General features: G+C 61.8%; 56 protein-coding genes (2 of these 56 cut by a window edge). 33 read left to right on the plus strand and 23 right to left on the minus strand.

The window, feature by feature from the left end:
* The 3 genes from TSACC_RS15310 to TSACC_RS15320 form a co-directional block, all read right to left on the minus strand.
* A protein-coding gene (locus TSACC_RS15310; protein WP_075080107.1) for a branched-chain amino acid ABC transporter permease crosses the window boundary here: on the minus strand, nucleotides 1–240 show its 5' end (the start). 636 nt of this gene lie to the left of the window's left edge; 240 of the gene's 876 nt are visible here — the first part of the coding sequence; it begins with the start codon at nucleotides 238–240; its stop codon lies off the left edge, out of view.
* A gap of 24 nt (nucleotides 241–264) precedes the next feature.
* Nucleotides 265–1,419: an ABC transporter substrate-binding protein gene (locus tag TSACC_RS15315; protein ID WP_084400517.1), complete on the minus strand. Its 1,155-nt coding sequence runs from the start codon at nucleotides 1,417–1,419 to the stop codon at nucleotides 265–267.
* Nucleotides 1,420–1,609: 190 nt separating this feature from the next.
* Nucleotides 1,610–2,152, minus strand: coding sequence for a DUF1802 family protein (locus TSACC_RS15320; RefSeq protein WP_169809666.1), 543 nt, complete (start codon nucleotides 2,150–2,152; stop codon nucleotides 1,610–1,612).
* Nucleotides 2,153–2,212: 60 nt separating this feature from the next.
* Here TSACC_RS15320 and TSACC_RS15325 point away from each other — a divergent pair, with 60 nt between their 5' ends.
* On the plus strand, nucleotides 2,213–2,917 hold the full coding sequence (locus tag TSACC_RS15325; protein WP_075080109.1) for a PHP domain-containing protein: 705 nt from the start codon (nucleotides 2,213–2,215) through the stop codon (nucleotides 2,915–2,917).
* A 267-nt stretch (nucleotides 2,918–3,184) separates the two neighbouring features.
* Nucleotides 3,185–3,709: a hypothetical protein gene (locus TSACC_RS15330; protein WP_153811466.1), complete on the plus strand. Its 525-nt coding sequence runs from the start codon at nucleotides 3,185–3,187 to the stop codon at nucleotides 3,707–3,709.
* A gap of 158 nt (nucleotides 3,710–3,867) precedes the next feature.
* Here TSACC_RS15330 and TSACC_RS15335 read toward each other — a convergent pair whose 3' ends face one another.
* Complete coding sequence (locus TSACC_RS15335) at nucleotides 3,868–4,323, minus strand: universal stress protein (RefSeq protein WP_075080111.1); 456 nt, start codon at nucleotides 4,321–4,323, stop codon at nucleotides 3,868–3,870.
* 121 nt (nucleotides 4,324–4,444) lie between these two features.
* Between TSACC_RS15335 and TSACC_RS15340 the strand changes: the two genes are divergently transcribed.
* Nucleotides 4,445–5,791 (plus strand): replication-associated recombination protein A, encoded by a 1,347-nt coding sequence (locus TSACC_RS15340; RefSeq protein WP_075080112.1) that lies wholly within the window; start codon nucleotides 4,445–4,447, stop codon nucleotides 5,789–5,791.
* A gap of 337 nt (nucleotides 5,792–6,128) precedes the next feature.
* Here the strand turns inward: TSACC_RS15340 and TSACC_RS15345 are convergent, their stop codons facing one another.
* Entirely contained in the window at nucleotides 6,129–7,241 is a 1,113-nt protein-coding gene (locus TSACC_RS15345) for an aminopeptidase (RefSeq protein ID WP_075080113.1), read from the minus strand.
* A gap of 131 nt (nucleotides 7,242–7,372) precedes the next feature.
* Between TSACC_RS15345 and TSACC_RS15350 the strand changes: the two genes are divergently transcribed.
* A complete protein-coding gene (locus tag TSACC_RS15350; RefSeq protein WP_075080114.1) occupies nucleotides 7,373–7,801 on the plus strand; it encodes a YybH family protein in 429 nt (142 codons plus the stop codon).
* A 10-nt stretch (nucleotides 7,802–7,811) separates the two neighbouring features.
* On the opposite strand, the gene TSACC_RS15355 is transcribed toward TSACC_RS15350, so the two are convergent.
* Nucleotides 7,812–8,459 (minus strand): ThuA domain-containing protein, encoded by a 648-nt coding sequence (locus tag TSACC_RS15355; protein ID WP_075080115.1) that lies wholly within the window; start codon nucleotides 8,457–8,459, stop codon nucleotides 7,812–7,814.
* Between the two features lie 6 nt (nucleotides 8,460–8,465).
* Entirely contained in the window at nucleotides 8,466–9,587 is a 1,122-nt protein-coding gene (locus TSACC_RS15360; protein ID WP_075080116.1) for a Gfo/Idh/MocA family protein, read from the minus strand.
* Between the two features lie 74 nt (nucleotides 9,588–9,661).
* Between TSACC_RS15360 and TSACC_RS15365 the strand changes: the two genes are divergently transcribed.
* Nucleotides 9,662–10,483 (plus strand): helix-turn-helix domain-containing protein, encoded by an 822-nt coding sequence (locus TSACC_RS15365; protein WP_084400519.1) that lies wholly within the window; start codon nucleotides 9,662–9,664, stop codon nucleotides 10,481–10,483.
* 160 nt (nucleotides 10,484–10,643) lie between these two features.
* On the opposite strand, the gene TSACC_RS15370 is transcribed toward TSACC_RS15365, so the two are convergent.
* Genes TSACC_RS15370 through TSACC_RS21340 form a run of 5 tightly spaced genes read right to left on the minus strand, consistent with a single transcriptional unit; the run spans nucleotide 10,644 to nucleotide 14,805 of the window.
* Nucleotides 10,644–11,507 carry a hypothetical protein gene (locus TSACC_RS15370; protein WP_075080118.1) on the minus strand — a complete coding sequence of 288 codons (864 nt, stop codon included), beginning with the start codon at nucleotides 11,505–11,507 and terminating at the stop codon, nucleotides 10,644–10,646.
* A 1-nt stretch (nucleotide 11,508) separates the two neighbouring features.
* On the minus strand, nucleotides 11,509–12,006 hold the full coding sequence (locus TSACC_RS15375) for a septal ring lytic transglycosylase RlpA family protein (protein WP_075080119.1): 498 nt from the start codon (nucleotides 12,004–12,006) through the stop codon (nucleotides 11,509–11,511).
* A 15-nt stretch (nucleotides 12,007–12,021) separates the two neighbouring features.
* Entirely contained in the window at nucleotides 12,022–13,305 is a 1,284-nt protein-coding gene (hflX, locus tag TSACC_RS15380; RefSeq protein WP_075080120.1) for a GTPase HflX, read from the minus strand.
* Nucleotides 13,302–14,294 carry a tRNA (adenosine(37)-N6)-dimethylallyltransferase MiaA gene (gene miaA / locus TSACC_RS15385; RefSeq protein WP_075080121.1) on the minus strand — a complete coding sequence of 331 codons (993 nt, stop codon included), beginning with the start codon at nucleotides 14,292–14,294 and terminating at the stop codon, nucleotides 13,302–13,304. Before miaA ends, hflX begins: the two co-directional genes overlap by 4 nt.
* Nucleotides 14,200–14,805 carry an RNA recognition motif domain-containing protein gene (locus tag TSACC_RS21340; protein WP_084400520.1) on the minus strand — a complete coding sequence of 202 codons (606 nt, stop codon included), beginning with the start codon at nucleotides 14,803–14,805 and terminating at the stop codon, nucleotides 14,200–14,202. Before TSACC_RS21340 ends, miaA begins: the two co-directional genes overlap by 95 nt.
* 325 nt (nucleotides 14,806–15,130) lie before the next feature.
* Here TSACC_RS21340 and TSACC_RS15395 point away from each other — a divergent pair, with 325 nt between their 5' ends.
* The 4 genes from TSACC_RS15395 (at nucleotide 15,131) to TSACC_RS15410 (ending at nucleotide 20,489) form a co-directional block, all read left to right on the plus strand.
* A complete protein-coding gene (locus TSACC_RS15395; protein WP_075080122.1) occupies nucleotides 15,131–16,387 on the plus strand; it encodes a hypothetical protein in 1,257 nt (418 codons plus the stop codon).
* The gene (locus TSACC_RS15400) at nucleotides 16,388–16,921 is read left to right on the plus strand and encodes a type II secretion system protein (RefSeq protein ID WP_075080123.1); all 534 of its coding nucleotides are present in this window, start codon (nucleotides 16,388–16,390) and stop codon (nucleotides 16,919–16,921) included.
* Between the two features lie 46 nt (nucleotides 16,922–16,967).
* Nucleotides 16,968–17,882: a ribokinase gene (locus tag TSACC_RS15405; RefSeq protein WP_075080124.1), complete on the plus strand. Its 915-nt coding sequence runs from the start codon at nucleotides 16,968–16,970 to the stop codon at nucleotides 17,880–17,882.
* A gap of 246 nt (nucleotides 17,883–18,128) precedes the next feature.
* The gene (locus TSACC_RS15410) at nucleotides 18,129–20,489 is read left to right on the plus strand and encodes a heavy metal translocating P-type ATPase (protein ID WP_084400521.1); all 2,361 of its coding nucleotides are present in this window, start codon (nucleotides 18,129–18,131) and stop codon (nucleotides 20,487–20,489) included.
* Between the two features lie 324 nt (nucleotides 20,490–20,813).
* Here TSACC_RS15410 and TSACC_RS15415 read toward each other — a convergent pair whose 3' ends face one another.
* From TSACC_RS15415 to TSACC_RS15435, 5 genes are all read right to left on the minus strand, one after another.
* Nucleotides 20,814–21,947 carry an ABC transporter permease gene (locus TSACC_RS15415; protein WP_075080125.1) on the minus strand — a complete coding sequence of 378 codons (1,134 nt, stop codon included), beginning with the start codon at nucleotides 21,945–21,947 and terminating at the stop codon, nucleotides 20,814–20,816.
* Entirely contained in the window at nucleotides 21,944–22,870 is a 927-nt protein-coding gene (locus TSACC_RS15420; protein WP_075080126.1) for an ABC transporter ATP-binding protein, read from the minus strand. Before TSACC_RS15420 ends, TSACC_RS15415 begins: the two co-directional genes overlap by 4 nt.
* A complete protein-coding gene (locus tag TSACC_RS15425) occupies nucleotides 22,867–23,703 on the minus strand; it encodes an HlyD family secretion protein (protein WP_075080127.1) in 837 nt (278 codons plus the stop codon). Before TSACC_RS15425 ends, TSACC_RS15420 begins: the two co-directional genes overlap by 4 nt.
* The gene (locus tag TSACC_RS15430; protein ID WP_169809667.1) at nucleotides 23,700–24,293 is read right to left on the minus strand and encodes a TetR/AcrR family transcriptional regulator; all 594 of its coding nucleotides are present in this window, start codon (nucleotides 24,291–24,293) and stop codon (nucleotides 23,700–23,702) included. The genes TSACC_RS15425 and TSACC_RS15430 overlap by 4 nt, the downstream gene beginning before the upstream one ends.
* Nucleotides 24,294–24,383: 90 nt before the next feature.
* Nucleotides 24,384–25,031, minus strand: coding sequence for a YcbK family protein (locus TSACC_RS15435; protein WP_075080129.1), 648 nt, complete (start codon nucleotides 25,029–25,031; stop codon nucleotides 24,384–24,386).
* Between the two features lie 258 nt (nucleotides 25,032–25,289).
* Here TSACC_RS15435 and coxB point away from each other — a divergent pair, with 258 nt between their 5' ends.
* From coxB to cydB, 11 genes are read left to right on the plus strand one after another with little or no spacing between them, the layout of a single operon-like run.
* Nucleotides 25,290–26,297, plus strand: coding sequence for a cytochrome c oxidase subunit II (coxB, locus tag TSACC_RS15440; RefSeq protein WP_075080776.1), 1,008 nt, complete (start codon nucleotides 25,290–25,292; stop codon nucleotides 26,295–26,297).
* Nucleotides 26,298–26,299: 2 nt separating this feature from the next.
* Nucleotides 26,300–27,997 (plus strand): cytochrome c oxidase subunit I, encoded by a 1,698-nt coding sequence (ctaD, locus tag TSACC_RS15445; protein ID WP_075080130.1) that lies wholly within the window; start codon nucleotides 26,300–26,302, stop codon nucleotides 27,995–27,997.
* Nucleotides 27,994–28,590 carry a cytochrome c oxidase subunit 3 gene (locus TSACC_RS15450; RefSeq protein ID WP_075080131.1) on the plus strand — a complete coding sequence of 199 codons (597 nt, stop codon included), beginning with the start codon at nucleotides 27,994–27,996 and terminating at the stop codon, nucleotides 28,588–28,590. Before ctaD ends, TSACC_RS15450 begins: the two co-directional genes overlap by 4 nt.
* Nucleotides 28,591–28,593: 3 nt before the next feature.
* Complete coding sequence (locus TSACC_RS15455) at nucleotides 28,594–29,436, plus strand: hypothetical protein (protein WP_075080132.1); 843 nt, start codon at nucleotides 28,594–28,596, stop codon at nucleotides 29,434–29,436.
* Nucleotides 29,436–30,140 (plus strand): c-type cytochrome, encoded by a 705-nt coding sequence (locus TSACC_RS15460; RefSeq protein WP_075080133.1) that lies wholly within the window; start codon nucleotides 29,436–29,438, stop codon nucleotides 30,138–30,140. The genes TSACC_RS15455 and TSACC_RS15460 overlap by 1 nt, the downstream gene beginning before the upstream one ends.
* 17 nt (nucleotides 30,141–30,157) lie before the next feature.
* Nucleotides 30,158–30,727 (plus strand): QcrA and Rieske domain-containing protein, encoded by a 570-nt coding sequence (locus TSACC_RS15465; protein WP_075080134.1) that lies wholly within the window; start codon nucleotides 30,158–30,160, stop codon nucleotides 30,725–30,727.
* A 6-nt stretch (nucleotides 30,728–30,733) separates the two neighbouring features.
* The gene (locus TSACC_RS15470) at nucleotides 30,734–32,254 is read left to right on the plus strand and encodes a cytochrome b N-terminal domain-containing protein (protein ID WP_075080135.1); all 1,521 of its coding nucleotides are present in this window, start codon (nucleotides 30,734–30,736) and stop codon (nucleotides 32,252–32,254) included.
* Nucleotides 32,255–32,299: 45 nt separating this feature from the next.
* The gene (locus TSACC_RS15475; protein ID WP_075080136.1) at nucleotides 32,300–34,555 is read left to right on the plus strand and encodes a cytochrome c oxidase assembly protein; all 2,256 of its coding nucleotides are present in this window, start codon (nucleotides 32,300–32,302) and stop codon (nucleotides 34,553–34,555) included.
* 3 nt (nucleotides 34,556–34,558) lie between these two features.
* Nucleotides 34,559–35,143 carry a hypothetical protein gene (locus TSACC_RS15480; protein ID WP_075080137.1) on the plus strand — a complete coding sequence of 195 codons (585 nt, stop codon included), beginning with the start codon at nucleotides 34,559–34,561 and terminating at the stop codon, nucleotides 35,141–35,143.
* A gap of 49 nt (nucleotides 35,144–35,192) precedes the next feature.
* Nucleotides 35,193–36,707, plus strand: a complete 1,515-nt coding sequence (locus tag TSACC_RS15485) for a cytochrome ubiquinol oxidase subunit I (RefSeq protein WP_075080138.1) — start codon at nucleotides 35,193–35,195, stop codon at nucleotides 36,705–36,707.
* A gap of 4 nt (nucleotides 36,708–36,711) precedes the next feature.
* Nucleotides 36,712–37,728 carry a cytochrome d ubiquinol oxidase subunit II gene (cydB, locus tag TSACC_RS15490; RefSeq protein ID WP_075080139.1) on the plus strand — a complete coding sequence of 339 codons (1,017 nt, stop codon included), beginning with the start codon at nucleotides 36,712–36,714 and terminating at the stop codon, nucleotides 37,726–37,728.
* A gap of 61 nt (nucleotides 37,729–37,789) precedes the next feature.
* On the opposite strand, the gene TSACC_RS15495 is transcribed toward cydB, so the two are convergent.
* Nucleotides 37,790–39,274, minus strand: a complete 1,485-nt coding sequence (locus tag TSACC_RS15495; protein WP_075080777.1) for a B12-binding domain-containing radical SAM protein — start codon at nucleotides 39,272–39,274, stop codon at nucleotides 37,790–37,792.
* A 267-nt stretch (nucleotides 39,275–39,541) separates the two neighbouring features.
* Here TSACC_RS15495 and TSACC_RS15500 point away from each other — a divergent pair, with 267 nt between their 5' ends.
* From TSACC_RS15500 to TSACC_RS15510, 3 genes are all read left to right on the plus strand, one after another.
* Nucleotides 39,542–40,039 (plus strand): PH domain-containing protein, encoded by a 498-nt coding sequence (locus TSACC_RS15500; RefSeq protein WP_075080778.1) that lies wholly within the window; start codon nucleotides 39,542–39,544, stop codon nucleotides 40,037–40,039.
* A 78-nt stretch (nucleotides 40,040–40,117) separates the two neighbouring features.
* A complete protein-coding gene (locus TSACC_RS15505) occupies nucleotides 40,118–40,558 on the plus strand; it encodes a PH domain-containing protein (protein ID WP_075080140.1) in 441 nt (146 codons plus the stop codon).
* The gene (locus tag TSACC_RS15510) at nucleotides 40,555–41,097 is read left to right on the plus strand and encodes a hypothetical protein (protein ID WP_075080141.1); all 543 of its coding nucleotides are present in this window, start codon (nucleotides 40,555–40,557) and stop codon (nucleotides 41,095–41,097) included. The genes TSACC_RS15505 and TSACC_RS15510 overlap by 4 nt, the downstream gene beginning before the upstream one ends.
* Nucleotides 41,098–41,174: 77 nt before the next feature.
* Here TSACC_RS15510 and can read toward each other — a convergent pair whose 3' ends face one another.
* The 3 genes from can to TSACC_RS15525 all read right to left on the minus strand — a co-directional run bounded on the left by can (nucleotide 41,175) and on the right by TSACC_RS15525 (nucleotide 43,298).
* Nucleotides 41,175–41,789, minus strand: a complete 615-nt coding sequence (gene can / locus TSACC_RS15515; protein WP_075080142.1) for a carbonate dehydratase — start codon at nucleotides 41,787–41,789, stop codon at nucleotides 41,175–41,177.
* A gap of 77 nt (nucleotides 41,790–41,866) precedes the next feature.
* Nucleotides 41,867–42,952 carry a glycosyltransferase gene (locus TSACC_RS15520; protein ID WP_084400525.1) on the minus strand — a complete coding sequence of 362 codons (1,086 nt, stop codon included), beginning with the start codon at nucleotides 42,950–42,952 and terminating at the stop codon, nucleotides 41,867–41,869.
* Nucleotides 42,953–42,998: 46 nt separating this feature from the next.
* Complete coding sequence (locus TSACC_RS15525) at nucleotides 42,999–43,298, minus strand: hypothetical protein (protein ID WP_075080144.1); 300 nt, start codon at nucleotides 43,296–43,298, stop codon at nucleotides 42,999–43,001.
* Nucleotides 43,299–43,730: 432 nt separating this feature from the next.
* Here TSACC_RS15525 and TSACC_RS15530 point away from each other — a divergent pair, with 432 nt between their 5' ends.
* From TSACC_RS15530 to TSACC_RS15560, 7 genes are all read left to right on the plus strand, one after another.
* Complete coding sequence (locus tag TSACC_RS15530) at nucleotides 43,731–44,702, plus strand: KpsF/GutQ family sugar-phosphate isomerase (protein WP_075080145.1); 972 nt, start codon at nucleotides 43,731–43,733, stop codon at nucleotides 44,700–44,702.
* A gap of 46 nt (nucleotides 44,703–44,748) precedes the next feature.
* Complete coding sequence (gene efp, locus TSACC_RS15535; protein ID WP_075080146.1) at nucleotides 44,749–45,306, plus strand: elongation factor P; 558 nt, start codon at nucleotides 44,749–44,751, stop codon at nucleotides 45,304–45,306.
* A 24-nt stretch (nucleotides 45,307–45,330) separates the two neighbouring features.
* Nucleotides 45,331–46,098, plus strand: a complete 768-nt coding sequence (locus TSACC_RS15540) for a hypothetical protein (protein ID WP_153811468.1) — start codon at nucleotides 45,331–45,333, stop codon at nucleotides 46,096–46,098.
* Complete coding sequence (locus TSACC_RS15545; RefSeq protein WP_075080148.1) at nucleotides 46,095–47,063, plus strand: SAM-dependent methyltransferase; 969 nt, start codon at nucleotides 46,095–46,097, stop codon at nucleotides 47,061–47,063. Before TSACC_RS15540 ends, TSACC_RS15545 begins: the two co-directional genes overlap by 4 nt.
* Nucleotides 47,056–47,679, plus strand: a complete 624-nt coding sequence (locus tag TSACC_RS15550; protein WP_075080149.1) for a YdeI/OmpD-associated family protein — start codon at nucleotides 47,056–47,058, stop codon at nucleotides 47,677–47,679. The genes TSACC_RS15545 and TSACC_RS15550 overlap by 8 nt, the downstream gene beginning before the upstream one ends.
* A gap of 316 nt (nucleotides 47,680–47,995) precedes the next feature.
* On the plus strand, nucleotides 47,996–48,349 hold the full coding sequence (locus TSACC_RS15555; protein WP_075080150.1) for a transglutaminase-like domain-containing protein: 354 nt from the start codon (nucleotides 47,996–47,998) through the stop codon (nucleotides 48,347–48,349).
* Nucleotides 48,350–48,507: 158 nt separating this feature from the next.
* Nucleotides 48,508–48,714, plus strand: coding sequence for a hypothetical protein (locus TSACC_RS15560; protein WP_075080151.1), 207 nt, complete (start codon nucleotides 48,508–48,510; stop codon nucleotides 48,712–48,714).
* 165 nt (nucleotides 48,715–48,879) lie between these two features.
* Here TSACC_RS15560 and TSACC_RS15565 read toward each other — a convergent pair whose 3' ends face one another.
* Nucleotides 48,880–49,209 (minus strand): YnfA family protein, encoded by a 330-nt coding sequence (locus TSACC_RS15565; RefSeq protein ID WP_075080152.1) that lies wholly within the window; start codon nucleotides 49,207–49,209, stop codon nucleotides 48,880–48,882.
* Nucleotides 49,210–49,285: 76 nt separating this feature from the next.
* Nucleotides 49,286–51,475, minus strand: coding sequence for a heavy metal translocating P-type ATPase (locus TSACC_RS15570; RefSeq protein ID WP_084400526.1), 2,190 nt, complete (start codon nucleotides 51,473–51,475; stop codon nucleotides 49,286–49,288).
* A gap of 51 nt (nucleotides 51,476–51,526) precedes the next feature.
* Between TSACC_RS15570 and cadR the strand changes: the two genes are divergently transcribed.
* The 3 genes from cadR to TSACC_RS15585 all read left to right on the plus strand — a co-directional run.
* The gene (cadR, locus tag TSACC_RS15575; RefSeq protein ID WP_075080153.1) at nucleotides 51,527–51,946 is read left to right on the plus strand and encodes a Cd(II)/Pb(II)-responsive transcriptional regulator; all 420 of its coding nucleotides are present in this window, start codon (nucleotides 51,527–51,529) and stop codon (nucleotides 51,944–51,946) included.
* Nucleotides 51,947–52,005: 59 nt separating this feature from the next.
* Nucleotides 52,006–53,859 (plus strand): serine hydrolase domain-containing protein, encoded by a 1,854-nt coding sequence (locus TSACC_RS15580; protein WP_075080154.1) that lies wholly within the window; start codon nucleotides 52,006–52,008, stop codon nucleotides 53,857–53,859.
* Between the two features lie 456 nt (nucleotides 53,860–54,315).
* Nucleotides 54,316–56,153 carry the 5' portion of a glycoside hydrolase family 55 protein gene (locus TSACC_RS15585; RefSeq protein WP_075080155.1) on the plus strand. It continues 85 nt past the right edge of the window, so the window shows 1,838 of its 1,923 coding nt (coding positions 1–1,838); it begins with the start codon at nucleotides 54,316–54,318; its stop codon lies beyond the right edge, outside the window.

Consider the following 56,153-nt stretch of genomic DNA (forward strand, 5'->3'; position numbering starts at 1 on the left):
TTCGAGGAGCGCTCCGAGGAACCCCGTCGCCAGCATCACGAGGATCAGAATGACGATGAAGGGGAGCGGGAAAAACGACGCGATGAGCAGGCAGGCAAACGCCCCCACCATGAACAGGTCGCCGTGGGCGAAGTTGATCATGGTCAGCACGCCATAGACCATGCTGTACCCGAGCGCGATCAGCGCATAGATCGATCCCTGCTGGATCGCATTGATCGCCTGCTGTGCGAAGTAATCCATCCGAGCGCGCCGCCGTTCCTTCGATTACGGCGTGGCGTTGGCCACCCAGACAAACTTGCCGTCCTTGATCTGGAGAATCACCGCGCTCTTCATCGGATCGCCCGTGCCTTCAAATTTGAAGGAACCCGTCACACCGTTGTAAGCCGAGATTTTCGCCAGCGCATCGCGCACGGCCTGCCGATCGAGCTTGCCAGCGGCCTTGATTGCCTCGGTCAGAATGCCAAAGGAGTCGTAGGTCAGCGCCGCGATATCGTCGGGGTCCTGGCCATACTTGGCCTTATAGTCGGTCATGAACTTCTGCGCCACGTCGGTCGCGATCTGCGTCGAGTAGTGGTTGCAGAAGTACGAGCCATTGATCTCGTCGCCGCCGAGCTTGATGATCTCCGGCGTGCTCCAGGTGTCGCTGCCGACGAAATCCGCCGTGATGCCCAGCCGACGCGCCTGCTGAACGATGAGCGGCACGTCATTATAATAGCACGGGAGAAAGATCACCTCCGGGTTCGCCGCCTTGATCTTGGTCAGTTGCGCGGAGAAATCGCGGTCGCCCGTCGTGTAGGTTTCAAAGGCCACCATCTTGCCGCCATTAGTCTCAAAGGTCTCGCGGAAGAGATTCGCCTGGCCATTCGGAGCCTCAGACGCCACGTCATAAAGAGCCGCAGCCGTGGTCTTCTTCAGATTGTTAAGAACAAATTTCGCCAGCACTCGAGCTTGGAAGGTGTCGGTGAAACAGGCCCGGAAGACATATTCCTTCGGCTTGCCCGTGGTCACGTCGACCGTCGTTTTCGGATTCGTCGACCACGGCGAGATCATCGGGCACTTCAGGGCCTCGGCGATTTCCGAGGCGGGAATGGCGCAGGCGCTCGCGTCCGGACCGACCATCGCGATTACATTGTCCTGGGCGATGAGTTTGTTGGCCACCGAGGCAGCCTGGTCGGCTTTGGCGGCATTGTCGCCAATCACGAGTTCGAGAGGCACCTTCTGGTCGCCAATCGGAATCCCGCCCGCAGCGTTTTGTTGACTAATAAACAACTCCGCCGCGTTCTTCGCCGATGCACCGACCGCCGGCATTTCCCCGGTCAGTTCGACGTTAAGTCCGATCTTTGCCGAGGGAGCGCCGCTCCCGCAGCCTGCGAGCAACCCGATCAACGGCACGATCCCGGCGAAGCGCAAAATTTTCATAGCGGTTCATGGGAATGAAGAATTTAGGCCCCTCGCGCAAGCTTTGGTTTCGCGAGTTTGACGATTCCCGGGCGAGCGGATCACCCGGGCGAGAGCGATTTGCGCCCTTTCTCCAGCCCTCAGCCCCTCTCCAGGCAGCCCGGCGGGGCATGTTAACCTCCGCCGTTTCGGTAGTTGTTACTAATGGCTGCTAGAGCCCGAGCAAGGCTCGCAGTGCATCGCGCCGCTTTTCGTGCTCCTCGTCGCTCAGCACGGAGACGAGGGCGCTGCCGTCGAGGTCCGGCAGGTCGAGCCACGACCGGCAGCCGCCGTACTTCTTCTCGTTTTTCAGCTTCAGCACGGGTTCCAGGCGGTAAATGCGCACAAAGGCGACATGCACGCCCTTCAGGTCGTCGTAGTGAAACCGCTCCTCGAGCACATTTTCCTGCCAGATATGGTAATCCTTGAGCCGCTGCACCAGGGACCAGTCGGTGACGAGCTGCGTCCACTCGACGGTCGCGAGATAGCGGATTTCCAAATCCTCGCCCGGTTCGTCGGGAATCGGTGATCCGGCGGGCAAGGTCGTCTTGCCCAGTTGTTCGTGGAACCAGGTGGGAAAAAGCAGAAACTCGTTGAAGCGGAAGGCAAATCCCTCCCGCCCCTCGGCGATACCACCCTTGCGGATGATCACGCTCTGGCGTCCGCTGCCGAGGGCCTCACACACCACGGCCCATTCTTTGAAGGCTGCGCTCATATACTTGGGATATTCATGCTTTACAGTGTGCATCCGTCAAAACGAAATGATATTTGTCCTATGCGCTACCGCTTCGACCTCCACTGCCACTCGTTCTACTCCGCCGACGCCGCGGACGCGCCCGAGGACCTGATCGCCAAGGCCAAAGCTCGCGGCCTGAGCGGCATCGCCATCACCGACCACGATTCCTGCGAGGTTCATAAATACCTTCGCGAAAAAGGCTTGGAGCGCGCCGACGGCCAGCCCGTGGACGGCTTTCTCGTCGTTCCAGGGGTCGAGGTCTCCACCGCCGACGGGCATCTGCTTTGCATCGGCGCGATCTTGCCAAAGCTCCAGGGCCAGCCCGCCGTCGCTGTCGCCGCCGCGATTCATGACATGGGCGGCATCGCCATCCCGGCCCATCCCTATGACCGCTGGCGCAGCGGCATTCGGACGGAGGTGCTCGATACGATGGATATCCACGCTATCGAGGTCTTCAATGCCGCCGTATCGTCGCGCAAATACAACGACCATGCGTCCGCCTACGCCACCAATCGCGGCCTTTCCATGACCGCTGCCAGCGACGCTCACCACGCTTCGGCTGTCGGAGTCAGTTGCACGGCGTTTGAAATGGACGAGCTAAGCGTGCCCGCCTTGCTCGCTGCGATCCGCCAGGGCGGCGTGCCCGAGGGCCGATATCTGAGCTTCACCGAGGCGCTTAAGAAGCACTTCGGAAACTTCTTCCGTGCCGCGAACAAGCGCCCTCTGCCACGTATCGACACGTAAGAGGGCCTGTTAGGCATAATCATCTATCCTCAATAGGGAATAGCGCTCTGTAACAGGTTTCGTAAGTCGTTTCACCGCTCCTCCACGCAAAGAGGATAATTCCCCATTCCGCCGCCGAGCCTGATAAAATCAGCCCTCAAGCTGTCCCGGACCCCAGAGACATTTATTTTCGAAAATAACGGCAAAAAGACATCCTTCCTTCCCGGCAGGCTCGAACACGAGGAAAGAACCGCTAGCAACGGGAACAAATATCCGTATAAACGCGCCATGCCAACACCATCAGTCGCAACGCTCCGCCAGCTAATTGTCCTGGCCGAGAAACGTGAAAAGCTAACCGCAGAGTTGGAAGCCATTGAAGCCCGTCTCAGCGCCGCTCTCAGGACCAACCCATCCGCCGCCAGTGTCGCAGGCGTCTCGAGCAAGCCGGGCCGCAAGGCTTCCGTCAAGGTCGGTCGCCCGGCCAAAGCCGCGAGCGGCAAGCGCGGAGCTATCAAAGGCTTCATCCTCGACACGCTCCAGGCCGCCGGTGAGGCCGGCGTCGCAGTGAAAGACCTCGCCTCCAGCCTTGGCGTCAAGCCTGGCAACATCCACGTCTGGTTTGCCACCACCGGCAAGACGATCAAGGAAATCCAAAAGGTCGGTCCCGGCATCTTCCGCCTCAACGGCCACAATGGCACCAAGCCCGAGGTTGCCCCCACCGCCGAATCCGCCCCTACTCCGAAGGCAGGAAAGCGCGCCACCCGTACGCCCAAGGCCAAAAAAGCCGCCAAAGCCCGCGCCAAGAAGAAATAACCTCGCACGAAAGCCAAGCTCTCAAGCCCTGCGGGTTGCCAACGCGACCCGCGGGCTTTTTTTTTGCCCTCATACCAGGACCTCCTGATCAGAGGGGGCAATAAGCCATTGAATGCCCGCCGTCCGGCAACAAATGTTATCGATCGAATCGAGATCGCTTAACTCTGCCGCCGCACCGGCACAACAATAACCGGACAGATCGCGCGCTTGAGCACACCCGTCACCACACTGCCGCTGAAGAGATGAAATAGTGCTCCATGGCCATGAGAGCCCAGCACGATATAATCCGCCTTTTCCACCGCGGCCTGGTCGAGAATATCGTCGACGGCGAGACCCGAGATAGCCTTGCCATCGGCTTGCAAGCCCCTGGCCCTCAAATCCGATACAAATGCATCAATCCGCTCCTGCAACACTGAAACATCGATCACCTCGGTCGCAGGAGGTGTTGGTGTCAGCACATCCATGGAGGCGCCTACGGGCACATATGAGGCCATCGGCTCAGTCACGTGCAGCAGCACAATACGCCCGCCCAACTCTCCCGCGATAGCCGCTGCTTTTTCAACCAAGAGTTTCGTCGACTCACTGAAATCAACCGGCACCAGGAGGGTTTTCATAAGGCAAGGAGTTATCAGGTTTTCAGGGGTTCCTCACCATTTTTCGCATTCTGGCTCCTCCCTGCGCGTCTTGTCGCACGCGATCTGCTGTTGAGCTTGGGCGGTTTTGTTATAGTGGGGCATGGACGACCTTTTCCGGACAGAGCCCGAGACGCAGGCGAGTCCGATCGACGCACCGCTCGCCACCCGCATGCGGCCGCGGGGATTGGATGACTACGTCGGGCAGCGGCATATCCTCGGCGAGGGCAAGCTCCTGCGCCGCGCCATCGAGGCCGACCGCATCAGCTCCGTCATCCTCTATGGCCCTCCCGGAGTAGGCAAAACCAGCCTCGCCCAGATCATCGCCGCGTCGACGAACTCCCACTTTGAGCGGCTCAGCGGCGTGGAGAGCAATGTCGGCGACATCCGCCGCGTCGTCGCCACCGCCGGGAACCGCCTGCGCAATGGCGGCGCGAAGACCATCCTCTTCATCGACGAGATCCACCGCTTCAACAAGGCCCAGCAGGACGTGCTGCTCCCCGACGTCGAGAGCGGCCTGCTCCGCCTCATCGGCGCGACCACGCACAATCCCTTCTTCTACGTCAACAGTCCGCTCGTCTCGCGCTCGCAGGTCTTTCAACTGGAGCCGCTGAATTCCGACGACCTGCTCGAGATGATGCAGCGCGCGCTGAAGGACGAGCGCGGCCTTGGCACATTCAATGTCCGCCTCGATGAGAACGCCGCCCGCCACCTCGCCACCGTGAGCGATGGCGATGGCCGCAAGTGCCTCAACGCCCTCGAGATCGCCGCCCGCACCACCCCGCCGGGCCCGGACGGCGTCATTCACATCACCCTGCCCGTCGCGGAGGAGAGCATTCAGAAAAAAGCCGTCGTCTACGATGGCGACGGCGACGCGCACTACGACACGATCAGCGCCTTTATCAAGAGTATGCGGGGGTCCGATCCCGACGCCGCCCTCTACTGGCTCGCGAAAATGCTCCACGCCGGGGAGGACATCCGCTTCATCGCCCGCCGCCTCATCATCTGCGCCAGCGAGGACGTCGGCATGGCGGATTCCAATGCCCTCGTGGTCGCCACGTCTGCGCTCCAGGCCATCGAATTCGTCGGCCTCCCCGAGGCGCAGCTCATCCTTTCCCACGCCACCATCTACGTCGCCACCGCGCCGAAGAGCAACCGCTGCACCACTGCCATCGGCAAGGCGCTCACCGAGGTCCGCGAAGGCCGCACCCTCGCTGTCCCCACCCACCTGCGCGACGCCCATTACAAAGGCGCAAAAAACCTCGGCCACGGCGAAGGCTACAAATACAGCCACGATTACGAAGGCGCCTACGTCCCGCAAGCCTACCTCCCCGAGGGCCGCACCTACTACGAACCCACCGAGAACGGCCTGGAAAAACGCATCAAGGAACGCCTCGACTACTGGCGCTCCCTCTACGAAACCGCCCAAAAGAAGGACTCACCCGAATAACCAACACGGACGAAACCTTTTTCAACAGAAGGCAGCGAAGGAAACAAAGGGAAAGGCAAAAGTCCTTTAGCAGAAGGTCGCAAAGGACACGAAGGTCTGCCTCACGCGCTGAAAAGCGGCTGTTTTACGACAAAGGCGTTCGCGCTGCGGCGTAGGGCGGGCGTCCCGCCCGCCTGCAAGTCCGGCGCGGAATTCCAGGGGAGGCAGTTTTCCTTTTCAGTTCCTCTCGCGAACAGGTCGGCGGGACGCCGACCCTACGCCTTGAGGCGCGCCTCGCCCGCAAAAATGGGCCGAAGCCATTACTTCCGACTTCCGGCCTCCCACTTCCGACTTCGCCTCACTTCCCGAGGTACTCGGGATTCAGCTTCTTCAGCGCGGGCACGACGAAGAGCCCGTCCTTGCGGATCAGCTTGCCGTCGAACCACACCTCGCCACCGCCGTAGTCCGGGCGCTGGATGTTCACCATGTCCCAGTGGATGCGGCTCTTGTTCCCGTTGCCGCCGACCTCATAGGCCTGGCCCGGGGTGAAGTGGAAGGAACCGGCGATCTTCTCGTCAAAGAGGATGTCGCGCATCGGGTGCAGGATGTACGGATTGAACCCAAGCGAAAACTCGCCGATGTAGCGCGCGCCCTCGTCGCTATCGAGGATCTCGTTCAGCTTCTCCGGATTGTTGCCCGTCGCCTTCACGATCTTGCCGCGCTCGAAGTCGAGCCGGATGTTGTCAAACGCCGTCCCCTGGTAAATCGTCGGCGCGTTAAAGGTCACATGACCCTCCACGCTGTGCTTCGTCGGGCAGGAGAAAACCTCGCCGTCCGGGATGTTGCGATCACCGCCGCAGACCACCGCGCCGATGCCCTTGATCGAGAAGCGCAGATCGGTGCCCGGCCCCTTCAGGTGCACGCGATCCGTGCGGTCCATCAGGTCTTTCAGCGCCTTCATGCCCGGGATCATCCGGCCATAGTCCAGCGTACATACCTTGAAATAATAATCCTCAAAGGCCTCCGTGCTCATCTGCGCCTGCTGCGCCATCGACGAGGTCGGCCAGCGAAGCACCACCCACTTCGTCTTGTTGATGCGCCAGTCCATCACCGGACGCATCTTCCCGGCCACGAGGCGCATCTTGTCCTCCGGCACATCGGAGAGTTCCGTGATGTTGTGGCTGCCGCGCAGGGCGATGTAGGCCTGCATTTTCTTCATGCGGGCCAGCTCCACGCCGCTCGTGACCGTGAGCTGGTCCTCCGTCGCGCCCATGGCAATCTCGCGCGAGAGCTTCGCGTGATGAATCCCCACGAACGGCACCCCGCCCACCTCACGCACCGCGCGCACCAGCGCCACGCCCATCTCGTCCGGCACGTCAAAGAGCTCGATCAGCACGCGCTCTCCCTTCTGCAATTTGGTGGAGTGACCGATCAGGACCTTGGCGAGCTTGTCAAAACGAGGATCGTGCATGGGTAGTACCGGGGAATTAATCACATCCCGCCGGAAAATTCCATGCCCGCGATTTTCCTCTCCTCTCGCACCTTGTGCCTTTACAAAGATACATACCGGTCGGTATGTTGAGGGAAATTCTCCACAACCTCATGTCCACACACCCCATCGATCCCACACTCCAGCAGGCTTTCGGGCTTTGGAAAGACGCCTTTCTCCGACGCGACCTCGCCAGCCTCATGGCCACCTACGCACCCGACGCAGTGATGTACGACGTGAAGCCGCCGTTCCAGATTCGCGGCCTCGACAACATCCGCGCCGTGTGGGAGGAGGCATTCTCCTGCTTCCCGCCGGGAATTACCTACTCCGCCATCGACGAAAAAATTGAGTCGAGCGGCGACCTGGCTGTGATGCACCGCGTGCAGCGCTTCGATGGCGCGCCCGCCGGGCACCCGATGGAGAATCTCCACATCCGCCTCACCGTCACACTGCGCCGCGAACACGGCCGCTGGCTCGTCACCCACGAGCACGTCTCCCTCCCCTTCAATCCCGAGACCGGCATCGTGGTGGGAACGCCCTGACGCGAGGCGGCTAGCCCCGCGCCGCCCAGAGCAACCCGCGCCGGGTGATCTCGCGCACCTCGGGAATTTCAAACTCCTTCGCCGTGTGGCCGATGGAGGAATAGAACACCCGGCCGAGGCCGTACCGCCGTTTCCACACCACCGGCATCACCGTACCATCCACCCAGGGATCGCTCTTCGGGTGAAACACCGTCGTGGCCAGCACTTCGTTCGATGGATCGACGTGCATGTAATATTGCTCGGAGTGCACGGCAAAATCCGCCAGCCCCGCCACGATCGGGTCGGAGGGCTTGGTGATCTGCACCGTGTAGTCCGTGATATTGTCAGGATGAGCCACCCACTGGCCGCCCACCGCGTATTGATACGTGGGGTTGCCGCGAAAGGCATCGCCCATGCCGCCATGGAAACCGCCCAGCCCGACGCCGGACTTGATCGCCCCCAGCAGGGCATTCTCCTGGCTGTCCGTCAGGCTTCCCATCGTCCAGTTGGGTACGATCAGATCGTAAGCCTGCAATGCCTCGGCATCTGCCAGCACCTCCAGCGTGGTGGAGAGCTCGACAGCAAACTCCGCCGCCCGCAGATCCTCCGCCGCGATCGCCGCGGTCTTCTCCGGTTCATGGCCTTCCCAGCCTCCGTAAATAATCAAAGCGCGTTTCATAATTCGTTATTTGAGTTCTCCCAAGGCGAGCCCCGCCGGGATTGCCGCCGGCTGGCGGCAGGTGGTTTTCAGCGTGATCGCGCGCCCGGTCTCGCCGGAACGCAGGATCGACTCCATGATGTCCACAACATGCAGGGCGAGTTCGCCGCTGGCGCGATGAAGCCGCTCCTTCGTGATGGCCACCGCCATCTCCGCGACTCCGTACCCGCGCCCCACCTTGTCTTCAAAGGCCAGCGGGACATCGCTCCAGTCCTCATCCCCTTTGCGGAAGACCCGCACCGCTCCGCCGAAGGTGTTCGGGTCCGGACACGAGAGGGAACCCTCCGTGCCGTAAACCTCCATCAGCGGCAGGCTGTGCTTCCACACGTCAAAGCTCATCGTCAGCGTCACCTGCACGCCGCTGGCAAACTCCAGCAGGCCGGTGATGTGCGTCGGGGTCTCCACCTTGATCTTTTTGCCCTGTAGCGGCTGGCTCGTGATCACGCGCTCCCTGAAGCCGGTCAGCGAAAATCCCGCCACCCTCTTGACTGCTCCCAGCATCGTCACCAGCGCCGTGAGGTAATACGGCCCCATGTCAAACAGCGGCCCGCCGCCCTTGTGGTAGTAAAAGGCCGGACTGGGGTGCCAGCTCTCATGCCCATGGCACACCATGTTGGCCGTCGCGGCCAGCGGCCTTCCGATCTCGCCGTCTGCGATCAGTTTCCGGCAGGTCTGAATGCCTCCGCCCAGCACGGTATCCGGAGCGCAGCCCACGTAGAGCCTGAGCTTCCGCGCCTCCTCGAGCACCTTGCGCCCCTCTGCCGTCGTGAGCGAAAAAGGCTTCTCGCAATAGACATGCTTTCCCGCCCGTAACGAGGCGAAGTTGATCTCCACATGAGCCTGCGGGATCGTAAGATTCAGCACGAGATCGACCTCGTCATCGTCCAGCAGCTCCGCCACGGAACAGACCTTCGCCACGCCATGCTTCTCCGCCTTCGCCGCCGCCTGTTTCGGATTCAGGTCCGCGCAGGCAACAATGCGCGCGTAACTCGCATAGGGAGCCATGTTGGCAAAGTACGCATCGCTGATCGCCCCGCACCCGATGAGGCCGATACGGATGGGAAGTTTGGAGGAGATTATTTTCGCCATCGCCTGTATTTTGATTATTTTTCCATCCTAGCCGATCCAATCACCACCATGGAATAGACCGGATTTCCGAAAATATGGACTTAATTACCATGCACTGGGCTGCCTATCCGCGGCAGTTTCCATCCTCCATTCCCGTGCAAAACACCGGCTATTTCCCGGCCAAGACCAGTTGGATCGATCTCGCGTTCCCCTCGTGCAACTTCTCCCTCATCCTCTCGGGTACGGGCGAGTTTCACCGCAAGGGAGCACGCCACGAGGTCCTCGCCCCCTGCGTAATCACGCAGTGGCCCGGCGAGCATGTGCATTACGGCCCCGCTCCGGGCTCCACCTGGGAGGAGTTTTATCTCATCTATGGCCCGGAGCACATGGCGGCATTTCGTCGCATGGGATTTGTCCATACACCGCGACCGGTCTGGCCGATCCGCAACCTCGGGGAGGTGCGCCTCCAGGTCGATAAACTCGGTGCCCTGATGAAATCTCCCGAACCGGAGACCGAGGTCGATCGCGCGGACAGGGCCTGCGAGCGCCTCGTGCTGGAGACCCTGGTCGGGCCGGGCCCCACGGACGACACCGTGGTCGAGAAAATCATCCGGCACTTGAAAAAGGATCTCGCGCAGCCGTGCGACTTCGGCGCGGTCGCCCGCCGCCACGGCATGTCCGCCTCCACCCTGCGACGCCGCTGGTTCGAGACCACCGGCGAATCTCCCGGCCGCTACCTTCTCAATCTCCGCATCCGCCAGGCCTGCCGCCTCCTCGCCGAGACCCGCCTCTCCATCGGCGAAATCGCCGCGCAAACCGGCTTCGAGGATGCGATGTATTTCTCCCGCCGCTTCCGCATCGAGACGCACACCACCCCGTCGGACTATCGCAGGCGCAACGCCTCCGGTATGCACTGATCCCAACGCCATTCGGCCAACCCACTGAAGCGAAAATCCGCTGTGTTACGCAGCTTCAAGTGGCGGAAATTCAAAAAACACGTCTTTTCTTCCCTTTCAATTCTGAGGTCAGACTGGATTTAGAAATCCCGAAGACTCAAGAAAAACTTCCGAGAACCTCCTAAAAGCGGTTGTTCCAAAAAATTGATTTCGCAAGCACTGCAAGCGCAAGAACACCCAATCCGATTAGCCCGAACACCCAGAACAGATGGGTGACGTTGCCACCACCACTCCAGGCGGCTCCCATACCTGCCAGCACTACTATGAACCCCGCACTGACAAAAAAGAGGAGCCCTGCCAACAAAAACAGAGGAATCGCGAACCTCCATCGTATCCTGCTTGATGCCGTAAAGCCGAGAACAAGCATCCCAAGAAACGCCGGACCGAAAAGGCTCATTCCAAATGATGAACCCCAGGCCAGCGTGTAAGTGACGTCTGGATCGTAAAATATCTGATATCCGTAAGTTCCATTTTTCTGGAGATCATTTCCCTGGAGCAGAATTGATTTCAGATAATAATCCGAACGACCTTGTTCTGCGGCACTCCGGTATAAGCTATACTGTATTGAGGAATTCTGAACTGCCTGATTCTCGTGATCGTGCCACGCGCGGCCGTCCGACTTGTAACCAAAAGACGCATACTCGGTCGTCCGCACATCGACTGGATAGTTTTTCTCGGTCCACTGAACAGGACGCTCTAGTTGTCCGGATTTCCAATGAATGGTGTTAAATTTCTGCGGCTGATACCACGCTCTGGTTTGAGAAGCTCCGTCAGCTAGAGCTACAAGATCCACAACAAACCATCGATCTTTAGCCTGAAGGATCAGGTATCTCCGATCAAGAGATACAGATCCTGCAGAAATACTGAAATCCTCTTTCTCCTCTGCTGAACTGGGTCCGACAAACTGCCTATCAAAGCGTACGGTCGTGCATAAAACAAAAACGAGGCAAAGAACGATCGCTATGAAAACTCGAACAAACTTCATTTCACCGTATTACCTGCCGCGGCGTGGGCGAGTCGGATTCGGCGTATTCATCCACGCGCATGGGCTTCCAGTGGAGGTTGGGCTTGTCCATGATCGGGATTTCCTTGAGCACCTCGAGGCGCACCTTGGCGATGCCCCGGTCGTACATCCCGAGGCGGCGGGCCGCGCCGATGGAGAGGTCAATGACCCGTCCCCTCTTGTAGGGGCCACGATCGTTGATGCGCACGATGATGGATTTGTTGGTCTTCAGGTCGACGACCTTCACCTTCGTGCCAAAGGGGAGCTTTTTGTGCGCGGCGGTCAGTGCATTGACATCAAACCTCTCGCCGCTCGCGGTGCGTTTGTCCTTGTACCACGAGGCGATCCCCGTCTCCACCTTGACCGGTTTCGAGTCGTACAGCGTCGTCTTGAGATGACGACTTGCCGGTGGCTGCGTCGGCAGCGTGGAGCACGACGCGAGCAGCAATACGGCCAGAGTGGGGAATACCAGTCGTAGCATGGGGGGGATAGGGGATCAGACTGACGGCGAGGTTTCAATATCATACGGAGCCAGCCGGAATTTCAATTCCGGAGGCACATGCGCCGTCACCAGCGCCTCGTCCCCCTCGTATTCCATCGAGAGCACATGGCCCACCCGGTGAAGCTCCGCCAATACCGCCGACTCCGTATTCGGAATGCGGAACCTCGCCCGCATCCGCCAGGAGGAAAGCCGCAACTCCAGCTCCTGGAAAAACTCGTCCATGCCCTCGCCCGTCCGGGCCGAGATGGCCACGCTGCCGGGGTAAAACCGCAGGTAACCCTCGATCACCTCGCGGTCCCCGATCGCGTCGATCTTGTTAAAGACGACGAGCGTCTGCTTCCCGTGCGCCCCCAGCTCCGCAATCGTTGCATCGACTGCCGCCATTTGCTCGCGGCATTGCGGGTGGCTCAGGTCGACGACGTGAATGAGCAAATCCGCGAGCTGCACCTCCTCCAGCGTCGCCTTGAAGGACTCGATCACCGTGTGCGGGAGCTTGCGGATGAAGCCCACCGTATCGGTCAATAAGATGCGCTGCCGGTTGGGCAGCATCATCTGGCGCGTCGTCGGGTCGAGCGTGGCGAAGAGCTTGTCCTCGGAGAGCACGCCTGCATTGGTCAGGCGGTTGAGGAGCGACGATTTGCCCGCATTCGTATAGCCGACGAGCGCGGCCACGGGCCAGTTGCGCCGCAATCGCCCCTCGCGCTGCACCGTGCGATGACGGCGAACCTCCTTCAAATCCCGCTCCAGCCGCGCGATGCGCTCCTGCACCCGGCGGCGGTCGACCTCGAGCTGCGTCTCGCCCGGGCCGCGCGTACCGATGCCGCCGGACTGCCGGGAAAGGTGCGTCCACATGCGGGTGAGGCGAGGGAGCAGGTATTGCAGTTGCGCGAGCTCGATCTGCAAGCGCCCCTCGCGGGTCCGCGCCCGACGGGCGAAGATGTCGAGGATGAGTTGCGTGCGGTCGAGCACCTTGCGGCTCGTGAGCATCTCGAGGTTGCGCCCCTGCGCGGGCGAGAGTTCGTCATCAAAGATCAGCGCGGTCACCTGCGCCTCGCCGCACTTGCGGGCCACCTCCTCGGCCTTGCCCTTGCCGATGTAGTAGGGCGCGGTGGGGCGGTCGAGTTTCTGGACGACGGTGTCGACGACCTGCGCTCCCGCCGTAGCCGCGAGCTGGCGGAGTTCCGTGAGCGAATCCTCCACGTCCCAGCGCGTCACGCCCTCACGCTCCAAGCCGACCAGGATCGTCTTTTCGTGAGGAGAGCGCCGGGAATCTGTCATGCGCTCGCGCCCAACGCCTGGCGGGCGAGGGATAGGGACTCGGACATGGGGAGGGAACCGGTCAAATCGATGTGAGGAAAGCTAAACTGGTTCCGAAACCAGGTCAACTGGCGCTTGGCATACCGCCGGGTCGAGAGAACCATCGCCTCCTTGCACTCCGCCTCGGTCATTTCGCCCCGCAGCATCGCCTGGATTTCACGCAGCCCGATGGTCATCTGCGCCGTCGGACCCACCGGCCCGAGCGCCCGCACCTCGTCCACCGCGCCTCGGGCAAACATCGCGTCCACCGTGGCCCGGATACGCGCCTCCAGTTCCCCGCGCTCGCGTTCGAGGATGATGCCTCGGAAACCGGGTGCCTCGGGATTCTGCCATTCCTTGCGCAGTTCCGCCGCCGAGCGCCCGGTCAGCAGGAAAATTTCCAGCGCCCGCACCACCCGGCGCGGGTTTTTCAAATCAATGCTCGCTGCCGCCGTCGGATCGGCTTTTTCCAGCCGCTCGCGTAAAACCTCCAGCGGAAGGGCGTCGAGTTCCTGGCGCAATGCGGGATCGGGAGCCGGCAGGTCGGCGATGCCGTGCGTAAGGGCCTTGATATAAAGCCCCGATCCGCCGCAGATGACGGGGATCTTTCCCCGGGCGGTGATTCCCACCATCGTCTCCCGCGCCAGCTGCACAAAGCGCGCGGCGTCAAAGGGTTCCAAGACCGGGAGGAATCCGAAAAGATGATGCGGCGCGCGCTCACGCGTCTCCGCATCGGGCTGGCTCGTCAGCACCGCCAGGCCGTCATAGACCTGAAAGGCATCCGCACCAACAATTTCGCCGCCGAACTGGTGAGCCAGCTCGGCGGCGAGAAGAGTTTTGCCGACCGCAGTAGGGCCGGCGACGATTATGGGTAAATTACTGCTCAGGCTGACGCTGGCGCTCGGGGCGCTTTTCGTCGACTGCCTTGGCTCCGCTGACCACGAGCTTGCGGCCCATGTACTCCTTGTCATGCAGCTCGGCGACGGCGCGCTTGGCCTCGTCGACGCTCTGCATCTGGATGAATGCGAAGCCCTTGGACTTCATGGTGTACTTGTTTGCCACCACTTCGACGTTTTGGACGGAACCAACGCCATTGAAGAGCTCGAACAGGTCGCTCTCCGACGCATCAAACGACAGGTTACCGACGTAGATGCGGGCGCTGGTGACCTCGACGACCTCCGGCTTGCGGAAGCCGCTGGGACGTTCGACGGGCTGCTTCGCGGCCCTCGCCGGACGCTCGCTCTTCGCGGGGGCCGTGCTGGCGCTGCTGCTGCCGGTGCTCGTCGTACTGCGGCTCGAGGCTGGCTTCTTCGCCGAGTCTCCGCCGGTAAAAAAGCCGACGATCTTCTGCCACAGGGTTTTCTTCTGGGGTTTCGCTGGGGTTTCCTGGCGCGGACGGGAGCCGCCACGATTGCGGCTGGACCGGCGATCGCCTCGCCGAGGAGAACGGCGACCGCGGGTGGGTGTGTATTCGGATGACATTACTATGTTTTGTTACGTGGGAGGACGCCGTCCCGGGATTTTTCATCTCCCGGATGCGGGGTCCATCTGTTGGGGCCTCCGGCGGGGCTGTTTTTTCCACACGCACCCGCAAAAAACGGGCAGCGGAAAACAAAAAGACAGCCATGCACAAAGCGCCACCCATGAGTAACTTCCAGATACAGGGGGCGATTCCTTGTTGCATTTCGCTAGACGCCTGAGGCTTGCGTAAGCTGTCGTAGATTGCCTCCCTTGGCAAGAGGCATTTCTCCTCCGCAACCATCGAAAAACCTCGCAACTTACTCCCTCATAGGAGGTTTATTCCTCGATGCTCACTCGCCAGAATGCCCTCGCCGCCCTCATCGTTGTGATCGCCGGGATTATCGTCTGGCGAGTTTTCTTCGTTCACGATGGCGTCACCCTTGATTTTGACAATGTTCCAGCCGCCAAGGTCGTAAAATCCCTGGAGCACCAGACGGGAATCACGCTCGTCACCAATGCCGACCTGACCAAACCGATGTCGATCCACATCCACAAGGCGCCCACCTTCGAAGCGATCAATACCGTCGCCATCCGTCTGGGCGGCGATGCCCGTCTCGCCTATATTGCCGCGCCGGACTCCCGCAAGATTACCGAGGCCATCGCCTCTTATCAGACAAGCAGTAATCCTGGAGGCTGGACCGCATTTACCGGATTCGGAGGTGGTGGTCCACGGGGCCAGCAACCTGACGGCGCTCAACCTGGGAATCCTCCCTCAGCCGATCAGGCTGGAGGCAACCGCCCGCCTCGCGGCAATCGCAATGGCGGCGGCCAGAACGATACCGCAGGAGCACAACCGGGCGGGGGAAATCCCGGCGGCGGCGGACCCGCAGGAGGAAACTTCGGCGGCGGATTCGGTGGAATGGCGGGCCTGACCGATGGCATGATTGATCCCCGTCTTGTCCTGTGGAAATACACCGTCGAAGACGACACGAGCCTGCAGTCGACTCTTTTTCAGGGTTCGGTAAAAACGGGAGCCCTCTTCGCCTCGCCCGTCGACTGGAATCCTCCAGTGAATGGACTCCCCTCCAGCGCCAAGGTCACCGACATGGCCCGTGCCATTGCCAAGGCCTCGAAGGGCAAGGTCGAGGAGGTTTTCCTCGTTTATGTCCGCCCCGACGCTCCTCCAGGAGGCGATGAGGAAGGCGGCCCTCGGTGGCGTCCGCCGGTCACCATTTTTTCCCCTGCTCCGGGAGGCCCGGTCGGCCCCGCCCGACCTTTCCGCCAAGAGTGGATCGCCGAGCGCACGGAGAACCAAATCGCCCTTCTCCCTCCCGACCAGAAAGCACAGGTCCAGAAGGACATGGAGGAAATGCGCGCTTTCCGGGAAAGTCTGCGGGGCCTTTCCGAGGATGAGCGCCGGGCCAAGATGGAAGAGTTCTTTAATCGACCGGACGTTCAGGAACGCATTGATGAACGCATGTCCCAGAGGGAATCCCAGAGTTCCCCCCAGCAGCGCGAAGCCCGTTTTCGCAACTACGTCCAGCGCCGCGAAGCCGCCAAGACCGCAAACAATCAGGGAGCGAACAATCAAGGCAATCGATAAATGCACCACCGCACCGCACTGAACTCCGGTTTCACCCTTGTCGAGCTGATCGTAGTAATCGCCATCATCGCCCTGCTCGCCACGCTTATGATGCCGGAGGTGGAAAAAATGACCGAGCGCGCACGTAGCGTCGCATGCATGGGCAACCTCCGCTCCATCGGCACTTCGGTGAATACCTACGTCATCGAGAATGACCAGACCTTTCCCTTTATCGAACCCAACCCGAACGACCCCGTCTATACCGGTGAAGTCGAGGCCAAACCGATGCTCGCCGAACTCGAACCCTACGGTGTGACCTCGAAAGTGCTCAAATGCCCCGATGACCGCACCTACTTTGCTGCCACCGGTTCCAGCTACCAGTGGGTTCCCATCATCGATGGCGAAAGCAAGATCAACCCCCAGGTCTACGGACGCCGCGGCGCTCGCCGCGTAAACCCCGCCCGCATGCGCCTATGCATCGACTTTGAGGCTGTCCACTTCAACCGCTGCAACCGCCTCTATGCCGACGGCCATGCCGTCGCCACCCTGAAGTAACACGCTCAGCTTTCCTTCACTGGGGGATTTTGCCAGTCTCCCGGGCGTGAAATCCCCTCGCATCGCCGTCGTTGGCAGTTCCAATACCGATCTCGTCATCACCTGCGCCCGCCTCCCGCAGCCGGGCGAAACCCTCCTCGGCGGTGACCTCCACCGCTACGCCGGAGGCAAGGGGGCCAACCAGGCTGTCGCCGCCGCCCGTGCCGGGGCCAAAGTCTCCTTCATCGGCGGGCATGGCGCTGATGACTTTGGGCGTGCGGCCAAGGCTGGCCTCCGCGCCGAGGGCATCGATGTCCGCCACTTCCGCTCCTCGGAAAAACTCCCCTCCGGCGTCGCCCTCATCCTTCTCGGCAAAAAGGACCGCCAGAACCAGATCGTCGTCGCGGACTCCGCCAACGCCATCACGCCCGCCGACATTGATCTCGCCGCTCCCGACTTGCAAAAGGCCGACGTCATCGTCGCCCAGCTCGAGACGCCCATTCCCTCCGTACGCCGTGCCGCCGAGATCGCCCGCGAGGCTGGGATTCCCTTCGTCCTCAACCCCGCCCCCGCCTTCCCGCTGCTTGCAGCGCTTTACCGTCTCGTCGACACGCTTACGCCCAACGAACACGAGGCCGCCCTCCTCACCGGCCTGACTGATCCCGAGCAGGCCGCCCTCGCCCTGCGCAAGAAAGGCTGCCGCCGCGTCGTCATCACCCTGGGCACCCGCGGCGCTCTCCTCTGCGATGAGGACGGGTTTTTCCATGTTCCCGTGCCGAAGGTGAAACCCCGCGACACCGTGGGCGCGGGCGACTGCCTCAATGCCTGGCTCGCCGTCGGTATTGCCGAATCCCTCCCCATCCGGGAAGCCCTTCGCCGCGCCGTCCACGCCGCCAGCCTCAAGGTGACCCGCCTCGGCGCGCAGCCCGGCATGCCACCCCGTGCCGATGTCGAGGCCTTCCTCCGCCGCAAGTCGCGCTAAGGCTCCCCGGCGCGGTTAACTCCCTGTCCGGGATCAGGTAGCACAAGCAGTTCGCCTTCATTTTTCCGACCTTCGCGAAATCTCGATAATAAGACCCCGTCTCATTTGCTAGCATTAGCAAACTCTGCCTTGCGTTGACTAAGCAACAGGCCCTAGGTTCCCGCAGCCCATGTCACCGCTCCGACCAGCAGCGGCTTTTTCACCGGTCGTATTGACGACCCTCAACCTCACACTCGGGAGCTGAGAATGATTCGCAAATCCAATTCCTCCGAAAACCCCGCACCGTCCCACCATTCCATCACCGACCACGAAGGCATCGTCGAGGTCGTGCCCCGCGACGCTGGCCGGGTCGAGATCGCGTTTGATCCCGCCCGCCTTTCCGAAACCGACGTCCGCAACATCGCACTTGAGCACATCCAGCCGGATGCGTCGTTGCAGCGGTTCGCCCTGCGCCTCGACGGGCAGGCCTGCGAGGCTGCCGCCGCCAAGCTGGAGCGCCGCATCGAGAATGTCCCCGGTGTCCGCCGCGCCACCGCCACCTACATCGGACGTGTGCTCTGCCTCACCTTTGACAAATCCCTCGCCAGCGAAGCCTCCGTCCTCGCCGGAGCCCGCGCCGCCGGGGCCGACGTGCGCCCGCTGGAGCCCCGCCGCGCCGCAAAGCCCACCCTCTGGCAGCGCGCGAAGTCCGGCGATCTGAACGAGGAAATCTCCTGCGCCATCGGCCTCGTCTTTCTCATCGCCTCCTTCATCGTCGAGCGTGCGGTGGCGAAGCACGGGCTCGCCGACTGGCTCTACCTCGGCGCTTACATTTTCTGCGGTCAATACGGCGTGCGCTCCGCCATCGCCTCGCTGCGCGAGAAGACGCTCGACGTCGACGTGCTCATGGTGCTCGCCGCGCTCGGTGCGGCGGCGGTCGGCTCGCCTTTCGAGGGCGCGCTGCTCCTCTTTCTCTTTAGCTTCTCCAATGTCCTCCAGCGCCACGCGCTCGAGCGCACGCAGAATGCCATCGAGTCCCTCCTCACCCTCCGCCCCGAGACCGCCCTGCGCAAAACCGGCTCCGCCACCGAGAGCGTCCCGGTGGATTCGCTCCAGGTCGGCGATATCGTCATCGTACGCCCCGGGGAGCTGATTCCCATCGACGGCGACGTGGTCGAGGGCTCGAGCAATATCGACGAGTCCAGCCTCACGGGAGAGTCCATACCCGTGCCGAAAACCGCCGGTTCGCCCGTCTTTGGCGGCACGCTCAACCAGTCGGGCGCGATCGAGATTCGTGTGAACCACCGCGCGGAGGATTCCACCCTCGCCCGTATGGTGCGCCTTGTCGCCGAGGCCCAGGCGGAGAAGTCCAACACCCAGCGCTTCCTGGAGAAAGCCGAGCAGGGCTACGCCGCAGGCGTCATCGCCTTCACCGCGCTCGTGCTCCTGGTTCCGTGGCTGCTCTGGCACGAGGACTTCGCCTCCTCGTTCTACCGCGCCATGACCGTGATGGTCGTCGCCTCCCCCTGCGCGCTCGTCATCAGCACCCCGGCAACCGTCCTTTCCGCCATCGGCGGCGCGGCCCGGCGCGGCGTGCTCATCAAAGGCGGCGCACACCTGGAGACCGCCACCCGCGTCGACATCGTCTGCCTCGACAAGACCGGTACGCTCACCGTGGGCAAGCCGACCGTCACCGACATCGTCACGGTGGGCGGCAGCCATTTTGCCCTGACCGCCCCGCTCCCCGCCGCAGGCGAACAGCTCCTCGCCACCTGCGCGAGCCTGGAGGCGAAGTCCGAGCACCCGCTCGCCACCGCCGTCGTCCACGCCGCGCAAAAGGCGGACCTCACGCTCTCGCCCGCCCTCGATTTCCAATCCTCGCCCGGTCGCGGCGCGGATGCCCTCATCGACGGCGTACGCTACGTCGTCGGCAGCGAGCGCCTTTTTGCGGAATCCTCCGCCTCCGGCATGGACGCGCTACGCGCCGCCTCGCTCGAGCTGCAATCCTCCGGCAAATCCTGCATCTGGCTGGGCCGCCGTCTCGCCGATGATTCGCTCGCCGTGGAGGCCATCTTCGGCCTCGCCGACACGCTTCGCCCCGAGGGCCGCGAGATCGTCCGCAAGCTCCACGCCCTCGGCGTGCGCAAGGTCGTCATGCTCACCGGCGACCAGCAGCCCGTCGCCGCCGCCATCGCGAAGGAAGCGGGTATTGACGAATTCCACGCCGCCCTCCTTCCCGCCGACAAGGTCGCGGCCATCCGGCAGTTGAAAACCGAGGGCACCGTGATGATGGTCGGCGATGGCGTGAACGACGCGCCCGCCCTCGCCACCGCCCATCTCGGCGTGGCCATGGGTGCCGCCGGGACGGACATCGCGATGGAAACGGCCGACATCGTCCTCATGGGCGACCGCCTCGACAACATCCCGCTCCTCGTCGGCATCGCCCGCCATTCCCGCCGTGTCCTGATCCAGAATCTCACCTTCGCCTCCGGCGTCATCCTCGTCCTCCTCGCCGCCAGCCTCGGCTTCGCCCTGCCCCTGCCATTGGGCGTCGTCGGCCACGAAGGCAGCACCGTCCTCGTCTGCCTCAACGGCCTGCGCCTCCTGGTATACAAAGGAAAAAGCTAGCCGAAGTCGGAACGAACAGCTCCACGCTTACTTGCACAGAAGTACGAAGACAGAAGTTAAACAGAAGGAAGCAAAGGAATCGAAGGGCTGAAGACCTCTACCAAAGCTCGCAAAGGCTTGGTATCGGGTGTTAAAGCGGCGTTTTTAGAAGGAGAGGCGCCCGAGAAGAGACGTAGGGCCGGCATCCTGCCGGCCTGCGAGTTCGGCTGCGTAGTCACGGCGCATGACAGTGCAAATGCGAAAAAGGTCTCTCCGGCATCCTCACACAAAATGCGCGGAAGCAAAAAAACTTCCGACTTCCGAAATCCCACTTCCGACTTCGCATCAGTCGAGCGTCCGCCGGTACCGCATCGCGCCAAAGGCCATCACCACGACGCCGAAGGCGAGGATCGGCCACAAGTCGGGCCAGATATCAGCAAAGCCGTTGCCCTTGAGCAGGATGCCGCGCAGCACGCGGAGGAAGTGCGTGAGCGGCAGCATCTGGCCCAGCGTCTGCGCCCACTCCGGCATACCCCGGAAGGGAAACATGAAACCCGAGAGCAGCAGCGAGGGCAGGAAGAAGAAAAACGACATCTGCATGGCCTGAAGCTGGTTCGTCGCCAGGGTGGAGATGGTAATACCAACCGCCAGCGTGGCCGCGATGAAGCACAGCGCGCCGAGATAAAGCAGCCCGAGATTTCCCACCATCGGCACCTGGAACAACACCCGCGCCGCCAGCAGGATCACCGTCACCTGCACATAACCCACGACGATGTAGGGAATGATCTTTCCCGTCATCACCTCGATCGGCACAGCGGGCGTGGCCAGCAGGCTTTCCATCGTGCCCCGCTCGCGTTCGCGCGTCACCGCCAGCGCCGTGATGACCACCATCGTCATCGTAAGCACCACGCCCATCAGGCCAGGCACGATGTTGTATTGCGTGAGGCGGTCGGGATTGTACATCAGGTGAATCCGCAATTCCGCAGGCCCGGGCTGGGCGGTGAACTTCTGCAGCGGCCCCTCCAGGTCGCGGTCAAAGGCCGTGCGCGCCACCTCGTTTACCACCTGCACGGCGGAGCTCACCGCCGACGGGTCCGTCGCGTCCACCTCCATCAGCATCGGAGGCCTTTCGCCCCGCACCAGCCGCTGCGAGAAATCGCTCGGCAGGCTGAGCACGAACTGCACATCGCCGCGCGCCAGCGCCTGCCGCGCCTCGTCCTCATGCTCGAACTGGTCGACCACCGTGAAGTATTGACTCTGCTCCAGCGCGTGGGCGAAGGACCGGACAAACTGGCTGTTGTCCGTCGACAGAATCGCCATCGGCAGGTGCTTCGGGTCCGTGTTGATCGCGTATCCGAAAAGGATCAGCTGGATGATCGGGATGCCGAACATCATGGCAAACGTCAGCCGGTCCCTCCGCATCTGGATGAACTCCTTGCGAATGATGGCAAAGAACCGGTGGATGCTGAATCCGTTCATCGGAAATTATCCTCCGAGGTTTGCATGAGTCCGATGAACGCATCCTCCAGCCCCGGCTCGATCCGCCGCCAGGTCTGGCGGTTGCTTGCCCGCAGCGCCGCGATGCCGCGCTCCAGCGCCGCCTCGTCGCGACCGCTTACGTGCAGCTTGTTGCCAAAGGCCGTGACCTGCTCGACGCCCTCGCGTCCGTGCAGTTCCTTCGACAGCGCACCGAGCTCCGGCCCGGAGACCTCCCAGGTCGCCAGCCCCGCCGAGGCCAGCACGTCGCGGAGCGTGCCCATCGCCAGCAGCTTGCCGTAGGCGATGTAGGCGAGCCGGTGACAGCGCTCGGCCTCGTCCATGTAGTGCGTCGTCACAAGCACGGTCAGCCCGTCGGCGGAAAGGCGGTGAATCTCCTCCCAGAAATCACGCCGCGCCTTGGGGTCCACGCCCGCCGTCGGCTCGTCGAGGAGCAGCAGCTCGGGTTGATGAATGAGGCACGCCGCCAGCGCCAGCCGCTGCTTCCACCCGCCGGAAAGTGTCCCGGCCAGCTGGCTGCCGCGCCCTTCGAGACCCATCGAGGTCACCGTGCGCTCGACCGCCTCGCGGGCGTTTTTGATCTGATAGATGTCGGCGACAAAGCGCAGGTTCTCCGCGATGGTCAGGTCCTCGTAGAGGCTGAAGCGCTGTGTCATGTAGCCGACGCGGCGCTTGATCTGGTCGCTCTCCGTCAACACGTCGCAGCCCAGGCACGTGCCGCTGCCGGAGTCCGGCTGCAACAGCCCGCAGAGCATGCGCAGGAAAGTCGTCTTGCCGCTGCCATTCGGCCCGAGGAAGCCGTAAATCTCCCCGCGCCGCACCTGCATGGCGAGGTTGTCCACCACCACGCGGCCGTCGAAGGACTTGGTAATACCCTCGACATCGATTGCGAGTTCCTCCGTCACGGCTGTTTGCGTACGACCTCGACCGGCGCGCCGGGGTGCAGTTGTTTTGCCTGATCGGGCGCGAGCCGGACCTCGGCGAGGAAGACGAGCTTGTTGCGGTTCTCGCGGCTATAGATGATGGGGAGCGTGTACTCGGCTGAGGGCGAGACAAAGCTCACCCTGCCCTCCAGCGGAGCCGCCAGCCCGTCCATGCGAATCTCCACCGGCGCGCCGATCTGGAATTCCCCCAGCCGCTCCTCCGGCAGGAAGAACCGCACTTTCATATATTCGGGAGGCAGGATCGAGGCCACGGGCGAACCCGCCGCCACCCACTCGCCGGGACGGTAGTAGGTATCATAGACCAGCCCGCCCGCCGGGGCCGGCTGCACCTTTTGCGAAAACCGCCAGTTTGCCTGCGCCAGGCCGCGCTCGTAGGCGTTCACGTTGTGCTGGGCCGCGAGATATCCCTGCTCCGCCGCATCATAGTCCTCCGACGCGATCACGCGCTTGTCGCGCAGGCTCTTGGCCCGGTCGTAGTCGAGCTTGGCCTTCGAGAGCCGCGTCTGGCTTTCGCGCAGCGAGGCCTCCGCCTGCTGCATCGCCTCGCGCTCCTCCTCGCGCTCGAGGCCAAATAGCTCCGCTCCCGCCTGCGACTGGTCGCCGCGCTGCACCTTCAGGTCCTGCAACTGCCCCGCGATGGGTGAGGAGACGTACACCATCTCGCCCTCCGCGTAACCCGACAGATGCTCGTTGGTCTTGTCGCGGTTGTGTGTGAGCCAATACGCCGCGCCCCCGCCGATCAGCAGGACGAGGATCAGCGGACGCAGTACCGTCGCCGGTTTTTTCTTTTTCATTTCAGCACCTCCCGGGCCTTCTCGGTGAAGACCCCTTGGAAAATCACGCGCAGGATTGTGTCGAGCGCCTGCACCGGCGGCATGTCGAGCGTCATCATGTTATCCACCCGCAGGATGCCCTGCACGCATGCCACCAGCATGCGGACCACCATCACCGGCTTCACATCCTCGCGAATGAAACCCTCGCGTATCCCCTCCTCCAGCAGCCCGCCGAGATACTTCGGTATCGCCTGCGCCCGGTACTCCTCCACGATGCGAAAAACCTCCGGCGTGTACCGCCGCAGATCCTCGATAAACGCCGGACTCACCTCGCCCAGCCTCCGTTGCATGCCGAGCATCAGCCCGCGCACCTTCGCGTCAAAACCCGCCTCCATTGCCAGCACGGCGCGAAACTCCGCGTCCACCCGCTGCACCCGGCGGCGCATGATCCCCGCCACCAGGTCGTCCTTGCTGGCAAAGTGCGCGTAAAGCGTCTTCTTGCTCATCGCCAGCTCGCGGGCCAGTTCGTCCATCGAGACACGATGAAACCCCCGCGACAGAAATATCCGCTCCGCCGCGTCGAGGATTCTTCCCTCAGTCGAAGCCGGCATTTCGGAAACCATGGAAACTATAATCGTTCATTAAGTTTCCACAAGCAACAAAATTACGCTCTCATGGGCAAATATCGCCAAAATCGCCGGCTACCAGTCGGCGTTGTTTCCGCGGGTGTCGATGTGGGTGAATCCCGCGTACCGCCCCACGCCTCCGGCAAACATCCCGCTTGAGCGCATCGCTCGAGCCATGGCCGCCACCTTCCCGGGAGCGCAGGGAAACACGATGTCGATCGCATTGTTGCGCATGTGGAAGGAATTGCTCTTCGCACCCGGGCATTTCGCATTGTAAGCCGGGCTCCGATAGACGGATACGACGTCCTTGACCTGAAGGTCGAGGCGGTCTGCCAGGGAATCGATCACCTTGAGCGTCGAGCGCACATTTGGCCACATCGACCTCGGCGGCAGCGAGTTGTGCACCATCCCCCGGATATGCGTGTGGGGCTCGATGAGCTGCCGTACCGATACGAACTTCAGGTGCGCCTTGCGTAAAAACTCGGCATACGAGGGTAGCATCGGCCCGAGCGTCGCCTGCCAATCCGCAGGAATCCTCAAAGCCTGCAACGTCGAGGGCGATGCGTTCGTATAACTGGAGAAGAAACCCATGAAAGCCTCAGATCGCGTCGTACCGGCAAAGAGTCCCGCACCGGCAAGAGCAAGCAGCCGCAGCGCCGAACGCCGGCCAAACTGTGCCCCGAGAGGCTCCGTAGTATGAGATGTAACGTCAGAATTGCTCATTATCGGAGTTGGCCGCTAACAAAACACACTTTGGTCAAACGCAAAATACTTTCTCGTTTCAGCCAGTTTTCTAGCAACTTTCACGCCACGTTCACCCCATGTACTCCGTAAAAAAAATGTGGGAGCGGTCAAAAAGTTGGGTTTTTTGAAAAAATGAGTTCCCCAAACTGGAATGCTTGGTTAACCACATCCCCGGTGAGAGCAAGAGGTCTATCTTTCTATAGTTTTTTGACGACCTGTTTATTGATGGCCGTCGGGATGACCGGAGTCCATGCGCAAGGCGCAGGCGCCGATCTTCCGACCCACATGGTCGCGGACATGTTCAAGCCTCTGTCACGTCCGGCAGAGATGATCCATGAGACATCGCTTCTCGTTCTGGTCATTTGCGCTGTCATTTTTGTCGTTGTCGCAGGACTCCTCCTGTACATCGTGGTGCGCTTCCGCAAGAAGGCGACCGACAACACCCAGGAACCACCCCAGATCTACGGCAGCACGAACATCGAGCTCGCCTGGACCGTCATCCCGATCCTCATCACCGTGGTGTTGATCCTCGTGACCAGCCGCACGATCGGTGAAGTGCAGAACGCCAAGCTCCCGGAGGATGCCCTCCAGATCCGCGTCGTAGGTCACCAGTGGTGGTGGGAGGTCCACTACCCGCAGTACGGTATCATTACCGCCAACGAGATTCATATCCCGGTGAGCAGCAAGGATCCCCAGAAAGCCCGACCGACCGAACTGATCCTCCAGTCCGCCGACGTGATCCACTCCTTCTGGGTGCCTCAGCTCGCCGGAAAGACCGATCTCATCCCGAACCGCACCAACAAGATGTGGGTTGACCCGTATACGATCGGCACCTACTTCGGCAATTGCGCCGAGTATTGCGGTACCCAGCACGCCAACATGCTCCTGCGCGTGATCGTTGACACCCCCGAAAATTTCGAGAAGTGGGTCGCCAACCAAAAGGCTCCCGTCCCGCCCCCGCAGACTCCGCAGGAAATCGAAGGCCGCCGCCTTTACTACGCGAATGCCTGTGTAAACTGCCATACGATCGGCGAGAGCGTTTCCAAGGGAATCTTCGGCCCCGACCTCACCAAACTCATGACCCGCCAGACGATCGGCGCGGGCGTTGCTCCGCTGAACCACGAGAATCTCCTGAGCTGGGTCCGCGATCCGCAGATCCTTAAGGTCGGCTGTCTCATGCCGAACATGCAACTCCTCGATAACGAGGTCGAAGCCATCACGGCCTACCTCGAAACGCTGAAATAATCATGGCTAGTGAAACGATCGTAGATCCGGACTTTAAAGTCCCTGCGCCCGAGCGTGTGGGCGAGGAAGGCAAGACGTGGTCCCACGTCATCCAGAACCTGGTCTTCACCGTCGACCACAAGAAGCTCGGCTTGATGTATATCGGCTCGGGCCTGCTCTTCTTCGTCGTGGCTGGCATCATGGCCACGCTCATCCGCGTCCAGCTGTTTTTCCCGCGCAGCACTTTCCTCGACCCGGATGTCTTCAACCGTTTCTTTACGATGCACGGCACGGCCATGGTGTTCCTGGTCGGCATGCCGATGATCTTCGGTTTCGCCAACTACCTGATCCCGATCATGATCGGCACGCGGGACATGGCGTACCCCCGCCTGAATGCCTTCGGCTTCTGGGTGTTTTTCTTTTCCGGCCTCCTGTTGTACTTCAGCTACTTCGGTGCCCCCGGCCTCTACAATGCCGGTTCCGCTCCCGATGTCGGCTGGTTCGCCTATTCGCCGCTCACGGCAAAGGCGTTCTCCCGCGGACACAGCACGGATTACTGGACCCTCTCGATCCTGCTCGGCGGTATCGGCAGCTTGGCAACCTCGATCAATATCCTGGTCACCACCTTCTGCCTGCGCTGCAAGGGCATGACTCTGGGTCGCATGCCACTTTTCGTGTGGCTCTTCGTCGTGGTGGCCTTCCTGGTCATCATCGCTCTGCCGCCTCTTTCGGCCTGCCAGATCATGCTCACGCTCGATCGTTACCTCGGGGCGAAGTTCTTCGACACCCAGGCTGGCGGCGACGCCGTCCTGTGGCAGCACTTCTTCTGGATCTTCGGGCACCCCGAGGTGTACATCCTGATCCTTCCCGGCTTCGCCATCGCAAACGAAATCATCCCGGTCTTCTCCCGCAAGCCCATCTTTGGCTACCCGATCATGGTGGCCGCCACGGTGATGATCGCCTTCATTTCCCTCGGTGTGTGGGCTCACCACATGTTCACCGTCGGCATGACCTCGCTGGGCAACACCTTCTTCGCCATCTCCACGATGGTCATTGCGGTGCCAACCGGCATCAAGATCTTCAACTGGCTGGGTACCATGTGGGGCGGCAAGCTTCACTTCGAACTCCCGATGATCTTCTGTCTGGCGTTCCTCTTTCAGTTCCTGATCGCCGGTCTTACCGGTGTAATGCTCTCGGTGGTGCCGTTTGACTGGCAGCTGAGCGACTCGTACTTCGTCGTCGCCCACTTCCACTACGTGCTCATCGGCGCGTTGCTCTATACGCTCTTCGCCGGCATCTACTACTGGTACCCGAAGGCCTTTGGCCGCATGCCCAATCGCAAGCTCGGTTTGTGGCACTTCTGGCTCTTTACCATCGGATTCCACCTGACCTTCTTCCCTCAGCACATCTCGGGCTTCCTCGGCATGCCTCGCCGTATCTTCACCTACGAGGCTGGCCGTGGATGGGAGATCTGGAACCAGCTTTCCACCATCGGCGTGATCATCCAGATCCCGGGCATCCTCTTCTTTGTCTTCAACCTCATCTACTCGTATTTCAAGGGCGAGGAAGCAGGCGACGATCCGTGGGATGCATGGACCCTCGAGTGGGCCACGACCTCCCCTCCGCCGGAATACAACTTTGAGAAAACACCGGAAGTGCGCAGCCGCCGTCCTCTGTGGGACCTGAAGCACCCCGACGACCCTGACTGGAAATTCGAATGAGCTCCGCTGAACTGACCAACACTGACTCCGACTGGAAGCTGCCATCACAGCGCAAAGTCGGGATGATCTGCCTGATCATTACCGAATCCGCGCTGTTCACCATCTTCGTCGTCGCCTACGTCTGGTACATGGGCAAGAGCCTCAACGGACCCTTTCCCAAGGAAGTTCTGCACGTGCCCTGGCTCGCGAGCATCGCGCTCTTCGGCAGTTCCTTCACCGTGACGATCGCGGAGAAGTTCCTGCACAAGGGCAACCGCGCGCTCTTCCACGTCTGGTGGCTCCTTACCATCGCACTGGGCGCGTACTTCGTCTACTTCACCGGGGCGGAGTGGTATCACCTGATCTACAAGGAAAACCTCACGATCAGTACCAACGTCTTTGGCTCGACCTTCTACGCGTTGGTCGGCCTCCACGCCAGCCACGTCATTATCGGCCTCATCCTGCTCTCGATCGTCGTGATCTCCAGCTTCCGCGGGAAACTGGATCCCGGCCACTCCGAGCACGTCGAGATGATCGCGTGGTACTGGCACTTCGTCGATGCCATCTGGGTCGTCGTTCTCACTCTGGTCTATTTCATCAGCGTCAACTACTAGGCAATGCAGCAGCACCCACATCACGATCCTGACACCATCGAGTTGCCCACGCCCACAGCGTGGCCGATTGTGTCGGCGTTCGGCCTTACCCTTCTCGTCGCCGGTCTGGTGACAAACCTCCTGGTTTCCGCCGTCGGCTTTCTCGTCGGTCTTCTCGGCACCGTCGGCTGGTTCTCCGATGTCTTCCCTCATCCGAAGCACGAACCCGTGCCGGTGAATCCCGATCGCGCCCGCCCGGCTCCCATCCGCACGCAGGGCCGGGTGGTGCAAATGCTCAAGCAGGGCAACATCCCGCACCGTGCGCATGTCCCCACGGAGTTTCATCCCTATCGCGTTGGCGTTATCGGCGGTCTGGCCGGTGGTCTCGTGATGGCGGTACTCGCCTGTATCTGGGGTGTTGTCTTCGAAAAGAGCCTCTGGTATCCGATCAACCTCATGGCCGCCACAGGCGTGCCGGAGTTGGGGGCTTCCTCGCTCAAGGCCCTGCACGATTTCAGCGCCGCCGGCCTTATCGTTGGCACCATCGCCCACGTGACCCTCTCGATCCTCGTCGGCCTCCTCTACGCGGTGCTCGTCCCGATGTTCCCGCGCAAGAGCGAGTTCGTCCTCGGTGCTCTCGTCGGCCCGCTCCTCTGGACCGCGCTCGTCTGGTCGACCCTCCACTGGGTCTCTCCGATGCTCTCCCAGGGCATCAACTGGCCGTGGTTCGTTTTCTGCCAGATCGCCTTCGGCGCGGTCTGTGGCTGGGTCGTCTTCAAATCCGGAAAAATGGCAACGATGCAATCATGGTCGCTGGCCCAGAAAATGGGCGTGGAAAGCCAACATCGCGACGAGGAGTCCCACTAGTGAAAATCGCCGCCCTTTCCCTAGCCTGTATCTCGGCCATCGCCCTCTCGGGCTGTGACAACGTGCCCGGTCGCCCCAAGAAGGAAGACCGCCGCCCCGAGCCGCATCACGTCACCGACTTCAAGACGCTCTACAGCCAGAACTGCGCCGGTTGCCACGGTAATGGCCAGTCTGTCGGCCCCGTCATCGCGATGAACGACCCGCTCTATCTGTCGATCCTGCCCAAGGAGCAGATGCGCCAGATCGTAACCAACGGCCGCGCCGAGAACGGCATGCCCGCCTTTTCACTGGCCAATGGCGGTTCACTCACCAACGAGCAGATCGGCATCATCGTCGACAACATCTACGCGTGGGCCAAAAACCCGCCGCCAGCCAACGCCCCGGCCTACAGCGCCCCGATCGGCGACGTCGCCCGCGGAGCCGCAGTCTTCGCCGCGAATTGCGCGAGCTGCCACGGTGCGGACGGCAAAGGCCTGAAGGACAAGGCGGGCTCGGTCGTCAACCCGGCCTACCTCGGCCTCGTGTCCGACCAGTATCTCCGCACCATCGCCATCGCTGGCCGCAACGATCTCGGGTGCCCCGATTTCGCCAGCCGCGTCCCCGGCAAGGCAATGACCAGCGAGGAAATCAGCGATGTCGTCGCCTGGCTGGCGTCGCACCGTGAGAATGAATTTGGCCAGAAGCTGGCCCCGGCCCAGCAGTAATCAGTTTTGCACAGGAAATGACCACCGAGACGAATAACGACAAACCCTGCGGGTGTGACCACACGCCGGAGCCGAAGAAGACTTCGCGCCGCGACTTTCTCCTCCTGCTTGGCTTCGGTCTGAACGCCATCGCCGGCGCCATGATCGGCATCCCGCTCATCGGCTACCTGCTTTCCACCTTCTTCAAGAGCTACCCGCTCCAATGGATCTCGCTCGGCCCGGTGACGAAGTTCCCCGAGGGAACCACCCGCCTCGCCAGCTACCTGAACCCCGACCACCGCGAATGGGACGGCCAGACTGCGGAGATCCCCTGCTGGGTGCGCCGCATCCAGGAGAATGACTTCCAGGTCTTCGCCATCAACTGCACCCACCTCGGCTGCCCGGTCCGCTGGTTTGAGGAGTCCAAGCTTTTCATGTGCCCCTGCCACGGCGGCGCCTTCTATGAGAATGGCGAGCACGCCGCAGGCCCGCCGCCCCGCGGCCTCTACGAGTACCCCTTCAAGGTGGAAAACAACGAACTGTTCATCCAGGGCGGCATCCTTCCGACGCTCGCCAATCCCATGGACGACAAGAAGCCCCGGCACTAACACTCGATGAACGGCAAGGCTCTTATCCAGGCTCTGAACGGTGTGTACGAGTGGGTCGACAAGCGACTCCACGTCACGGACCTCTTCAATCACACCGCCGGCCACCCGATCCCGAAAAGCTCCGCGAGCTGGTTCTACGTCTTCGGCAGCGCCACGTTGCTCTGCTTCATGATCCAGCTCCTGACGGGCTGCCTGCTGGCGCTCGTCTACGTGCCCTCGGCCGCCGAGGCCTACACCACGCTGGAGTATCTGACTTTCCGGCAGGAACTTGGCTGGTTCCTCCGCGCCACGCACTACTGGGGGTCCAATTTCATGGTGGGCATCATGCTCATCCACGTCACTCAGGTCTTCCTCTTCGGTGCCTACAAGTACCCGCGTGAGATCACCTGGATGTCCGGCGTGGTCCTCATGCTCCTCACACTCGGCCTCGCCTTCACTGGCCAGGTGATGCGTTTTGACGAGGACGCCTACTGGGGTCTCGGCATCGGCGCCGCCATCGCCGGTCGTTCGCCGATGATTGGCCAGCAGGTGGTGAACTTCATGCTCGGCGGTCCCATCATCGCCAGCGAGACGCTATCGCGCTTCTTCACCCTGCACGTCTTCGTCCTCCCGGGTTCCGTCCTCGCCCTTGTGGCCCTGCACCTCCGCATGGTGCTGACCAAAGGCATTAACGAATACCCGAAGCCCGGCCAGATCGTTCGCAAGGAGACCTACGACAAGGAATACGCCACGATCATCAAGAAGGAGGGCATCCCGTTCTTCCCGCACGGTATCTGGAAGGATCTCGTCGCGGCATCCATCGTTATCGGCGGCATCCTCTTCTGCGTCCTCATGTTCGGTCCCAAGGGGCCGCTCGGTGAGCCAAATCCGACGCAGATCGACACGGTGCCCCGGCCGGACTTCTTCTTCCTCTGGATCTTCGCCATCGCGGCGCTCATGCCGGACTACATGGAGACATTCATGCTCCTCGTGGCTCCGCCGATCATTATCGGGTTGCTCTTCATCCTGCCGTTCATCAACAACACGGGTGAAAAGAGCTGGCGTCGTCGTCCGATCGCGGTCCTCTCCGTTATTCTTATCTACCTCTCGCTCGGCCTCCTCACCTACCTCGGCCAGACCTCTCCCTGGTCTCCCGATATGAAGGCATGGTCGGGTGCGGAAACGCCGCGCGAGTTCGTCGAAGGCCGTTCGCCGCTGGAGCTTCAGGGTCTGGCCGTGCTGCAGAACAAGCAGTGCCGCAATTGCCATGCCATCGACGGCATCGGCGGTCATCGCGGCCCCGATCTCGCCGACGTGGGCACCCGCCTCACGAAGGATCAGCTTGTGCGCCAGATTATTCAGGGTGGCGGCAACATGCCCGCCTACGGTAAGAATCTCTCCCCGTATGAGACCGAAGCCCTTGTTGCCTACATGGTCTCCCTGCATCCCAAGGACGAACTGCCCGCGCGCGACTCGACCATCCCGGCCACTCCCGCGCCGCTGTCCGTCCAGGAAGGCGAACAGCACGAAGCCGTGGGTGCTCACTAGTCCCGGTCATCCCAGCGGCGCGCTAGCGCCGCAACGCCCGGGGCAGTGAATCTGGAGACTGCCATAGCGACGTCGTGGACGTTTCAACCCGTCCCTGCGTTCGGTCTCGCCGCGACCGCCCTCATTTACTTCCTCGGCTGGAATCGTCTCCGCCGTCAGGCCCCGCATCGCTTTACCCCGTACCGGCTGCTGAGTTTCCTTGGCGGCCTGGTCACGATCTACATCGCGCTGGCCTCACCGCTCGACGCCTTTGCGTCGTTCCTGCTCATCTCGCACATGGTGCAGCACCTCCTGCTCACCATGGTCGCCCCGCCATTGATCCTGCTGGGCTTTCCGCAACTCCCGCTGCTCCTCGGCCTGCCGCGCCGCTTTGTCAGCCAGGGTCTGGGGCCCTTTCTGCGATGGCCGGTATTTCATGCCATCGTCGACCGCATCACGCATCCCATCGTCTGCTGGGTGCTCTTTGTCTCGAGCAACGTCATCTGGCACATCCCGCAGTTCTACGACCTCGCACTCCGCCATCGCGGCTGGCACGAGTTTGAGCACTTCTGCTTCCTCGTCACCTCGCTGCTCTTCTGGTGGTACGTGATCCTCCCGTGGCCCAGCCGGTCAAAATATCCTCGCTGGACTGTCATCCCGTACCTGCTCGGCGCGGATCTCCAGAATACAGCCCTCGCCGCCTTCCTGTCCTTCTCCACCAAGGTCATCTACCCGACCTACGAGGCCGCGCCCCGGCTAGGGGGCTTTTCGCCGCTGGAGGACCAGAATGGCGCGGGAGCGATCATGTGGGTCCCCGGGTCCATCGTCTTCCTTTTCCCCGTCGCCTACATCGCCATCCAGTTCCTCTCTCCCAAGCGCCGCCATGCGGAGCCCGCGCCGCCGCCGCGTCCGCCCGCCACCTCGCGCCGTGCCGGGCCGTTTGACCTCCTTCGCGTCCCATATCTCGGGCCGCTCATTCGCTCGCGCTACTTCCGTACGGGCCTGCAAATGACTATGTTTGGCCTCGCGCTCGCCATCATCCTCGACGGCCTGCTCGGCCCCCAGATGAGCCCGATGAACCTCGCGGGCGTGCTGCCGTGGACGCACTGGCGCGCCGCCACCGTCCTCGCCCTCCTCATTGCGGGGAATTTCTTCTGCATGGCATGCCCCTTCACCTTCGTACGCGACCTCGGGAGGAAATTCCTCCCCGCGCGCTTCGTCTGGCCCCGCGCCCTGCGGTCAAAGTGGATCGCCGTCGGCATCCTCGTCGTCTACTTCTGGGCCTACGAGGCCTTTGACCTCTGGGACAATCCCGCCGCCACCTCCGGCGTGTTCATCCTCTATTTCCTCGGCGCGCTCCTCATCGACGGATTTTTCAAGGACGCCAGCTTCTGCAAATACGTCTGCCCGGTCGGCCAGTTCCACTTCGTCCAGTCGCTCGTCTCGCCGCTTCAAGTGCGCGTGCGCCAGCCCGACGTTTGCGCCAGCTGCCGGACGTACGATTGCATCAAGGGTAACGCCACCCAGCGCGGATGCGAGCTGAAGCTCTTCCAGCCGCGCAAGGCCGGGAACATGGACTGCACCTTCTGCCTCGACTGCATCAAGGCCTGCCCGCACGACAACGTCGGCATCCTCGCCACACCCATCGCCACCGATCTTTCGATCGACCTGCCGCGCTCCTCCGTCGGACGCTATGCGAAGCGCCTCGACCTCGCCTCGCTCGTCCTCGTACTCACCTTTGGCGCGTTTGCCAACGCCGCCGGCATGGTCGTGCCCGTGCTGAACTGGCTCGATGCGCTGAACAAGCAGCTCGGCCTCTCCTCCGACCACCTGCCCACCGCCATCCTCGGCATCCTCACCCTCGTCGTCCTCCCCGCCCTGCTCGCCTCGTGGGCGGCGGCCTTAAGCAGGAAACACTTAGGCCTTACCCAGAGAGAAACCTTCTGCCGATTCTCGATGGCTCTTGCCCCGCTCGGATTCGGCATGTGGATCGCGCACTTCACCTTCCACTTCTTCACCGCCGCGCTCACGCCGATACCCGTCATTCACCGCGTCCTGCGCGATCTCGGGCTGGCGGGAGGAGAGGTGCAATGGGCCGTGCCTTCGTGGGCCTTTTACGATCTGCCCGCACTCGAGCTGGCTCTTCTCGGGCTGGGCTTCCTCACCTCGCTCTACATCCTCTGGCGACTCGCCTCCTCGCTCCGGCCCTCGCGCCCCTTCCCAGGGTTCCTGCCATGGGGGCTTATCGCCGTCGCCCTTTACGTCGCCGGGGTCTGGATTATCTTCCAACCGATGCAAATGCGCGGCACCATGATGCACTGATCGATGAGCAAGCCACCATCAACGCCCCGTCTCGTCCTCGCGCTCTGCGTGCTTTGCCTGCTCGCCGTGATCGTGCCGATCCCGGGAGCGCGTGCTGATGGCGGTGTGATCCTCGACCGCAAGGTCGTTGGCCCCTACGACATCACCGTGTTTGCCTCCCCTGCGCCGATTCGTGCCGGACCTGTCGATTTCAGCGTACTCGTCCAAGACCCTGTCACCCGCGCTCCGTACCTCGATGCCGAGGTCGCCATGGCTTGGTCGGCGGAGGCCGACGCCTTCCCCGCCTGGCTGCCACCCTGCTGCAGCATGGGCACGGCCGACAAGGCAGAGGCGACCCGTAACCACTCGGAAAACAAGATGCTCTACTCCGCAATCATCCCCGTGCGTTCCCAGGGAGCCTCCCAGCTCCTTGTGCGTGTGAGCCGAAATGGCGAAACGCACACCATGACGTGCCATCTTGAGGCCGGCCCGCCCCAGCCCCCGGTGCTCGCGTACTGGCCCGTACTGGCGTTCCCGCCCCTGATCATCCTCGGATTTGGAATCCATCAGCGCCTCGTCCGAAAAGGCCGCATTTTACCGAAAGAATAAGACATTCTAATAGACAATGCGCGTGACCACGTAGTATTACGTCCTCATCATGGACGCAGAGATACTCGCCAGGGTCCAGTTTGCCTTCACCGTAGCATTTCACTACATCTATCCCCCGCTAAGCATCGGCTTGGGTATCGTTCTGGTAGTGATGGAGGCCATCTGGCTGAAGACCGGCAATCCCCTCTATCACAACATGGCTCGCTACTGGACGCGCGTCTTTGCTCTGACCTTCGCCATCGGTGTGGCCACTGGTATCGTGATGGAGTTTGAATTCGGCACCAACTGGGCGACCTACTCCCGATTCGTAGGCGATATCTTCGGCAGTGCACTCGCCGCCGAGGGCATCTTTGCCTTTTTCCTCGAGAGCGGCTTTCTGGCCATCCTTCTCTTCGGTTGGAACAAGGTCGGACCCAAGCTTCACTTTTTTGCCACCTGCATGGTTTGCTTTGGCGCGCACTTCAGCGCCATCTGGATTGTCGTGGCCAACTCCTGGATGCAAACCCCCGCCGGATATCACCTCGAGACCACAGTGAACGGCCAGAGCGTGCGCCTCCCGGCCGAGCACATCCTCACCGAGGCCGACCTTGGCAGCGTTCGCGCCGTCATCGACGACTTCTGGGCCATGGTCTTCAATCCCTCCTCCGTCGATCGCCTCATCCACGTCGTCCTCGGCGCCTGGATGGCCGGAGCCTTCCTCGTCATCAGCATCAGCGCGTTTTACCTGCTCCGCAAACGTCATCTCGACTTTGCCAAGGCCTCGATGAAGGTCGGGCTCGCCGTCGGCACCGTCGCCACCCTCCTCCAGATGGTCAGCGGTGACTTCACCGCCAAGGGCGTCCTCAAGAACCAGCCCGCCAAGTTCGCCGCCCTCGAGGGCGTCTACCAAACCGAGGCCCGCGCCCCGATGACCGTCATCGGCTGGGTCGATCCGGTCAACGAAACCGTCCAGGGCCTGAAGATTCCCGGCCTCCTCAGCTTCCTTAGCTACGAGGATGTGAATGCCACCGTCACCGGCCTGCACAACATCCCAAGCGACGATTTTCTAAAGGCACGGTATCCGAATGCCTCCCCCGAGGAGATCAGCAAGATCCGACGCTCCTACTGGCCTCCGGTACCCGCGACCTTCCAGTTTTATCACATCATGATCAGCATCGGCGTCGCCTTGCTGGTGATCGTGATCATTGCGCTATTTCTGCTCTGGAGCGGACGTCTCTTCAAGACGGACAGCAAGCTCACCCGGGCGTTCCTCTGGGTGCTTGTCTTCAGCGTGCTCGGCCCCCAGATCGCCAACCAAGCCGGTTGGTTCACCGCCGAGCTCGGCCGCCAGCCATGGATCGTGTATGAACTGCTCAAAACCTCCGAGGCACTGTCCAAGGTGGTGACAGCAAATCACATTCTGGCCTCGCTCATCATGTTTGCCTTTGTCTACCTGCTGCTCTTCCTCGTCTTCATCTTCCTGCTGACGCGCAAGATCCAGCATGGCCCGGATCATCTCGAGGAGGATCTCGAGATGCCCGACAGCTGGAAGGCCATCATCCGCACCAAGGAGGCGAGGGCTTAACACTATGGACCTGAACATCGTCTGGTACATCCTCGTCGGAGTCTTGCTCACGGGTTACGCCGTGCTCGACGGCTTCGATCTCGGCGTCGGCACGCTCCATCTCTTTGTCAAAAAGGACGAGCATCGCCGCCTCCTCCTGAACTCCATCGGTCCCGTGTGGGACGGCAACGAGGTGTGGCTCGTCACCGGCGGCGGCGCGCTCTTTGCCGCCTTCCCCGAGGCTTACGCGACGGTCTTCTCCGGCCTGTACCTCGCCTTCATGCTCCTGCTCTGCGCGCTCATCTTCCGCGCGGTCGCGATCGAGTTTCGCAGCAAGGAGCCGTGGGGCTGGTGGCGCAAGCTGTGGGACACCGCCTTCTCGCTCGGCAGCTTTGTCTCCGCCCTTCTCATCGGCGTGGCCATGGGCAACATGGTCATCGGCCTCCCACTTACGGCGGACCACGAATACGCCGGCACCTTCCTCAGCCTCCTCAATCCCTACGCCCTCGTCGTCGGGATCACCACCGTGCTCCTCTTTGTCATGCACGGCGCGATCTACCTCGCGATGAAAAATGACGGCGAGTTGCACGACATCATCGTCGGCTGGATTCCCCGCCTCATCGGCTTCTTCATCACCGCCTACGTGGTGCTCAACATGCTCACGCTCGTCTACGTGCCGCATGTGCTGAAGACCGTGCAGTCCCGCCCCTGGATCCTCGCCATCGTGCTCTTCGGAGTGCTCATTGTGATGAACATCCCGCGCGAGATTCACAAGGGCCGCCGCTTCAATGCCTTCCTCTCCTCCTGCTTCGGCATGATCGCGATGATGGCCACCTTCGGCGCGACCTCGTTCCCGTACATGGTGTACTCCAATCCCAACCCGGAAAACAGCCTCACCATCTACAACGCCGCATCGACCGACAAGACCCTCGGCATCATGCTCATCATCGCCCTCATCGGCGTGCCGATTGTGCTGGCCTACACCGCCTGCATCTACTGGATCTTCCGCGGCAAGACCCGCCTTACCGGTCACAGCTACTAGGCTGGAAGATCATTTCCCAGTCGGCGGCTCTGGCAGCAAATGCCTGGGCCGCCGCTTTTTTTTAATCCCGGGCCGACAGCGCGCTGACGCGGAAGTGGAATCCGAAGACGGACAGCGTGATCGCGTGGGGCAGGAGTTCCGGACGATTGACGACCGTCCACACCATCAGCCGCCAGAAATGCACACGCTCCTGGCCGAGAATCCCCAGCGAATAAAACGCGCGAAAGGCGGCGGCTATATGCCGCGACTCAAGTCGCTCGCGAATTTCTGGAGCCCGGTATTCCTGCAGGAAGGTGGTGACGCGGCGGTAATAATTTCCCGGTGAGTAAATCGTCTCCACGATCCGGCGGTAACCGTCGCGGAGCGTAGGCCAGTCCATCGTGGTCCGGATGTTCGTCGTACCGTCTCCATTGTCGCCCGTGATCTCGCCGATGAGGCGCTCGGACTCCTGCAGCCGCTTGTACAGCCGCGTCCCCGGGATGGCCTGCAACAGCCCGACCATGGCCACGACGATGCCGCTCTTTTGGATAAAATCGATCTGGCGCTGAAAGATCGTGGGCGTGTCGTTGTCGAAGCCCACGATGAAGCCCGCCTGCACCTCCAGCCCGGCGCGCTGGATGCGCTTCACGTCGCTGATCAGGTCGCGGCTCGTGTTCTGCTTTTTATTGCACTCCTCCAGCGCCTCCGGATTCGGCGTCTCGATGCCGATGAAGACAGACTCAAAGCCCGCCTGCCGCATCTTTTCCATCAGCGGCACGTCGTCGGCGATATTGATGGAGGCCTCGGTGTAAAACGGCATTCCGCCGCCATTCTTCTGCCATTCGATCAAGGCGGGCAGCAGTTCGCGGGAAAGCCGGCTCTTGTTGCCGATGAGGTTGTCGTCGACGAAGAAGACCTTGCCCCGCCAGCCGAGGTCGCGCAGGAGGTTCAGTTCCTCGATCACCTGCTCGGGCGACTTCGTGCGCGGTCGATGCCCGAAGAGCGCCGTAACATTGCAAAACTCGCATTGAAAGGGACACCCGCGCGAGTATTGCAGGCTCATCGAGGCGTATTTCCTCAGGTCCGCGAGTTCCCACATCGGAACCGGCGTCGTGCGAATGTCGGCAAACTCCCCGTTCGCACTGTAAAGCCGCTGCGGCGTGCCGTTTTCCAGATCGGCCAGGAAACGCGGCAGCGTGATCTCCGCCTCGTCGAGAATGAGATGATCCACCTCGGGAAAGCTCTCCGCCTCGGTGCTGAACAACGGACCGCCCGCCACGACCTTCAGCCCCGCCGCCTTGCACCGGGCGATCAACTGGCGCGCGGAACTCCGCTGCACCGTCATCCCGCTGATCAGCGCGTAATCCGCCCAGTCCAGATCGGAATCCCGCAGATCCGCCACATTCATATCGATCATCCGCTTGCGCCAGTGGGCTGGAAGCAGGGAAGCCACCGTCAGGAGGCCGAGAGGAGGAAACGCTGACTTCCTCGAGACAAATTTCAACGCATGGCGAAAACTCCAGAACGTGTCCGGGATTTCAGGATAAAGGAGAAGGACGTTAGGCATCGTAAAATGCCCTTTGGCATCGTCGGTCCATTTTAGAAATGGCTGCAAACGACGCAAAGAAATTCCCCGGAGGCCGTGTATCCGCGGCCGGGCGAAACGACTGCCGGGCCTGTATTTTCCAGCCTTCCCGGAGCAGCGACCTTATCGTCCGTAAAGGAGTCTGATTCCCGCCGTTCGCAAAAAATGCCCTCCGGAATTTATTATGCTCTTCTCGCAAAAACACGCTCCTTCATTGCCGCCGATGGCGAAAAAAGCATAATGACGCCGATGAGCAGCCGAGGAATGTTTTTTCAAGCTCCTTGGGGCCGCATGCTGGTCGTGCTGTCCATCGTCTGCACTGCCGTCACGCTGAGCCTCGCCCTGCTCCTGGCCACGGGGGGACTCGCCCGGCAGCCGATTCTTTCCCTCATCCTGGTGGCTTTCACCCTCGGCTGCATTCCCTTCGCCGTACGCGGCTACACCATCGAGGGGACCACGCTTTTCATCCACCGCATCGGGTGGAAGACTCGCATCCCGCTTGATGACCTGCAATCCGCTGTCGCCGACTCGTCCCTCATCGCCGACAGCTACCGCCTGTTTGGCAATGGCGGATTTTATTCCTTCACCGGCACGTTCAGTTCACCCAAGCTCGGCCGTTACCGCGCCTACTTCACCGATAGCCGCAAAGCCGTCGTATTGACCTTTCCCAAACGCAAGATCGTCGTCTCTCCCGACCGCCCCGGCGAATTCGCCGCCAAGCTGGGCCTGGTGATTCAGAACGCCTGACTCCGGCTTCGCCATACTGCTCCCCGCCGAGAGTTTCATTTCGCCCTCTGGGGCGGCTGGCAGTTGTTCACTTATATAATGTTCCTTCTGACGGTCTCGGCACTCGTAGTTCGCTCTTTCCGATTCGACGGCTACAATATTACCGTTCTCATTCTCATCCCCATGGTTCTTGCTTCGGTGCTTTCCATCATCTGGGGATACTCAATTAAAGATGGCATCCTGATCATTCATCGTCTCGCCTGGAAGACTCGCATTCCCCTGGCTGGTCTGGTCGCGTTTTGGCGCGATCCGTCTCTCACCAGCAAAGATATACCAAGTTGGACAAACACCCCCTATTGCAGCGCAACTGTGTTCTCCCGGCGCCCTTCCTGCCCAAAGCTCGGAAAATACGACGCCTTTCTCAATGGCCACAAAAACGCCATCGTATTAGCATTCCCCTCACGCAGGATCGTGATTTCGCCCAGCAATCCCGAGGCATTCGCCGCCGCACTCCAGCAGACCGTCCCGACCGCATCATGAGCGTCCCGTTGCGCATCGTCCTGGCCCTTCTGGCGATCTGCCTCGCGACATGGGGCGTCTTGGCCGAAGAGCCCCCTGCGAACCAGCCCCGCATCGTGATCCGTGTCGAGCAGAGCAAGGACCTGATTTTCAGGATTAACGGACTCGCCAGAACAGAGAAGGAAACAAAAGACTGGCTGGCGAAAATCTCCGCCACCGCCGGCCGTCAGGATCCGATCATCATATTCGCCGAACTCTCTCAGTCTCCGGAGCCCGCGAAGATGATCTACAGGTTTGCCCAAGAGCACTTTGATCGCGCCGGTCTGGTCGTTTTCGACGAGTCCCGCCAAGAATATGTCGTCATCACGGAAAACGGCGACGACTTCCGCGAGTGGATTCGCCGTCACGTGCGTCTTCCGAAAATCTCTCCGGCCCAGCAAACCACCACGACGGTCTCCGAGCCGAGGCAGCCCTTCGCGCCCGATTCCACAGGCCCCGTCCAGCAGCAAATCCAGCAGTTTGATTCGCTGGAAAAAGGGCGGCTTCCCGGCAGCCCCTAGCCAGCCGGCCCAGCCACCTGCGAGGCCGCTCGTCCCTGCGCCCCTGAGAGCGGCGTCGAAATGGTGGATACGTCTCCTCAGGCCTGCGGAGGCAGGGCGGGAGGGAGCGAGGGCTTGTATTCGAGATTGTTGATGAGGCCGCTGTTCAGGCGGTAGCACCAGGCGTGAATGCTCAGCTTCTGGCCACGCCGGAGGGCATTTTGCACGATGGTGGTTTCCTCCACGTGACGCGCCTGGTCGATGGCGTTCAGCTCACAGAGCATGTCCTCCTTTTCAATCTGGTCGAGTCCAGTGAAGCGTTCGGGCTGACGGCGGTATATCGAGCGCACGTGGCGGAGCCAGTTGTCGATGAGGCCAAACTCCTGGTCCAGCAGGGCCGCGCGCACGCCACCGCAGCCGTAGTGACCGACGACCATCACATGCTCGACCTTGAGCACGTCGACGGCGTACTGGAGCACGGAGAGGCAGTTGAAATCGGTGTGGTTGACGAGGTTCGCCACGTTGCGATGCACAAAAACCTCGCCCGGCTTGAGTCCGAGAATTTCATTGGCCGGCACGCGGCTGTCGGAACACCCGATCCACAAATACTTCGGGTTTTGCACGTCGACCAGTTTGGAGAAGAAATCCGGCTCCTCCTCGATCATCTGAGCTGCCCAACGACGATTCTGTTCAAAGAGAATTTCGATGCTCATGCGCGGCAGTAACTAGTCGGCTTTTCGCCAAACGTCCCGCATTTTTTCACCGGAAAGCCCCGCCTCAGGGAATCTCCCTACTTTCTAGCGATGACGTCGCGGTACATCTCCTCGATGGCAGCAACCTGCCGGGCGGCGGAAAATCGCTCATGAATCGTCTGCGAGGCGTGCCGGGAAAGCTCTTCGTACAGCACGGGATCGTCGGCGACACGCAACATTGCCTTCGCCAGTGCTGCATGGTCCCGCTCCTCGACGAGCAGTCCTTCGCGACCCTCGGTGACAACCTCCGGGATACCCCCGTGGTGCGTGGCAAAAACCGGCAGCCCGATCGCCATCGCCTCCAGCATAGCATTGGGCACGCCCTCGACATCGCCTCCCGCCGTTTCGCTGGGCTGGAGAAAAAAGTGCGACCCGGCGAAAAGCCCGTGCAGCGACTCCTGATCGAGGAACCCGGCAAACTCGACGCGATCCTCAATATTCAGTTCGCTGGCAAGAGCGCGAAGCTCGTTTTCCAGTGGCCCCTCTCCCGCAATGGTCAGGGTGGAAAAGGGATGCACGCGCGTAAACTCGGCAAAAGCCCGCAGCGTGGTGGGAATGCCCTTTTTGCGCACCAGCCTCGCCGCCTGCACCAGCCGCCACGTACCGTCGGCCGGCGGATGCGGCCGCACGATCCCGGCGAATTCCGGCACGATCGTGCGCATGATGCGCAGCTTGTCCTGCGGGCAGCCGAGCTTGTGCACGGCGCGGGCGAGTTGCTCGCTCCGGCAGGGCACGAAGGCCGCCCGATCGAAAATCTCCACCAGCGTATCCGTATACTCCGGGGAGGCCATCGAGCCCGCCACGTCCGAACCATGGAAGGAAACGACGAAGGGGATCTTCAGCTTGCGAAAGAGCGGCAGCATGTGCACGGCCACATTGCCAAAGAACACGTGAAGCAACTCACAGTCGTGCCGATCAAGAGCCGCGCAAAAGGCCTGCACCTCGCCGGGCGATATCTGCCATGGACGCCCCGTGCGCTTTTCAAAAAACCTCCCGAGAAAACGGAACGACGAGCGCGGGATCACCTCGACCGTCTCGGCCACCCAGTCGCCTTCCAGCTTTTGAGTGAGCACGATGGGGCGAAATTCCCGCAAACCGGTGACGTGCCGGTAGATGTGCAGCATCTCCGGCTTCAGGAAAGTCGCGCAAAAGAGCCCGACTCCCGGCCGTTTACCACTCGACACCGGCAACGACCACACCCGTGGAATGATAGGGCGTGCCCGGTCCGAAGTCCTTGGAAACGAACTTCTGGCCCGATCCGTACTTCGCCGGAGCAGCCGGATTGATCATCTGCCAGGGCTTCTTGTTGTTGAAAATATCGGCCACGATGCCCTCGATCGACGGACCCTGCTGGATCACGATGGTCTGGGTCTGGTATCGGGCATCCCGGGGCTTCTCCGCGGAAAAGTCCTGGGCCACCAGCGGCGCAAGGGAGGCCGCCAGGAACAGCGATGTGAGAATCTTGCGCATATTTTTACTCTAGTATCGTATTCCGTACCCGGCAAGACCGCATAATCCCGAGCAGCCCATCGGTGAGATCCCGCACATAAAGACCCAATCGGAACAGAAGGAAGCAAAGGAAACAAAGGGGGAGGGCAGAAGAAGTTTTTACAGAAGGTCGCAAAGGACACAAAGGACCGCTGCTTTCGCCGCCTTTTTGGCTCGGACCGCCTGTCTCCGGCCGTCGCGGAAAACGGAAATGCCAACGGAAACGTCTTTCCTCCGTCGCCCATCCCGTAAACAGTGCCGCTTCACCCGGGCGCAACGCCCACCTTTGCGTTCTTTGCGTCCTTCTGTTGATTGCGTTTTTGTCTCCCCCTTCGTTTCCTTTGCTTCCTTCTGTTCCGATCTGCCTTGGGGTTCTCCCCTTGAATCGTCCGCCCGGAAACTCCACAATGCGGCATGGATCATCTCGTCCGTGCTCGAAAAGTCGTAGAGATCGAGCTCGCAGAAATACAGGCCATGGCCGACCGCCTGAACGGCAGCTTCAATGAGGCCGTGGAACTCGTGCGCGCCGCCGCCGACAGCCGCCACAAGGTCGTCGTCGTGGGCGTGGGCAAGAGCGGCCACATCGGGGAGAAAATCGCCGCCACCCTCACCAGCACCGGCACCCCGGCCGTCGTGCTGAACTCCCTCAATGCCCTCCATGGCGACCTCGGTGTCGTCAGCGATGGCGACATCATCATCGCCCTGAGCTACAGCGGCGAGACCGACGAACTTCTCAATATCCTCCCCGCCCTGGCCCGCTTCGACGTGAAGCTCATCGCCATCACCGGAGGCCTGTCCTCGACGCTCGCCAAAGCGGCTGATTGCGTGCTCGACGCCCAGGTTTCCCAGGAGGCATGCCCGCTCAATCTCGCCCCCACCTCCAGCACCACCGCGATGCTCGTACTCGGCGACGCCCTCGCCATGGCGCTGCTCGAGGCCCGGGGCTTTGACAAGGAGGATTTCGCCCGCTTCCATCCCGGTGGGTCCCTCGGTCGCTCGCTCCTGCTCAAGGTGCGCCAGATCATGCGCGACGCCGACCAGCTCGCTGTCGTCTCGCTCGACACCCCTGTCATCGAGGTGATCAAGGTGATGAACTCCCGCCGCACCGGCGCCGCCGTCATCGCCGACGAGGCAGGCATCCTCCTCGGCATCTTCACCCACGGGGATTTCGCCCGGCATTTCTCCAACCACCCCGACATCGGAAGCCGACCTGTGGGCGATTACATGACCCGACGGCCCATCACCATCGGGGCCGACCGCCTCGCCGCCGAGGTGCTCAACATCCTGCAAAAGCACAAGATCGACGACCTCGTGGTGGTCGACGGCGCCGGACGCGCCATCGGGCTCGTCGATTCCCAGGACCTATCCCGCTTGAAAATCCTCTAGCCAGCCCCCCGCCCGCGCGGCTACGCTGACCCATTCTCTTCCTTTCATGGCACTCGCAAACGATCTCCGCAAAGGTATGGCCATCCGGTATAATAACAACCCGGCCATCGTTCTTGAAGTTCAGCACCGCACGCCCGGCAACCTCCGCGCCTTCGTGCAGGTCATCATCCGGTACATCAATACCGGCAAATCCGCCGACGTGCGCTTCTCGTCCACGGAGAAGGTCGACCTCGTCGACGTGAACCGCCAGGAGCTCGAGTTCAGCTACGCCGACCCGCAGGGCTTTCATTTCATCAATCCCGACGACTACGAGACCATTACGCTCCAGCCCGAGCTCGTCTCGGAGGTGAAGGATTACCTCGTGGAGAATCTCAAGGTGGAAGTCCTCAGCATCGAGGGCCGTCCCGCCCAGGTGGAAATCCCCTCCTCCGTCGTTCTCAAGGTCACGGAATCCGCCGAGGGCGTCCGTGGCGACAGCGCCAACAACGTGCAGAAACCGGCCACGCTCGAGACCGGCCTCGTCGTTCAGGTCCCGCTCTTCATCAAGGAAGGCGAGTTGATCAAGATCGACACGCGCACGGGCTCCTACATGGGCCGCGCCTAAGTCCGGCACCCGCCCATCCCCACGGTGGCGAGGCGAAAAACCACGACCAGACGCAGGCCGGTGCGGCGACTCGATGTCTCCGCCGCCGGCGTTCTGCCGGCCACCGTGCCGAAGCGATTCATCAAGCTGCTCGTCGGTCTGTTTCTTTTGCCTGCCGCCTGGGTGCTCACGCAGACGTTTTTCATGGCGTTTGCGCGGACCACGATCCGGAACCAGTTCTGGATCACGGAAGAGTTCTGGTTCTTTTCTCTCGGCGTCATTCTCTGGCTTGTCGCCTTCTTTGGCCTGCCACGACCGATCTGGCTCTACGTTTTCGGCCATGAGCTGACCCATGCCATCTGGGTCATGCTCATGGGCGGACGAGTCCACCGCTTTCAGGTCACCCGACAGGGAGGGCACATCCTCGCTGATCGCACAAACACCTGGATCGCCCTCGCACCGTACTTTTTCCCGCTCTACAGCCTCCTCGCCATCATCGTGTATGGCATCTGCGGGATCTTTTGGGACGTCGCTCCGTACCGGTGGATTCTTTACATGGTCATCGGCGTCACCTGGGCGTTTCACCTCACCTTTACCGTCTGGATGATCACCAAGGGGCAGCCCGACCTCTACTATGGCGGCACGTTTTTCTCCCTCGTCGTCATCTACATCCTCAACCTCATCCTGCTCTCGATCATGCTGGTGCTGGCCGCGCCTGAGATCACGTGGCTGAGCTTCCTGCGCGAGCTGTTCCAGAACACGGTCGACTTCACCGCCGATCTCACGCTCCTCCTGAACCGGGCGATCCGGTGAGCAGCTCGACGATCGACTTTCTGGAGCGACTCCAGGCCGCCCATGGCGGGAGCATCCCGTTCGATCGCTGGATGCAGGAGGCGCTCTACCATCCGCAGTACGGCTACTACACGGCAAACATCCGCGACATCGGGCGCGGAGGCGACTTCACCACCTGGCCCGTCATGCGGCGCAATCTCTCCCGTGCCATCGCCCGCTGGGCGCGATCGCACCAGCCGCGCGGCAAATGGCATCTCATCGAGATCGGCGCGGGCACTGGGGCGCTCGGGGCGGACGTATGGAAGGCCCTCGGGTGGTTCGGCCGCCCGCAACTCCATATCGTCGACGTCTCGCCCGTCCTCCGCGCGGCGCAGAAAAAGGTGCTCCCGCGCGGCACCCGCTGGCATGACTCCCTGGCGGACGCCCTCGCCGCCTGCAACGGTGAGGCGGTGATTTACTCCAACGAACTGGTGGACGCCTTTCCCTGCCGGGTCTTTCAGAAACAGGATGATCGCTGGCGCGAGCTCTCGCTCAGCATCGGCGGCTCCCGCTGGATCGAACACTGGACCGAGTCCGCAACATTGCCCGACTCCACCGCGATCACGCATCCTTGGCCCGACGGTCAGCGCGTCGAGACACAGGAAGCCTTTCGCCAATGGTACGAGACTTGGCGTCCGCTCTGGAAAGCTGGGGCCATGCTCGTCATCGACTATGGCGAGGAGGTTGCCGAGCTGTACCACCGCCGACTGCGCGGGTCGCTCCGGGCCTATGCCCACCATCAGCGCCTCGAGGGACCACAGGCCTACCTTGGCTTCGGCAAACGCGACCTCACGGTGGACGTGAATTTCACCGACCTCCGCCACTGGCTCCGCGCTCCTGGACCCACGCAAACCCTCGCGCAATTCCTCTCCGCCCAGGGCCAACCCGTGGAGCTAGGCGATGCCGGAGAAGCCTTCAAGGTGCTGGAAACCTCTCCTCATGCCTAGGCTTCCCAAGACCTACAAGGACACCCCAGTCCTCCCATTTACATCGCAGGCCGAGTGGCGTCGTTGGCTGGAAAAGAACCACACAACCTGCAACGCCCTCTGGATCTGCTATGCGAAAAAATCCGCCGGCATTCCCTCCATCACCTATAGCGAGGCGCTTGAGGAGGCTCTGTGCTTCGGGTGGATCGACGGACAAGCCGCCTCGCTGAGCGAAACGCATTACCTTCAGCGCTACACACCTCGCCGCAAGCGCAGCCTCTGGTCGCGAATCAACCGAGGCAAGGCTGAGGCTCTCATCGCCAGCGGCCGCATGCAACCTGCAGGCCTCCGAGAGGTGGAGGCTGCTCGCGCCGATGGTCGCTGGGAAAACGCCTATGCCTCCTCGACGACAATCGAGATCCCCCAAATCCTCCGTCACGCCTTTGACTCCTCCCCGGTAGCTGCTGCAGCCTTCGCCAGGCTCGACAGCCGCAACCGCTACGCCATTCTTTATCGCCTCACTCATGCGAAGCGAGAGGAGACCCGCCAGCGTCTAGTCGGGCAGTTCGTCGCCATGCTGGAAGAAGATCGCACCATTCATCCCCCGGCCACCCGCCGTAAACCAGCCACGGGATAGCCCCCCCACCCGCCAGCCATCCCTTGCAGGTCAAAGTGCAATTTTGGCGTAGTTATTAGCAAAAAATCATTAGCGAATACTGGACTCTCGCTTATTTTGTTAACCGTTCCCCAAGTAGTCCAATGATTAGCACCCCCCTGTCAGCAAGCCTGCCGGCCATCCCCCCAGGTTGGCCTCAATCCAGGCAGATAATAACCAAAGATAGCCGTAAGAACCAAGAGCCCGCTTCCCCGCGCCGCCAGCCTGCCGATCCCCACGGACCAGTCAGTATGACCCCGCTTCGGATCCGCAACGTTGCCAGCACGAGGAAGACCCGGTGAAAACGCTCCTCACCCTCGTCGAGGCTGCGATCCTCACCGCCTGCACCAGCACGGGAACGACCACCGTCAAGAAGATCCCGAACGCCTGCCACGTCTATGCCGTGGCCGCCGCCCAGAAGCTTCTCGTCGAGAACCACGTTCCCGCCAAGGTGATGACCATGACATTCGCCGATGGCTCGAAGCATGCTGTAACCGCTTACGCCCATAATGGCGGAGTCTACATCTACGACCCGACAGTGACGAAGGGATCGACCCTGATCGGTCCCGGTCCGCTATGGAACGCACCGTCGGAAATCCAGCAGATGAATCCCTACGCCAAGCCTATCGCCGGCGTGTGGATGGATAATTAGCCGTACCCCCGGCGGAGGGTGAGCAGTCAGCGCCCTCCGCCGGTTCCTTCTCACCGCCGATTGCTCAACGAAAGGCAATACATGGGCGATCCGTGCCAAGGGACGGGTATCGCATTCCCGCGGGCAAACTATGTTCATCGCGAAACCAATCCACGCCCATGAAAAACACACCTAATGTTTATCTTCGCGGTTCCAATCGAGTCGGCTCCCCCACGTCGCTCACCCCCGAGAAAGATCGCGCCACCCATCTGTCCCGTCATCGCGTGTCGCCGCTCTCGGTCCTGACCTTTCCCAATCTCGAAAGCCGTTCCATCGTCGGGTACGCCCGGTTCGTGGAGCCTGCCGTCTGGGAAGACGACATCTAGTTTTCTGAAGTTCCCCGGTCGCCGGAAGTCCCCACCCCGTCGCCTCCGGAGGAAAACTCCATCTGCTGCCTGCCAGGAGGGGAGGGCGAACCCAAGCCGTGCCGCCCTCCCTTTCCGCTTGCCAGCTCGCTCAAGCGCGCGGGCCGCTGGTCTCGTGCATTCCCATCACCCTCTCGGTCCAAAGTAAATGATCGCCGCACCGATGAGACACACGGTCACGCCGATGGAGTCCCATCGATCAGGCGCGTGCTTCTCAATGGCCCACATCCAGACTACGGATGCGGCAATATAAACCGCTCCATATGCAGCATATATGCGCCCGGCTGGTCCCGAATGCATCGTGAGCAGGTAGCCAAAGAGCAACAAAGCCATCGCTCCAGGAACAAGCCACCAAACCGGCTTGCCCAAGCGGACCCAGGCGTAAATCGCGTAGCATCCGGCAATCTCCGCCACAGCGGTCACAACGTAAAGCCCGACGGCTGAGAGAGCATTCATAGGCTCGCAATATGCCAGTGCCGGAAGTCTCCGCCATGTTTTCCCGCTGCGGCACTCGCTCTTAAAACGAAGAATTTTACGACTTCACCCCTCGCAACAGGCGCAGGGCATTCGCGGTGACGATCAACGTCGCTCCGGTATCGGCCAGGATAGCAAACCAGAGGCTGGTCAGCCCAAAGATCGCGAGCAGGAGAAAGACCGCTTTGATCGCGAGGGCAAAGCAGATGTTGAAGCGAATCATGCCGAGGGTGCGACGGCCCAGCAGGATGGCTTCCGGCACCATACCGAGATCATCCCGCATGAGAGCCACATCGGCCGTCTCGATCGCGGCATCAGTACCCGCCGCCCCCATGGCGATTCCCACATTGGCCACGGCCAGCGCAGGAGCGTCATTCACCCCGTCGCCGATCATTCCCACGCTGCCGTATTTTGCGGCAAGTTCCTTCACCTTTGCGATCTTGTCGTCGGGCAGCAGGTCGCCGTAGGCCTCGTCGATGCCCGCTTCCTGCGCGATGGCGCGGGCGGTTTTCGTATTGTCCCCGCTCAACATCACGACGTGACGCAATCCCGCCTTGTGCATACGGGCGATGGCGTGGCGCGCCTCGGGCCGGATGGTATCCGCTATCGCGATCACTCCCAGCACCTCGCCGGTGCAGTCGCCATGCGGACGATGACCGACCACCACCACGGACCGCGCCGCCGCCTCGATCCCGGCCAGCCGTTGCTCGAGAGCCGGTGAGCAAACCCCGATCTCGTGGGCGAAGCGGTGATTCCCCACAAAGTAATCATGCCCGCCGAGCGATCCCTCGGCTCCGCGTCCCTGGACGCTTCGGTATTCCGAGCATTCCTCGACGGCAACGGACTCGCTCCGCGCCCGGGCCACAATGGCCCGGGCCAGAGGATGGGTGGAGTGCGCGTTGATCGAGGCGGCGATGCGCAGGATTTCGACCGCCGAAGCCTGACCGACCGACTGGATATCGACGACCCTCGGCTTGCCCTCGGTAATCGTCCCCGTCTTATCGAGAGCCAACGCCTTCAGGCCGCCGAGGGCCTCCAGGTACGCGCCGCCCTTGACCAGCACGCCACCACGGGCCAGCGCCGCGAGACCGGAAACGACACTTATGGGAGTGGCAATGACCAGCGCACAGGGACAGGCGATGACGAGCAGGACCAGCGCGCGATAAATCCAGTCCATCCACGGCTGGCCAAACGCCAGCGGCGGCACGAGGGCGAGAGCGATGGCAAAGACCATCACCGCCGGCGTGTAAATACGGGCAAAGTTGTCCACGAACCGCTGCGCCGGGGCTTTGGTCGCCTGCGCCTCCTCCACCATGTGAATGATGCGGGCCAGCGTCGTATCTCCCGCCACCTTGGTCGTTTCAATCTGGAGCGAACCGTCGCCATTGATCGTTCCCGCAAACACCTCATCGCCCGGCGATTTTTCCACGGGCAGGGATTCGCCGGTGATGGGCGCTTGATTCACGGCAGAGCTGCCCCCGACCACACGCCCGTCGAGCGGGATGCGCTGCCCGGAGCGCACCAGCACGATCTCGCCGACTTTCACGGAATCCGCCGCCACCTCGATGAAGTCGCCCTCGCGTTTCACCAGCGCCGTTTCCGGAGCGAGTTCCATCAGAGCGAGGATCGCCCGTCTCGCGCGACCCACGCTCCACGACTCCAGCAGTTCCGAAAGCGAAAACAAAAACGCCACCGCCGCGCCCTCCGCATGCTCGCCGATGGAGACCGCGCCGATCACGGCCACGGTCATGAGTACGTTCATGTCGAGCGACCGGGATCGCACCGCCCGCAGCGCCTTGGGCAGGACGAGCGCACCGCCGCTCACGATCGCAACGAGAAACGCCGCATCCGGCCAGAGCGTTTCCCGCAATCCCACCCACTGAAGCGCAATGCCCAGACCCGTTCCCAAACCCGACAAAGCCACCAGCCAGGTGGAAAGCGAAATGCCTCGCCGGTTCTCCGTCCCGCCACTCTCGACGGTCACTCCGCTGCGGTTGATCGCCTGCACGAGTTCGTTCTCCGCCACCTCTCCGTCGGTATGGATCGTGACGGAAGAGGCCATGAGATTGGCCGTCACGCCGACCACGCGCGGGACGGACTTCATCTCGCGTTCGATGGCGGCAATCTCATCAGGGCAATCCATGCCACGCACCCGAAACGTCCGTGCCGTTGCACCCTCCGGGATTTCCACGGGTGAAGGCGCGGGCTGTTCCTTGCGGCAGCAATCATGATGGCAACAATCGGACATGATCCGAGTAAACACCTTGAAGTCACTTCAAGGTCAAACGACATTGTTCCCATGACGATAGGCGACCTCGCCAAAGCGGCGGACTGCACGACCGAAACTGTGCGCTACTACGAAAAGCAGGGCCTGCTCCCCAAACCCGAACGCAGCGGCAACAACTACCGCACCTACGGCGCAGGCCATCTCGAGCGGCTCCGCTTCGTGCGAAACTGCCGCGCCCTCGATCTCTCTCAGGCCGAGATCGCGGAACTACTCGGCCTCATGCAGCGCCCCTCCGCCGACTGCGATTCCGTCAATACCGTCCTCGACGCGCATATCGCCGACGTCGAGGCGCGCCTTCGCGAGCTCCGGTCACTGCGGAACCAACTCCTCACCCTGCGCAAGGAATGCCAGAGCAAATCGACCGTGGGCCAATGCCGCATCCTGCAGGGCATCTCCCATCTCGGGGAAAACGCAATGCACCTTGCCCACTGACGCGCATCCAGCGGAATTGACGAAGCCCCGCCCGGTCGTTATTACGCAGGGGCCGCGCCATGAATACCCCCACCCTCCGGCTGCTCGCCTGCAGCTTCGTCCTTTCCGTCATCGCGACCTCCACCGGCTCCGCTCAGACCGCCTCGCAGGCCGTTCTCACCGAACTGGACCAACTCGTGGCTGACAACCAAGACAAGGGCGGCGGCATCGTTCGCATCGCCGGCCGCGACGGCGTCCTCTGCCAGGGCGCGGCGGGGAAGTTCGCCGGACCGGATTCCCCCGACATGACGCCGGACACGCCGTTTGAGATCGCCAGCATCACCAAGGCCGTCACCGCCGCAACGATCCTCGTCCTCGCCGAGGAGGGCAAGCTTACGCTCGACACTCCGATCGGCAAGGTGCTCCCTGCGAAAACCGTGCAGGGTTTTGATAGCTCCCTCACCATTCGCCAACTCCTCTCCCACACTAGCGGCCTCCTTCACTATTGGACAGATGGCGCACGAGACCGCGAGGGCAACAACGCCTTTCTCCGCTCCTTCCTCGCCGACCCGGGGCACAACTGGACGCCGGATGAAATCCTCTCCTACGCCCGCGAGATTCCCTCTCGCCGCCCTGGCCGTTTTCACTATTCGGATACAAACTTCGTCCTCCTTGGCCTCATCATCGAGCATGTCACCGGCCAGCCGCTGCATGCGGTCTACCGCCAGAAAATCTTCCGCCCGCTTGGCATGGACTCGACGTGGCTCACCTATCACGAACCCCGTCGAGGCGCACCACAGTCGCATCGCTATGAAGGCAGCGAAGACCTCACCGACGTGCCCCGCCAGAGCGCCGACTGGGCAGGCGGCGGCCTCGTGAGCACTGCGCGCGATCTCGAGCGCTTCCTGCGCGGGCTGGCCGACGGGAAACTCTTCCACGATCCCGCCACGCTCCAGGCCATGCTCACCTTTGTCCCTACCGGCGAGCAGGACATCTCGTATGGACTCGGCCTTTACCGCGTGAAGCTCGACGGCGGGCTCGGCGAGGTCTGGGGCCACGACGGACACGGCAACTCCTTTGCCTACTACTGGCCGCAGCGCGGCGTCACCTTCACCGGCACGCTCAACCAGGTGGACAACGACTGGTGGCCGCTCGTCGAGGCCTGGGTCTCCGGCGGCAAAAGCCTCTCCGACTTTGAGGAGGATCGCCAGACCTTCAATGCCAGCCTGTCGACGGGATGGGATAGTCTCTACATGGACAAGGGCGCCAACGGCCTGAATGACAACAACCGCTACGGTGCTGGCATCTACTGGACCGCCCTCTCCCTCACCTGGAACATCTCGGAATCCAACTTCCTCACTGCCGGAGTCTGGCAGGCCTTTGCCACCAGCGGCCCGTCGTATCGCGAAACCGATACCGACATCACTTTCACCCAACTCGTCGGCGACGGTTTCGTCAGCCTCGCGTATGACTTCAACTACGGCTACAGCGACGGCAATTTTTACTCGAACGAGCTGGTCGCCTCTGCCGGGTGGGACTTCACCCTCGGTCCGCTCACCCTCACGCCCTCGGCCACCTACTGGTTCGCCCTCGGGCCGGATTCCGACAGCGGCAGCGGGTTCGTCGAGGCTTGCTCGAGCTTCCTCAACCTCCGCCTCGACGGCAACCTGCCGCTCTATCGCGACATCCTCGCCCTCGATTTCTGGGGCGCCTTCGGCGTGAACTTCCGCTACAATACCTCACCCGCCCCCGACGACGAGGTCACTCCCTTCACTGGACCAAACAACCTCGAGTGCGGCCTGTCGCTCCCGGTCCGCGTCAACCGATACATTACTTTCTCCGTCTACGGTGCCTACAGCCACGCGCTCAACGACATCAGTGGCACTGCCGCCAATACCTTCTGGGGCGGTGGCAGTGTACAGTTCTCTTATTAGCGCAATATCACCGGACTGCCGGAAAGACACCGGCCGCCGCGTCAGCCATGTTATTAAAGGCTCTGCTGCCGATTTTGCAGGGCCTGCGTGCGAGCCTCACTCACATCGGAGCAACCGGAAAAGCCGGCACACTAGCAACGCCTACAGCAAAAGGCCGCCAAGCATCGCTCCGCGTGGGGAAAAGCTCTTCATGCAAAGCGAGTTACTAGAGCATGACCACTTAGCCGGGAAGCACGCAGAAGCAAATCGTGCGGCAAAGAAAAATCCTTGTTTGCAGCACACATCCGCTCCCGAAATCTGCCCCGCCAATACGTTGGCTGCGCGACCGCAGGAAGCGCTGCTATGTCAGAAGACGCCACATGCAGAGGCTATATCCGGCAGAATGGACAGAAATCGACACGGGATGAAGCGGAGTTCAGCTTAAAGAAATTTGTGCCATTGCCCTATAAATGGCCAATGTCCCCTCCCATTGCGGTATCCCTCCTTATCTTGATCAGCAATCCATTCGCTGCGCTATCAGCATCCGAGCCGGACCGGATATTTCCCGCCGATGCGGTAGTCAATGTCACCCTGCCGCCTTATGGCGCAAAGCCCGACGACGACAGCGATGACACGGCAGCGATTCAGCGTGCCATTTCCGCGAATGTCGGAACAGGCCGCGTGCTGTACTTCCCGGCGGGCGTTTATAATGTGTGCGACTCCCTTGTTGCAAAGAACATCAGGGGAAACTGGGAGGCACATCTCACACTTCAAGGACAGCGGCGCGACAAAACCATCCTCAGGCTCGCATCGGGCGCGCCGGGATTTGGCGACGCAGCGCACCCAAAGGGGGTATTGGTAACCGGGTCCCACTGGGAACCGGGCGATGCGTCCGACGGCGGCGGCAACAAGGCCTTTCGCAATAATGTCTTCGACCTCACCATCGACACTGGCAGCGGGAATGCCGGAGCGATCGGCATCGACTATGCCGTGAGCAACCAGGGCGCGATCGAGCGGGTCACGATCACGGGCGGGGGCGTCGCCGGCATCGCGCTACGGCGAAAAATCCCGGGGCCGGGCCTGATCAGGGACGTGGCGGTGCGGGGATTCGACACAGGCATCGACCTCGGGGACATTCAGTATGGACTCACCCTGGAGCATGTCACGGTTGAGGGCCAGCGAGTTGCCGGGATACGGACGAGCCGCAACGTGCTGCACATGCGCGGCATCACCAGCCGCAATCGCGTGCCCGCCCTCGTCGTTTCGGATCGTCTGGGCATGGCCACGCTCCTCGACTCCGACCTCTCTGGAGGGGATGCCGGGGAGTTTGCCATCGACTGCGCGGGCAGCCTGCTGGTTCGCCATGTGAAGATCGGCGGCTACCGCGCCAGGCCGATCCGGTGCCGCGATGGCGAGCGCGAGCCCGGCCCGATCATCAGCCCGCCCGCCATCGGAGAAAACGCCTTTGCCCCGCTCGAAATCCGCGAAACTCCCGCCTACTGGAATGGCGACCTTTCCGACTGGTCCGCCGTCGGTGCGCGCCGCGAAGGAGAGCCCGACGACACCGCCGCCATCCAGCGCGCCATCGATGCCGGAAAAAGCGTGGTGTATTTCCCCAATGACCGCACCTACTTCCTCTCCGATACCATCATCGTACGCGGAGCCGTCAGGCAGGTGCTGGGCATGGGCGCCGAGATCAGCCTGGGCGCGGCGGAGCCGCCCTTCCGCGACCCACAAAACCCGCGCCCACTCCTCCGCATCGACTCGCCGGCAGGTGCGGCAGTGTTTCTTGAGAATCTGTTCTTCAACGCCCAGTACCCCGGCGAACTTCTTATCCTCAACAACTCCCCCGCCATGCTCGTGATCTCGCACAGCTCCGGGTGGGTCGGAGCCAGCGGCATCGCCCGCACCTACCGCAACACGCCCAAGGCAACCGGCCCGCTCTTCATCGAGGACGTCTTCCTCCCTGGCTGGGAGTTCACCGGCCAGCACGTCTGGGCGCGTCAATTCAATCCGGAGAATTGGGCCAGCGACGGCTCGGAGCCCCAGGTGACAAATACCGACGGCGTGCTCTGGATTCTCGGCTTCAAAACCGAAGGCGCAGCACCATTCCTCGCCACCCGCTCCGGAGGCCGCACGGAACTCCTCGGCGGCTACAACTATATCTCCGCCACTAAGTCCGCCACCGTCCCCGCCGACTCCATCCCCTACCTCGCCGACAACGCCACGATGGCCCTCACCTTCCTCGCCGAGAACTTCCGCGACAGCGACTACCGCGCCTATATCCGCCAGACCCTCGACGGAAAAACCACGGT

The organism is Terrimicrobium sacchariphilum (assembly GCF_001613545.1).
Lineage (GTDB): Bacteria > Verrucomicrobiota > Verrucomicrobiia > Chthoniobacterales > Terrimicrobiaceae > Terrimicrobium > Terrimicrobium sacchariphilum.

Coding starts and splice junctions, on each gene's coding strand:
- TSACC_RS15315 (WP_084400517.1), bottom strand. CDS start 1,419: ATGAAAATTTTGCGCTTCGCCGGGATCGTGCCGTTGATCGGGTTGCTC.
- TSACC_RS15320 (WP_169809666.1), bottom strand. CDS start 2,152: ATGAGCGCAGCCTTCAAAGAATGGGCCGTGGTGTGTGAGGCCCTCGGC.
- TSACC_RS15325 (WP_075080109.1), top strand. CDS start 2,213: ATGCGCTACCGCTTCGACCTCCACTGCCACTCGTTCTACTCCGCCGAC.
- TSACC_RS15330 (WP_153811466.1), top strand. CDS start 3,185: ATGCCAACACCATCAGTCGCAACGCTCCGCCAGCTAATTGTCCTGGCC.
- TSACC_RS15335 (WP_075080111.1), bottom strand. CDS start 4,323: ATGAAAACCCTCCTGGTGCCGGTTGATTTCAGTGAGTCGACGAAACTC.
- TSACC_RS15340 (WP_075080112.1), top strand. CDS start 4,445: ATGGACGACCTTTTCCGGACAGAGCCCGAGACGCAGGCGAGTCCGATC.
- TSACC_RS15345 (WP_075080113.1), bottom strand. CDS start 7,241: ATGCACGATCCTCGTTTTGACAAGCTCGCCAAGGTCCTGATCGGTCAC.
- TSACC_RS15350 (WP_075080114.1), top strand. CDS start 7,373: ATGTCCACACACCCCATCGATCCCACACTCCAGCAGGCTTTCGGGCTT.
- TSACC_RS15355 (WP_075080115.1), bottom strand. CDS start 8,459: ATGAAACGCGCTTTGATTATTTACGGAGGCTGGGAAGGCCATGAACCG.
- TSACC_RS15360 (WP_075080116.1), bottom strand. CDS start 9,587: ATGGCGAAAATAATCTCCTCCAAACTTCCCATCCGTATCGGCCTCATC.
- TSACC_RS15365 (WP_084400519.1), top strand. CDS start 9,662: ATGGACTTAATTACCATGCACTGGGCTGCCTATCCGCGGCAGTTTCCA.
- TSACC_RS15370 (WP_075080118.1), bottom strand. CDS start 11,507: ATGAAGTTTGTTCGAGTTTTCATAGCGATCGTTCTTTGCCTCGTTTTT.
- TSACC_RS15375 (WP_075080119.1), bottom strand. CDS start 12,006: ATGCTACGACTGGTATTCCCCACTCTGGCCGTATTGCTGCTCGCGTCG.
- hflX (WP_075080120.1), bottom strand. CDS start 13,305: ATGACAGATTCCCGGCGCTCTCCTCACGAAAAGACGATCCTGGTCGGC.
- miaA (WP_075080121.1), bottom strand. CDS start 14,294: ATGACAAGGAGTACATGGGCCGCAAGCTCGTGGTCAGCGGAGCCAAGG.
- TSACC_RS21340 (WP_084400520.1), bottom strand. CDS start 14,805: ATGTCATCCGAATACACACCCACCCGCGGTCGCCGTTCTCCTCGGCGA.
- TSACC_RS15395 (WP_075080122.1), top strand. CDS start 15,131: ATGCTCACTCGCCAGAATGCCCTCGCCGCCCTCATCGTTGTGATCGCC.
- TSACC_RS15400 (WP_075080123.1), top strand. CDS start 16,388: ATGCACCACCGCACCGCACTGAACTCCGGTTTCACCCTTGTCGAGCTG.
- TSACC_RS15410 (WP_084400521.1), top strand. CDS start 18,129: ATGATTCGCAAATCCAATTCCTCCGAAAACCCCGCACCGTCCCACCAT.
- TSACC_RS15415 (WP_075080125.1), bottom strand. CDS start 21,947: ATGAACGGATTCAGCATCCACCGGTTCTTTGCCATCATTCGCAAGGAG.
- TSACC_RS15425 (WP_075080127.1), bottom strand. CDS start 23,703: ATGAAAAAGAAAAAACCGGCGACGGTACTGCGTCCGCTGATCCTCGTC.
- TSACC_RS15430 (WP_169809667.1), bottom strand. CDS start 24,293: ATGCCGGCTTCGACTGAGGGAAGAATCCTCGACGCGGCGGAGCGGATA.
- TSACC_RS15435 (WP_075080129.1), bottom strand. CDS start 25,031: ATGAGCAATTCTGACGTTACATCTCATACTACGGAGCCTCTCGGGGCA.
- coxB (WP_075080776.1), top strand. CDS start 25,290: ATGACCGGAGTCCATGCGCAAGGCGCAGGCGCCGATCTTCCGACCCAC.
- ctaD (WP_075080130.1), top strand. CDS start 26,300: ATGGCTAGTGAAACGATCGTAGATCCGGACTTTAAAGTCCCTGCGCCC.
- TSACC_RS15450 (WP_075080131.1), top strand. CDS start 27,994: ATGAGCTCCGCTGAACTGACCAACACTGACTCCGACTGGAAGCTGCCA.
- TSACC_RS15455 (WP_075080132.1), top strand. CDS start 28,594: ATGCAGCAGCACCCACATCACGATCCTGACACCATCGAGTTGCCCACG.
- TSACC_RS15465 (WP_075080134.1), top strand. CDS start 30,158: ATGACCACCGAGACGAATAACGACAAACCCTGCGGGTGTGACCACACG.
- TSACC_RS15470 (WP_075080135.1), top strand. CDS start 30,734: ATGAACGGCAAGGCTCTTATCCAGGCTCTGAACGGTGTGTACGAGTGG.
- TSACC_RS15480 (WP_075080137.1), top strand. CDS start 34,559: ATGAGCAAGCCACCATCAACGCCCCGTCTCGTCCTCGCGCTCTGCGTG.
- TSACC_RS15485 (WP_075080138.1), top strand. CDS start 35,193: ATGGACGCAGAGATACTCGCCAGGGTCCAGTTTGCCTTCACCGTAGCA.
- cydB (WP_075080139.1), top strand. CDS start 36,712: ATGGACCTGAACATCGTCTGGTACATCCTCGTCGGAGTCTTGCTCACG.
- TSACC_RS15495 (WP_075080777.1), bottom strand. CDS start 39,274: ATGCCTAACGTCCTTCTCCTTTATCCTGAAATCCCGGACACGTTCTGG.
- TSACC_RS15500 (WP_075080778.1), top strand. CDS start 39,542: ATGAGCAGCCGAGGAATGTTTTTTCAAGCTCCTTGGGGCCGCATGCTG.
- TSACC_RS15505 (WP_075080140.1), top strand. CDS start 40,118: ATGTTCCTTCTGACGGTCTCGGCACTCGTAGTTCGCTCTTTCCGATTC.
- TSACC_RS15510 (WP_075080141.1), top strand. CDS start 40,555: ATGAGCGTCCCGTTGCGCATCGTCCTGGCCCTTCTGGCGATCTGCCTC.
- can (WP_075080142.1), bottom strand. CDS start 41,789: ATGAGCATCGAAATTCTCTTTGAACAGAATCGTCGTTGGGCAGCTCAG.
- TSACC_RS15520 (WP_084400525.1), bottom strand. CDS start 42,952: ATGCTGCACATCTACCGGCACGTCACCGGTTTGCGGGAATTTCGCCCC.
- TSACC_RS15525 (WP_075080144.1), bottom strand. CDS start 43,298: ATGCGCAAGATTCTCACATCGCTGTTCCTGGCGGCCTCCCTTGCGCCG.
- TSACC_RS15530 (WP_075080145.1), top strand. CDS start 43,731: ATGGATCATCTCGTCCGTGCTCGAAAAGTCGTAGAGATCGAGCTCGCA.
- efp (WP_075080146.1), top strand. CDS start 44,749: ATGGCACTCGCAAACGATCTCCGCAAAGGTATGGCCATCCGGTATAAT.
- TSACC_RS15550 (WP_075080149.1), top strand. CDS start 47,056: ATGCCTAGGCTTCCCAAGACCTACAAGGACACCCCAGTCCTCCCATTT.
- TSACC_RS15560 (WP_075080151.1), top strand. CDS start 48,508: ATGAAAAACACACCTAATGTTTATCTTCGCGGTTCCAATCGAGTCGGC.
- TSACC_RS15565 (WP_075080152.1), bottom strand. CDS start 49,209: ATGAATGCTCTCTCAGCCGTCGGGCTTTACGTTGTGACCGCTGTGGCG.
- TSACC_RS15570 (WP_084400526.1), bottom strand. CDS start 51,475: ATGTCCGATTGTTGCCATCATGATTGCTGCCGCAAGGAACAGCCCGCG.
- cadR (WP_075080153.1), top strand. CDS start 51,527: ATGACGATAGGCGACCTCGCCAAAGCGGCGGACTGCACGACCGAAACT.
- TSACC_RS15580 (WP_075080154.1), top strand. CDS start 52,006: ATGAATACCCCCACCCTCCGGCTGCTCGCCTGCAGCTTCGTCCTTTCC.